Annotated in this window: 60 protein-coding genes (1 of these 60 running past the window's edge); 42 read left to right on the top strand and 18 right to left on the bottom strand. The window is 68.5% G+C overall.

Annotated elements, in window-relative coordinates; genetic code table 11:
- The 5 genes from PSS76_RS22515 to PSS76_RS22495 all read left to right on the top strand — a co-directional run.
- Positions 1-648: the 3' portion of a hypothetical protein gene (locus PSS76_RS22515; protein WP_013415664.1), read on the top strand. Its footprint begins 237 nt before the window's first position; 648 of the gene's 885 nt are visible here — the last part of the coding sequence; its start codon lies beyond the left edge, outside the window; it ends in the stop codon at positions 646-648.
- Between the two features lie 73 nt (positions 649-721).
- Positions 722-1063: a 50S ribosomal protein L19 gene (rplS, locus tag PSS76_RS22510; protein ID WP_005513937.1), complete on the top strand. Its 342-nt coding sequence runs from the start codon at positions 722-724 to the stop codon at positions 1061-1063.
- A 97-nt stretch (positions 1064-1160) separates the two neighbouring features.
- Entirely contained in the window at positions 1161-1934 is a 774-nt protein-coding gene (gene lepB, locus PSS76_RS22505; RefSeq protein ID WP_013415665.1) for a signal peptidase I, read from the top strand.
- Positions 1931-2623: a ribonuclease HII gene (locus PSS76_RS22500; RefSeq protein WP_081121976.1), complete on the top strand. Its 693-nt coding sequence runs from the start codon at positions 1931-1933 to the stop codon at positions 2621-2623. The genes lepB and PSS76_RS22500 overlap by 4 nt, the downstream gene beginning before the upstream one ends.
- A 48-nt stretch (positions 2624-2671) precedes the next feature.
- Positions 2672-2989 carry a DUF2469 domain-containing protein gene (locus tag PSS76_RS22495; protein ID WP_005513927.1) on the top strand — a complete coding sequence of 106 codons (318 nt, stop codon included), beginning with the start codon at positions 2672-2674 and terminating at the stop codon, positions 2987-2989.
- Here PSS76_RS22495 and PSS76_RS22490 read toward each other — a convergent pair.
- Positions 2986-3165 carry a hypothetical protein gene (locus PSS76_RS22490; protein WP_145238933.1) on the bottom strand — a complete coding sequence of 60 codons (180 nt, stop codon included), beginning with the start codon at positions 3163-3165 and terminating at the stop codon, positions 2986-2988. The genes PSS76_RS22495 and PSS76_RS22490 overlap by 4 nt on opposite strands.
- Positions 3166-3202: 37 nt before the next feature.
- Here PSS76_RS22490 and PSS76_RS22485 point away from each other — a divergent pair, with 37 nt between their 5' ends.
- From PSS76_RS22485 to dprA, 3 genes are read left to right on the top strand one after another with little or no spacing between them, the layout of a single operon-like run.
- A complete protein-coding gene (locus tag PSS76_RS22485; RefSeq protein ID WP_013415668.1) occupies positions 3203-3559 on the top strand; it encodes a YraN family protein in 357 nt (118 codons plus the stop codon).
- A complete protein-coding gene (locus PSS76_RS22480) occupies positions 3559-5067 on the top strand; it encodes a YifB family Mg chelatase-like AAA ATPase (protein WP_069855002.1) in 1509 nt (502 codons plus the stop codon). Before PSS76_RS22485 ends, PSS76_RS22480 begins: the two co-directional genes overlap by 1 nt.
- Entirely contained in the window at positions 5064-6185 is a 1122-nt protein-coding gene (gene dprA, locus PSS76_RS22475) for a DNA-processing protein DprA (RefSeq protein WP_013415670.1), read from the top strand. Before PSS76_RS22480 ends, dprA begins: the two co-directional genes overlap by 4 nt.
- Positions 6186-6196: 11 nt before the next feature.
- Here the strand turns inward: dprA and hadA are convergent, their stop codons facing one another.
- Positions 6197-6730 (bottom strand): (3R)-hydroxyacyl-ACP dehydratase subunit HadA, encoded by a 534-nt coding sequence (hadA, locus tag PSS76_RS22470; protein WP_005513923.1) that lies wholly within the window; start codon positions 6728-6730, stop codon positions 6197-6199.
- Between the two features lie 151 nt (positions 6731-6881).
- On the opposite strand from hadA, the gene PSS76_RS22465 reads away from it, so the two are divergent.
- Both PSS76_RS22465 and PSS76_RS22460 read left to right on the top strand, forming a co-directional pair.
- The gene (locus PSS76_RS22465; protein ID WP_337456639.1) at positions 6882-8015 is read left to right on the top strand and encodes a GIY-YIG nuclease family protein; all 1134 of its coding nucleotides are present in this window, start codon (positions 6882-6884) and stop codon (positions 8013-8015) included.
- A 75-nt stretch (positions 8016-8090) separates the two neighbouring features.
- Positions 8091-8870 carry a siderophore-interacting protein gene (locus PSS76_RS22460; RefSeq protein WP_081187810.1) on the top strand — a complete coding sequence of 260 codons (780 nt, stop codon included), beginning with the start codon at positions 8091-8093 and terminating at the stop codon, positions 8868-8870.
- 19 nt (positions 8871-8889) lie between these two features.
- Here the strand turns inward: PSS76_RS22460 and PSS76_RS22455 are convergent, their stop codons facing one another.
- On the bottom strand, positions 8890-10041 hold the full coding sequence (locus PSS76_RS22455) for a multidrug effflux MFS transporter (protein WP_084844430.1): 1152 nt from the start codon (positions 10039-10041) through the stop codon (positions 8890-8892).
- Between the two features lie 85 nt (positions 10042-10126).
- Here PSS76_RS22455 and PSS76_RS22450 point away from each other — a divergent pair, with 85 nt between their 5' ends.
- On the top strand, positions 10127-11068 hold the full coding sequence (locus PSS76_RS22450) for a tyrosine recombinase XerC (protein ID WP_337456638.1): 942 nt from the start codon (positions 10127-10129) through the stop codon (positions 11066-11068).
- Here the strand turns inward: PSS76_RS22450 and PSS76_RS22445 are convergent.
- Positions 11053-11634 carry a M23 family metallopeptidase gene (locus PSS76_RS22445; protein ID WP_084985716.1) on the bottom strand — a complete coding sequence of 194 codons (582 nt, stop codon included), beginning with the start codon at positions 11632-11634 and terminating at the stop codon, positions 11053-11055. The two genes, PSS76_RS22450 and PSS76_RS22445, sit on opposite strands and share 16 nt — an antisense overlap.
- 330 nt (positions 11635-11964) lie before the next feature.
- Between PSS76_RS22445 and rpsB the strand changes: the two genes are divergently transcribed.
- From rpsB to PSS76_RS22410, 7 genes are all read left to right on the top strand, one after another.
- A complete protein-coding gene (rpsB, locus tag PSS76_RS22440) occupies positions 11965-12795 on the top strand; it encodes a 30S ribosomal protein S2 (RefSeq protein WP_013415675.1) in 831 nt (276 codons plus the stop codon).
- A 114-nt stretch (positions 12796-12909) separates the two neighbouring features.
- A complete protein-coding gene (tsf, locus tag PSS76_RS22435; protein WP_005513914.1) occupies positions 12910-13734 on the top strand; it encodes a translation elongation factor Ts in 825 nt (274 codons plus the stop codon).
- A gap of 271 nt (positions 13735-14005) precedes the next feature.
- Complete coding sequence (gene pyrH, locus PSS76_RS22430; protein ID WP_005513913.1) at positions 14006-14734, top strand: UMP kinase; 729 nt, start codon at positions 14006-14008, stop codon at positions 14732-14734.
- Positions 14735-14801: 67 nt separating this feature from the next.
- A complete protein-coding gene (frr, locus tag PSS76_RS22425; protein ID WP_005513912.1) occupies positions 14802-15359 on the top strand; it encodes a ribosome recycling factor in 558 nt (185 codons plus the stop codon).
- Between the two features lie 2 nt (positions 15360-15361).
- Positions 15362-16222, top strand: a complete 861-nt coding sequence (locus PSS76_RS22420; protein ID WP_013415677.1) for a phosphatidate cytidylyltransferase — start codon at positions 15362-15364, stop codon at positions 16220-16222.
- Positions 16219-16953, top strand: a complete 735-nt coding sequence (locus PSS76_RS22415) for a class I SAM-dependent methyltransferase (RefSeq protein WP_064079312.1) — start codon at positions 16219-16221, stop codon at positions 16951-16953. Before PSS76_RS22420 ends, PSS76_RS22415 begins: the two co-directional genes overlap by 4 nt.
- Positions 16954-17031: 78 nt before the next feature.
- A complete protein-coding gene (locus tag PSS76_RS22410) occupies positions 17032-18303 on the top strand; it encodes a lipase family protein (RefSeq protein WP_337456637.1) in 1272 nt (423 codons plus the stop codon).
- 3 nt (positions 18304-18306) lie between these two features.
- On the opposite strand, the gene PSS76_RS22405 is transcribed toward PSS76_RS22410, so the two are convergent.
- Together PSS76_RS22405 and PSS76_RS22400 are read right to left on the bottom strand one after the other, a co-directional pair.
- Positions 18307-19149, bottom strand: a complete 843-nt coding sequence (locus PSS76_RS22405; protein WP_005513908.1) for an HpcH/HpaI aldolase/citrate lyase family protein — start codon at positions 19147-19149, stop codon at positions 18307-18309.
- A gap of 71 nt (positions 19150-19220) precedes the next feature.
- On the bottom strand, positions 19221-19619 hold the full coding sequence (locus tag PSS76_RS22400; protein ID WP_080559256.1) for a LapA family protein: 399 nt from the start codon (positions 19617-19619) through the stop codon (positions 19221-19223).
- 79 nt (positions 19620-19698) lie between these two features.
- On the opposite strand from PSS76_RS22400, the gene rlmN reads away from it, so the two are divergent.
- Positions 19699-20808: a dual-specificity RNA methyltransferase RlmN gene (gene rlmN / locus PSS76_RS22395; protein ID WP_013415681.1), complete on the top strand. Its 1110-nt coding sequence runs from the start codon at positions 19699-19701 to the stop codon at positions 20806-20808.
- Between the two features lie 68 nt (positions 20809-20876).
- On the opposite strand, the gene PSS76_RS22390 is transcribed toward rlmN, so the two are convergent.
- Positions 20877-21146, bottom strand: a complete 270-nt coding sequence (locus PSS76_RS22390; RefSeq protein WP_005513905.1) for a DUF2631 domain-containing protein — start codon at positions 21144-21146, stop codon at positions 20877-20879.
- A 161-nt stretch (positions 21147-21307) separates the two neighbouring features.
- Between PSS76_RS22390 and dxr the strand changes: the two genes are divergently transcribed.
- From dxr to PSS76_RS22370, 4 genes are all read left to right on the top strand, one after another.
- A complete protein-coding gene (dxr, locus tag PSS76_RS22385; RefSeq protein ID WP_064076743.1) occupies positions 21308-22465 on the top strand; it encodes a 1-deoxy-D-xylulose-5-phosphate reductoisomerase in 1158 nt (385 codons plus the stop codon).
- A gap of 6 nt (positions 22466-22471) precedes the next feature.
- Entirely contained in the window at positions 22472-23704 is a 1233-nt protein-coding gene (locus PSS76_RS22380; protein WP_013415683.1) for a M50 family metallopeptidase, read from the top strand.
- A 61-nt stretch (positions 23705-23765) separates the two neighbouring features.
- Positions 23766-24929 (top strand): flavodoxin-dependent (E)-4-hydroxy-3-methylbut-2-enyl-diphosphate synthase, encoded by a 1164-nt coding sequence (gene ispG, locus PSS76_RS22375; protein WP_005513902.1) that lies wholly within the window; start codon positions 23766-23768, stop codon positions 24927-24929.
- A gap of 114 nt (positions 24930-25043) precedes the next feature.
- Entirely contained in the window at positions 25044-25880 is an 837-nt protein-coding gene (locus PSS76_RS22370) for a GNAT family N-acetyltransferase (protein ID WP_005513901.1), read from the top strand.
- Between the two features lie 6 nt (positions 25881-25886).
- Here the strand turns inward: PSS76_RS22370 and PSS76_RS22365 are convergent, their stop codons facing one another.
- A complete protein-coding gene (locus PSS76_RS22365) occupies positions 25887-26675 on the bottom strand; it encodes a prepilin peptidase (protein WP_337456636.1) in 789 nt (262 codons plus the stop codon).
- Positions 26676-27001: 326 nt separating this feature from the next.
- Between PSS76_RS22365 and PSS76_RS22360 the strand changes: the two genes are divergently transcribed.
- The 8 genes from PSS76_RS22360 to PSS76_RS22325 all read left to right on the top strand — a co-directional run bounded on the left by PSS76_RS22360 (position 27002) and on the right by PSS76_RS22325 (position 34766).
- Complete coding sequence (locus tag PSS76_RS22360) at positions 27002-27211, top strand: Flp family type IVb pilin (RefSeq protein ID WP_064057687.1); 210 nt, start codon at positions 27002-27004, stop codon at positions 27209-27211.
- A gap of 82 nt (positions 27212-27293) precedes the next feature.
- On the top strand, positions 27294-27695 hold the full coding sequence (locus PSS76_RS22355; protein ID WP_064057688.1) for a TadE/TadG family type IV pilus assembly protein: 402 nt from the start codon (positions 27294-27296) through the stop codon (positions 27693-27695).
- A gap of 8 nt (positions 27696-27703) precedes the next feature.
- The gene (locus PSS76_RS22350) at positions 27704-28648 is read left to right on the top strand and encodes a pilus assembly protein TadG-related protein (protein ID WP_233283119.1); all 945 of its coding nucleotides are present in this window, start codon (positions 27704-27706) and stop codon (positions 28646-28648) included.
- Positions 28649-28657: 9 nt separating this feature from the next.
- Entirely contained in the window at positions 28658-29395 is a 738-nt protein-coding gene (gene cpaB / locus PSS76_RS22345) for a Flp pilus assembly protein CpaB (protein ID WP_337456635.1), read from the top strand.
- A complete protein-coding gene (locus PSS76_RS22340; protein ID WP_337456634.1) occupies positions 29392-30591 on the top strand; it encodes a CpaE/TadZ family protein in 1200 nt (399 codons plus the stop codon). The genes cpaB and PSS76_RS22340 overlap by 4 nt, the downstream gene beginning before the upstream one ends.
- Complete coding sequence (locus tag PSS76_RS22335) at positions 30588-31985, top strand: TadA family conjugal transfer-associated ATPase (RefSeq protein ID WP_337456633.1); 1398 nt, start codon at positions 30588-30590, stop codon at positions 31983-31985. The genes PSS76_RS22340 and PSS76_RS22335 overlap by 4 nt, the downstream gene beginning before the upstream one ends.
- Positions 31982-33853, top strand: a complete 1872-nt coding sequence (locus PSS76_RS22330; protein ID WP_337456632.1) for a type II secretion system F family protein — start codon at positions 31982-31984, stop codon at positions 33851-33853. Before PSS76_RS22335 ends, PSS76_RS22330 begins: the two co-directional genes overlap by 4 nt.
- A gap of 43 nt (positions 33854-33896) precedes the next feature.
- Positions 33897-34766, top strand: coding sequence for a type II secretion system F family protein (locus PSS76_RS22325; RefSeq protein WP_231849582.1), 870 nt, complete (start codon positions 33897-33899; stop codon positions 34764-34766).
- 12 nt (positions 34767-34778) lie between these two features.
- Here the strand turns inward: PSS76_RS22325 and PSS76_RS22320 are convergent, their stop codons facing one another.
- Positions 34779-35579 carry a nuclear transport factor 2 family protein gene (locus PSS76_RS22320; RefSeq protein WP_013415694.1) on the bottom strand — a complete coding sequence of 267 codons (801 nt, stop codon included), beginning with the start codon at positions 35577-35579 and terminating at the stop codon, positions 34779-34781.
- 79 nt (positions 35580-35658) lie between these two features.
- Between PSS76_RS22320 and PSS76_RS22315 the strand changes: the two genes are divergently transcribed.
- Entirely contained in the window at positions 35659-36087 is a 429-nt protein-coding gene (locus PSS76_RS22315; protein ID WP_337456631.1) for a CD225/dispanin family protein, read from the top strand.
- A gap of 19 nt (positions 36088-36106) precedes the next feature.
- On the opposite strand, the gene PSS76_RS22310 is transcribed toward PSS76_RS22315, so the two are convergent.
- Positions 36107-36982 carry a helix-turn-helix transcriptional regulator gene (locus tag PSS76_RS22310; RefSeq protein ID WP_013415695.1) on the bottom strand — a complete coding sequence of 292 codons (876 nt, stop codon included), beginning with the start codon at positions 36980-36982 and terminating at the stop codon, positions 36107-36109.
- Positions 36983-37079: 97 nt separating this feature from the next.
- On the opposite strand from PSS76_RS22310, the gene PSS76_RS22305 reads away from it, so the two are divergent.
- The gene (locus PSS76_RS22305; protein ID WP_221278650.1) at positions 37080-38699 is read left to right on the top strand and encodes an AMP-binding protein; all 1620 of its coding nucleotides are present in this window, start codon (positions 37080-37082) and stop codon (positions 38697-38699) included.
- Between the two features lie 62 nt (positions 38700-38761).
- On the opposite strand, the gene PSS76_RS22300 is transcribed toward PSS76_RS22305, so the two are convergent.
- The 6 genes from PSS76_RS22300 to PSS76_RS22275 are packed head-to-tail and all read right to left on the bottom strand — an operon-like array spanning position 38762 to position 44583.
- Complete coding sequence (locus PSS76_RS22300; protein ID WP_337456630.1) at positions 38762-39550, bottom strand: ABC transporter permease; 789 nt, start codon at positions 39548-39550, stop codon at positions 38762-38764.
- Positions 39525-40430, bottom strand: coding sequence for a 2-aminoethylphosphonate ABC transporter permease subunit (locus PSS76_RS22295; RefSeq protein WP_064057694.1), 906 nt, complete (start codon positions 40428-40430; stop codon positions 39525-39527). The genes PSS76_RS22300 and PSS76_RS22295 overlap by 26 nt, the downstream gene beginning before the upstream one ends.
- On the bottom strand, positions 40427-41632 hold the full coding sequence (locus PSS76_RS22290; RefSeq protein WP_337456629.1) for an ABC transporter ATP-binding protein: 1206 nt from the start codon (positions 41630-41632) through the stop codon (positions 40427-40429). Before PSS76_RS22290 ends, PSS76_RS22295 begins: the two co-directional genes overlap by 4 nt.
- A gap of 1 nt (position 41633) precedes the next feature.
- Positions 41634-42695, bottom strand: coding sequence for a 2-aminoethylphosphonate ABC transporter substrate-binding protein (locus PSS76_RS22285; protein ID WP_084870638.1), 1062 nt, complete (start codon positions 42693-42695; stop codon positions 41634-41636).
- Positions 42696-42753: 58 nt separating this feature from the next.
- On the bottom strand, positions 42754-43431 hold the full coding sequence (locus PSS76_RS22280; RefSeq protein WP_005513872.1) for a phosphonatase-like hydrolase: 678 nt from the start codon (positions 43429-43431) through the stop codon (positions 42754-42756).
- Positions 43432-43455: 24 nt separating this feature from the next.
- Entirely contained in the window at positions 43456-44583 is a 1128-nt protein-coding gene (locus tag PSS76_RS22275) for a TIGR03364 family FAD-dependent oxidoreductase (RefSeq protein ID WP_064057714.1), read from the bottom strand.
- Between the two features lie 99 nt (positions 44584-44682).
- Here PSS76_RS22275 and PSS76_RS22270 point away from each other — a divergent pair, with 99 nt between their 5' ends.
- Positions 44683-45213 (top strand): hypothetical protein, encoded by a 531-nt coding sequence (locus PSS76_RS22270; RefSeq protein ID WP_005513870.1) that lies wholly within the window; start codon positions 44683-44685, stop codon positions 45211-45213.
- A complete protein-coding gene (locus PSS76_RS22265) occupies positions 45210-45911 on the top strand; it encodes a GntR family transcriptional regulator (RefSeq protein ID WP_084870637.1) in 702 nt (233 codons plus the stop codon). Before PSS76_RS22270 ends, PSS76_RS22265 begins: the two co-directional genes overlap by 4 nt.
- On the opposite strand, the gene PSS76_RS22260 is transcribed toward PSS76_RS22265, so the two are convergent.
- On the bottom strand, positions 45912-46169 hold the full coding sequence (locus tag PSS76_RS22260) for a three-helix bundle dimerization domain-containing protein (protein ID WP_064076754.1): 258 nt from the start codon (positions 46167-46169) through the stop codon (positions 45912-45914). It lies immediately after the preceding gene.
- A gap of 173 nt (positions 46170-46342) precedes the next feature.
- Here PSS76_RS22260 and PSS76_RS22255 point away from each other — a divergent pair, with 173 nt between their 5' ends.
- Both PSS76_RS22255 and PSS76_RS22250 read left to right on the top strand, forming a co-directional pair.
- Complete coding sequence (locus PSS76_RS22255; RefSeq protein ID WP_084870636.1) at positions 46343-48040, top strand: SulP family inorganic anion transporter; 1698 nt, start codon at positions 46343-46345, stop codon at positions 48038-48040.
- A 9-nt stretch (positions 48041-48049) separates the two neighbouring features.
- Complete coding sequence (locus PSS76_RS22250) at positions 48050-49366, top strand: diacylglycerol/lipid kinase family protein (RefSeq protein ID WP_337456628.1); 1317 nt, start codon at positions 48050-48052, stop codon at positions 49364-49366.
- Positions 49367-49372: 6 nt separating this feature from the next.
- Here the strand turns inward: PSS76_RS22250 and PSS76_RS22245 are convergent, their stop codons facing one another.
- Positions 49373-49702, bottom strand: coding sequence for a hypothetical protein (locus PSS76_RS22245; RefSeq protein ID WP_337456627.1), 330 nt, complete (start codon positions 49700-49702; stop codon positions 49373-49375).
- Between the two features lie 141 nt (positions 49703-49843).
- Between PSS76_RS22245 and map the strand changes: the two genes are divergently transcribed.
- From map to PSS76_RS22220, 5 genes are all read left to right on the top strand, one after another.
- Positions 49844-50701: a type I methionyl aminopeptidase gene (gene map / locus PSS76_RS22240; protein ID WP_013415706.1), complete on the top strand. Its 858-nt coding sequence runs from the start codon at positions 49844-49846 to the stop codon at positions 50699-50701.
- Positions 50698-52230: a cobyric acid synthase gene (locus tag PSS76_RS22235; protein ID WP_084968728.1), complete on the top strand. Its 1533-nt coding sequence runs from the start codon at positions 50698-50700 to the stop codon at positions 52228-52230. Before map ends, PSS76_RS22235 begins: the two co-directional genes overlap by 4 nt.
- Positions 52231-52306: 76 nt before the next feature.
- Positions 52307-53572: a serine hydrolase domain-containing protein gene (locus tag PSS76_RS22230; protein WP_080559254.1), complete on the top strand. Its 1266-nt coding sequence runs from the start codon at positions 52307-52309 to the stop codon at positions 53570-53572.
- A gap of 41 nt (positions 53573-53613) precedes the next feature.
- Positions 53614-54180, top strand: a complete 567-nt coding sequence (locus tag PSS76_RS22225) for an alpha/beta fold hydrolase (protein ID WP_013415709.1) — start codon at positions 53614-53616, stop codon at positions 54178-54180.
- 43 nt (positions 54181-54223) lie between these two features.
- A complete protein-coding gene (locus PSS76_RS22220) occupies positions 54224-55708 on the top strand; it encodes a SulP family inorganic anion transporter (protein WP_064078179.1) in 1485 nt (494 codons plus the stop codon).
- The last annotated feature ends 210 nt before the right edge of the window (positions 55709-55918 follow it).

Here is a 55918-nt window from a genome sequence, read left to right as displayed (position 1 = left end):
GCGTCGCAGGGCGCCGGGGCGGTGCTGGCGACCTTCTTCGGGATCGGCTCCGCGCTGGTGCTCGACGAGTTCGCGCTGATCTTCTATCTCAAGGACGTGTACTGGTCCGATCAGGGACGGGCGTCGGTGGACGCCGTCTTCGTCGCGCTCGCCGTCACCGGTCTGCTGCTGCTCGGGTTCCAGCCACTGGAGCTGCTCGACATCACCGAGTGGCGCGAGAATCCGCACCTCGCCGTCCGGGCCGCACTCGTCGGACTCGTCGTCGTCAACCTCGGCCTCGCCGCGATCGTCATCGCCAAGGGCAAGATCTGGACCGGTCTGGTGGGGATGTTCGTCTTCCCGATCCTGCTGGTCGGCGCGATCCGGCTGAGCCGGCCGGGTGCGCCGTGGGCGAGATGGCGGTACGTGTCGAGGCCGCGTCGCATGCGACGCGCGATCGAACGGGAGAAGCGGTTCCGGCGGCCGATGATCCGCGCCAAGATCTACGTGCAGGATCTCGTCGCGGGCAAACCCAGCGTCGAGCACGCACTGACGGCGACCGAGGAGGAGCTGGAACGGATCGTGCAGGCGGCACCCGCGCCGATTTCCGCGCACGCCGGGACGTCTGGCACAATGGTCGGGTTGCCTGTCGAGGGCGACTCAACCTGATCCGAGCACGAACCAGTCGAGCCACCGCCGCTCGGTTCCTCTGCTCCTGCGAAAACGCAAGGATGGAACACCCATGAACACCTTGGACTTCCTGGACGCCAAGTCCCTCCGCGACGACATTCCGGAGTTCCGTCCCGGTGACACCCTGAACGTGCACGTCAAGGTTATCGAGGGCTCGAAGGAGCGCGTGCAGGTCTTCAAGGGTGTCGTGATCCGTCGCCAGGGTGGCGGCGTGCGCGAGACCTTCACGGTCCGCAAGGTCTCGTTCGGCGTCGGCGTCGAGCGCACCTTCCCGGTCCACAGCCCCAACCTGGCTCAGATCGAGGTCCTCACCCGCGGTGACGTCCGTCGCGCCAAGCTGTACTACCTGCGCGACCTCCGCGGCAAGGCTGCGAAGATCAAGGAAAAGCGCTGAGCTTCGACGCTCCGAGCTTCTTCGATTGGCCCGGCACCGTTTTCACGCGGTGTCGGGCTAATCTGTCTCCGTGGCAGATGCACCGCAGGACCCGGACGTGACGCCGGACGAGACCGAGCAGGAGCAGACCGGGGGACGGTCCCGCAGGCGCAGGGGGAAGGACAAGAAACCTCGATCGTTCTGGCGTGAGATCCCGATCCTCATCGTCGTCGCCTTGCTGTTGAGTTTCCTGCTGCAGACGTTCATCGCCCGGGTCTACCTCATTCCGTCCGAGTCTATGGAGCCGACGCTGCACGGTTGCCCCGGGTGCACCGGTGACCGCATCGTCGTCGAGAAGATCAGTTACCGATTCGGCGACCCGAAGCCCGGCGACGTCGTGGTCTTCCGCGGCCCGGAGTCGTGGTCCGAGGGATATTCGTCGACACGCTCGGACAACGTGGTGGTCCGCGGTCTGCAGGAGGTCGGCTCGCTCGTCGGTGTCGTGCCGCCGGACGAGAACGATCTCGTCAAACGCGTCATCGCGACGGGTGGGCAGACCGTCGAGTGCTGCGACGACCAGGGCCGTGTCCTGGTCGACGGAAAGCCGCTCGACGAGCCGTACATCACGATGGACTTCCCTTTCATCCCCGGCGTGCAGACGTGTGACACCGCCGTGAAGTCCGGACGCTGCTTCGGACCCGTCACGGTTCCCGAGGGGCACCTGTGGGTGATGGGCGACAACCGCAGCAATTCCGCGGATTCGCGGTACCACGTCTCCGACGAGATGCAGGGCACGATTCCGGTGGACAATGTGATCGGTAAGGCGACCTTCATCGTCCTGCCCCCGGGCCGGTGGGGATCGATCTCGTCTCCCGACATCCAGCAGCAGTGAGTACCTGGCCACCGAGAACCGTCATTCGCAGAGCGTCCGGCTTGCGGACGATGGAGTCTGCGCTGGTCCGGAGCGGGCTCGGGCCGGTCGCCGGCGTCGACGAGGCCGGCCGGGGCGCGTGCGCCGGACCGCTCGTGGTCGCCGCGTGCGTCCTCGGCTCCAAGCCGCATGCGGCGCTGGCCCGACTCGACGATTCGAAGAAGCTCACCGAGAAGGTCCGGGACGAGCTGTTCCCGGTGATCAAGCGCCTGGCGGTCGCCTGGAGCGTCGTGGAGATCCCGGCAGCGGAGGTCGACCGCATCGGCGTGCACGTCGCGAACATCGAGGGGATGCGTCGGGCCGTGGCGGGGCTGACCGTCGCGCCGGGCTACGTCCTCACCGACGGCTTCCGGGTGCCGGGGTTGCCCACGCCGTCGCTGCCCGTGATCGGCGGCGACGCGTCGGCCGCGTGCATCGCCGCCGCCAGCGTCCTCGCCAAGGTGAGCCGTGACCGCACGATGGTCGCGCTCGACGACGAACTGCCCGGCTACGGGTTCGCCGGTCACAAGGGCTACAGCACCGCGGTGCACACCGCGGCCCTGAACGAGCTGGGCCCGTGCCGTGAGCATCGGATGTCCTACGCGAACGTAGCCGCGGCGAGCCGCGCCTTCGAGTCGGCGGAGGGCCGCGCATTCGGTGCGACGGGCTAGGTACGAGATGATGAGTGTTCACAACAACGCAGGAGGACGTCGAGGCCGATGAGTGCCGAGGATCTCGAGAAGTACGAAACCGAGATGGAACTGTCGCTGTACCGCGAGTACCGGGACATCGTCGGACAGTTCTCGTACGTCGTGGAGACCGAGCGCCGGTTCTATCTCGCGAACTCTGTGGAACTGCTGCCGCACAGCGCCGACGGCGAGATCTACTTCGAGGTGCGGATGTCCGACGCGTGGGTGTGGGACATGTACCGGCCGGCCCGGTTCGTGAAGTACGTGCGAGTGATCACGTTCAAGGATGTGAACATCGAAGAACTGGAGAAGTCCGACCTCAGGCTGCCGGACAACGGCCTGGGTTAGACCGAGAGCTGCCGGAGGCCGCGCACCCCGAACGGGGGCGCGGCCTCCGCGGTTTCGGGGAACGCCGCCTCGGTGCTTCCGTTCTTCCACAGCTCCTCGTCCATCCACAGGGCAATCGTGTTCGCCCAGTTCGGGCTTCGAGGGGTGTGGGCGTGAGCGGGCACAGTCGGCTTCACCGGCGGGAGGTTCCGGCCGTGTGAGGGGGATACCCGGATGGCACGTAATCTCGCGCTGGGCGCGATGGGGGAGGAACTGGCGGCGTCGGCACTGACCGCGGCCGGCATGCGGATCCTCGACCGCAACTGGCGGTGCCGCCACGGCGAATTGGATCTGGTTGCGGTGGACGGCGACACCATCGTGTTCGTGGAGGTGAAGACGCGTTCGGGCCTGGGCTTCGGCAGCCCGGCGGAAGCGGTGACGTACGCCAAGCAACGGCGCATCCGGATGCTGGCCCAGCGTTGGCTCGCCGATTCGGATCGGCATTGGCCGCACGTACGGTTCGACGTGGTCGCAGTCCTCGTCGATCGTCGACGCGAGCCCGCCGTCACGCACCTGCCGGCAGTGTTCTGATGGCACTCGGTCGCGCCCACTCGGTCGCCGTCACCGGCGTCGACGGCCAGATCGTGGAGATCGAGGCGGACATCGGACGCGGGCTGCCGGGGGTGCATCTCGTCGGATTGCCGGACACGGCGCTGCAGGAGTCGCGCGATCGCGTGCGGGCCGCGGTCACGAATTCGGGCGCGAAGTGGCCGGAATCGCGTGTGACGCTCGCGTTGTCGCCGGCCACCCTGCCGAAGGTCGGAAGCGTGTACGACCTGGCGTTGGCGTGCGCGGTGCTCGACGCGGCGCGTCAGATTCCACGTAAGCGCCTCGAAAAGACGGTGCTGCTGGGCGAACTCGCACTCGACGGGCGGCTGCGGACGGTGCGCGGCGTGCTACCGGCGGTGCTTGCTGCGAAGAAGGCGGGCTGGCCGGCGGTGGTGGTGCCACTACCTGCGCTGTCCGAGGCCGGGCTGGTCGACGGGATCGAGGTGTGGGGTGCGGATCACCTGACCGCGGTCACCGAGTGGCTGCAGGGGAAGAGCCAGTTGGCGGCCCCGGAGCCGTTCGATGCGGGAACCGGCGCGGCGCGAGGGGATCTCAGCGAAGTGGTCGGTCAGCCGGACGCGCGCTGGGCCGTCGAGGTCGCGGCCGCCGGAGCGCACCACCTGATGCTGACCGGACCGCCCGGGATCGGAAAGACGATGCTGGCGCAGCGGCTGCCCGGCATCCTGCCGCCGCTGTCGGACCCGGAGGCGTTGGAGGTCACGGCGATTCACTCGGTCGCGGGGCTGCTGACCTCGGACCGACCGCTCGTCACGGAGCCGCCGTTCATCGCGCCCCACCACACGTCGTCGGTGAGCGCACTCGTCGGCGGTGGCAGCGGAATGGCCAAGCCCGGCGCCGTCAGCCGTGCACACCGCGGAATTCTCTTCCTCGACGAGTGCGCCGAGATGGGAACCAAGGCACTCGAGGCATTGCGAACACCGCTCGAGGACGGCGAGGTGCGGATCGCGCGACGCGACGGCGTCGCCCGCTACCCCGCGCGGTTCCAGTTGGTCCTCGCGGCCAACCCGTGCCCGTGTGCCCCGGCGAGGGAGGTCGACTGCATCTGCCCGCCGACGATACGTCGCCGCTACCTGGGTCGGTTGTCGGGCCCGCTGCTCGACCGGGTGGACCTGCGGATCCGGATGAAGGGGGTCGCCACCGGGGCACTGATGGACGAGGTGGGCGAGAGCACGGAGGCGGTGCGGGGACGCGTAGCCGCTGCCCGTCAGGCCGCCACCGAACGCTGGCGGCCGTACGGGTGGCGCACCAACGCGGAGGTACCGGGGCCGGCGCTGCGGCAGCGGTTCCGGTTGCCCCGCGAGTCCGTCGCGCCTCTCGAACGATTGCTGAGCAAGGGCGTGATCACCGCCCGCGGCGCGGACCGGGCACTGCGCGTCGCCTGGACGCTCGCCGATCTCGCCGGTCTCGAGACGCCGGGGACCGATCAGGTCACGACGGCGCTCGAATTCCGGGATCGAGGCGCCGCGTGACGGGGCACGATCCGCGGCTGCTGGCCTGGGCCTATCTGTCGAAGGTGGTGCAGGGGGCGTGCCCGCCGCTGGCCCAGCTGGCGGCTGCGGTGGGACCGGTGGACGCCGCACGGGCGGTGCGGGAGCGGGATCTGTCGAGCTTCCTGGACCGGCGGACGTCGGCGCGGGCGCATCTCGACACCGCCGCCCGCGACCTGGACCTGCTGCGGTCGATGGGCGGGCGACTCGTGACCCCGGACGACGACGAGTGGCCGCGCTGGCGACTGCTCGCCTTCGACGCGCTCGGGTCCGGTCGCGACGACGGTGCACCGTTGGCGCTGTGGGTGCTCGGCGACAGGTCGGTCGACGAGTTGGCGGCGCGGTCGGTCGCGGTGGTGGGTACCCGCGCGGCCAGCTCCTACGGGGAGCATGTGACCGCCGAGATCGCCGGTGACCTCGCGGCCGACGGCTGGACGATCGTGTCCGGCGCGGCATTCGGGGTCGATGCGGCGGCGCATCGGGCGGCGCTCGGCGTGGGCGGGCTGACCGTCGCGGTGCTGGCGTGTGGCGTCGACCGCGCCTATCCGGCCGGCCACGGGCGGCTGCTGCAGCAGATCGCCCGCGACGGTGCGGTGATCAGCGAGTACCCGCCGGGGACCTCGCCCGCGCGGTACCGGTTCCTGGCCCGAAATCGGTTGGTGGCCGGGCTGTCCGAGGCGGTCGTCGTGGTCGAGGCGGGCTGGCGCAGCGGAGCCCGGAACACGGCGACGTGGGGGCGGCGACTGGGCCGGCCGGTGCTCGCGGTGCCGGGCCCGGTGACGTCGGCGGCATCGACGGGATGCCATCGGATGATTCGGGAAGGTGAGGCGCGGCTGGTCTCGAGCGCCGCGGACGTCGTCGAGGAGGCCGGTCCGATCGGCGTCGACGGCGAGGGTCTCGGGCCGGCCCGCGCGCTGGACGTTCTCCAGGGCGACGCGGCGACCGTCTACGAGGCACTGCCGGCCGCCGGAACGTGCAGCACCCGCGAACTGTCGGAGGAATCAGGGGTCACGATCGAGCGGGTGCGGGCAGTGCTGCCGGTGCTCGAGTTGGACGGATTCGTCGGCTCCGACGAATCGGGGTGGTTCCGGCGCGGCTGATCCCCGGTCGATCAGGCCTCGCGCATCATCACGTCCTTGATGCGCTGAATCCGAAGGGGATCGGATGTGTCGCCGGTACGGCCCACCAGCGTGGTCAGGGTGGTCACGACCGGTACACCTGCATCGTCGCAGACCTCGTTCTTCGTGACGATGATGTCGCTACCGGCCGTCTGCCGGAACGACTCCAGCGAGACGTCGACGGTGAGGCGGTCCCCGGCCCGGATCGGCCGATGGAACACCAGTTTCTGGTCCGTCTGCAGAATCTGGCTGAGGTCGAACCCGGGCACGATCTGCTCGAAGAGGTACTTCTGCGCGATGATTCCGATCACCGACACGAAGGTCAGGGGTGCGACGAGGGCGCTGTGGCCGAGGTCCCGGGCGGCCTGCTCGTCGTAGTGGGCGGGATGGGCGTTCTGCACGGCGGTCGCGTACTCGCGGACCTTCTCGCGGCCCACCTCGTAGAAGTCCGGCATGCGGTAGCTGTAGCCGACCAGGCGCTCGGCGCGCGCGGCACGTTCCTCGGTCGATTCCGCTGGTCGGGTCACCCTCCGAGTGTGACGGAAATTTGCTCCCGGTAACCGATATCGGGCAGATGCGTGTCGTTTCCGCCACAGGAGTCCTTCCCGGAACCGGACATCCGGTCGCCGGACGACAAGGCGGACCGCGTCGGGTCCTGTGATCGCCTAAAGTCGCGTCATGGCTACCGTCTGGACCGTTCCCGATGACATCACCCTCGTGCTCCTGGCAGCACCGGGAATCCGCGACTTCCTCACGAACGACGAGGGACGTGGCGTGGTGAGCGATCCCAAGGTGCGCCTCGCCGAGTTCGCTGCGGTGGTGGGCGCGCTCGCCGACAACGCGGGACGGACATTCAGTTCGGTGCGGGACGCGGCCGAGGTCCTGTTCGAGGGGCCGGCCGTCGGCGGCACCGCAGTCTCCGACGCTCTCCGGCTCGCGGTCATGCGTGTGATCACAGCCGAGCCGCGGGAGCGGAAGCCCGCGCCGAATCCGCTCTCGCCCCGGGTCGTCGAGAACCTCGGACTCTATGTGTACGCGTTGCGAGATCCCCGGGACAGGTCGATCTTCTACGTCGGCGCCGGCCGTGGCAACAAGATTTACTCGCACGATTGGGATGCGCTGGGCGAGGCCGGCACGCTCGATTCGGAGGCCGTGGGGGATCCCGACCGGGACGAGGCACGCGGTGCGTGGATCCAGCGGATCCGAGACATCTACGCGGCCGGACATTCGGTGGACCACATTGTGTTGCGGCACCGGATCGAGACGGCTCACGATGCGGCGGCGGAAGCGCGCGAGGCGGTCCACGTCGTCACCGACGCCCTCCGGCTGCTCGAACGTCGTTCGACCCGTCCGGTGTTGACCAACCTGGCCGGCGAACCTGCGGATCTCGAGCGGCGCGCGATGTCGGTGGAGGAGTTGGCGGTCCAGTACTCCGCGCTGCCGGCGCCGGAGCTGCCGGTTCCGGGCGCGCTTGTGCGGGTTCCCGCCGCGGCGGATCCGTCGCTGTCCGCCGAGGACGTGTACGAGGCGGCGCGTGGCCCCTGGCGTGCGGGTGCGGCCGCACGCAATGTGGCTGATCTGCCGGTGATCGTCTTCGCTGACAACATCGTCCGTGCGGTGTTCCGGGCACGGTCCTGGAACCAGGTGGGTGCCGTCGCGGATCAGCAGTTCCGTTTCACCGGTGAGCGGGATGTCGAACTCGAATCCGCGTTGGTCGGCACCCGGGTCACGCCGGACCGGGCCGGACTCAAGGTGTGGCCGGCGCACGGTTGGGTGCAGCGGCTGACGATGGCGCGTCCGCACGGTCGCTGACGCCGCGAAGCACTCGAACAGTCTATGGTTAGGCAACGCTAACCATAGACTGTTTGTGATTTCGAGGAGTGCGCAGTGGCAAGGAAGACATCGACGTGGACGGTCGTGCGGACGGAGCGGATCGCACGACACATGGTGCGGGTCGTATTGGGAGACCCAGGGTTCGAGACCTTCGAGCCGTCCGAGTTCACCGATTCCTACGTCAAGATCGAGTTCGGTTCGGGTGACGACACGGTGCTCCGCACCTACACGGTCCGGTCCGTCGACCTGGTGGCACGGGAGATCGCGATCGACTTCGTCGTCCACGGCGACAACGGCGTGGCCGGGCCGTGGGCGGCGTCCGTCCAGCCGGGCGCCACGGTGACGCTGCGCGGACCGGGCGGGGCGTACACGCCGCGCGCGGACGCCGATTGGCACCTCATCGCCGGGGACGAGTCGGCCCTCCCGGCGATTTCGACGGCGGTCGCGGCGCTGGCTCCCGACGCGGTGGCCCGGGTGTTCATCGAGGTCGCCGACGTCGACGACGAGATCGCGCTGCCGGCGGGGCCGGGCGTGCAGGTCTCCTGGATCCACCGCGGCACGACCTCGGATGCGGCAGGGGAGGACATCTCCGGGACGAACGCGCCGCTCGTGTCGGCGGTCCGGGCAATGCCGTGGCTGCCGGGTGACGTCCACGTCTTCATCCACGGCGAGGCCGACGCCGTCATGCACGGCTTGCGTCCCTACATCCGCAAGGAACACGGGGTGCCCGCGGCGTCGGCCTCGATCTCCGGGTACTGGCGGCGCGGCCGCACCGAGGAGGGCTTCCGGGTGTGGAAGTCGGAACTGGCGGCGGCCGAGGCGACGGCCCACTGAGTACGCCCCGGCCCGCGCCCTACGCGGTGCGGGCCAGGGTCCTCAGCGCGGTCATCGCGACGGCGCCCGAGACGACGATCGCGATCGCCATCGGTACCGCGGTACCACCGATTCCCACCAGCGGCGACACGATGGCGGCGAGTCCGAACTGGCAGGCGCCCATCAGCGCCGATCCGGTGCCGGCGGCTTCCGGCACCTGCCCCTGGGCCAGTGCCGTGGCATTGCCCATGATGAAGCCGATACTCGTGACCACACCGAACAGCAGCGGCAGGACCAGCCAGATCTGCGTGCCACCGACGGTGGTCGCGAGCAGGAGCAACACGCCCGCGGTGAGCAGCAGGCCGACGCCGAACGTCAGCAGTTGGCGGGCCTGGAACGTTCCGATGAGCTTGGTGTTGACGATGCTGCCGGCGACGATGCCCGCCGAGTTGATCGCGAAGACGATCGAGAACTGGCCAGGGGACAGGCCCATCACCTCCTGGACGACGAACGACGACGCCGAGATGTACGAGAACAACGCGCCGAAGCCGAACGCGAACGTCAGCGCGTAGCCCACGTACACGCGGTTGCGCACGACGTAGTTCATGTTCCGGGTCAGTGCCGCCAGCCCACCGCCGTGCCGGCGATCCTTCGGAAGCGTCTCCGGGACCAGGAACAGCACGCCCAGGAACATGACGATCGACGCCCCGGCGAGGACCCAGAAGATGCCCCGCCACCCGATCGGGCCGAGCAGCGCGCCGCCCATCAACGGGGCGACGACGGGTGCCACGCCGCCGATGATCATCATGATGCTGAACAGCCGGGCCGCGACGTCGCCCTTGGCGCGGTCCGCGATCACGGCGCGCGCCAACACGATTCCGGCGCCGCCGCTGAAACCCTGCAGCAGGCGGGCCGCGATGAGGATCTCCACGGTGGGGGCGATCGCGCACAGCACCCCGCTGATCGCGCACAACACGGTCCCGACGATGAGCAGCTTCCGCCGGCCCAGGCCGTCGGACAGCGGTCCGACGATCAGCTGGCCCACGCCGAGTCCGGCCATGAAGGTGGCGAGCGTCAGCTGCACGCTCGTGTCCGACGTGTCGAGCGCGCCCGTCATCGACGGCAACGCCGGAAGGTACATGTCGGTGGCCAGGGGAGCGATCGCCGAGAGTAGGGCCAGAACGCACAACATGGGGAGGGGAATCGCTCGTTTCACGCGAGAACCCTACCGGCGCGGACACTTGCGAATTCCGGTGGTCGCAGCGACGGTTGAGTGCATGGACTCTTGGTCGCCCGATTCGCAACTGCCGCCCCCGCTGCGGATGCACCTCGACGACTACGACGAGTACCTCCGTCTCGAACGGGGTCGATCCGAACACACCGTTCGCGCCTACCGCGCGGACGTGGCCGGTCTGCTCGGTTTCCTGTGCCGCGATCGGCCCGACGCGGTGCTGGCGGACCTGGATCTGCGGGTGTTGCGCGCCTGGCTCGCGGCGCAGGCGGCTGCGGGTACGGCTCGGACGACGCTCGCGCGGCGGACGTCGTCGGCGAAGGGTTTCACCGCCTGGGCCGAACGCACGGGGCGGATGCCCGTGGATCCCGGCATCCGGCTGGTCGCCCCCAAGGCACACCGCACGCTGCCACCCGTGCTGCGCCAGGAGCAGGCCGCGGAAGCGATGGTCGCGGCGGAATCCGGTGCGGCCCAGGAAGATCCCGTGGCCGTACGGGACCGCTTGATCGTCGAGTTGCTGTACTCGACCGGGATCCGCGTCGGCGAGCTGTGCGGGCTCGATCTCGGCGACATCGATCACGATCGGCGAGTGCTGCGGGTACTGGGCAAGGGTGACAAGGAGCGGGTGGTCCCGTTCGGCCGGCCGGCCGAGGACGCGATCGGGGCGTGGTTGCGTTCCGGGCGCCCGGAACTGGTGAACGAGCGTTCGGGCGACGCGCTGCTGCTCGGCCGACGGGGCGGACGTCTCGACCAGCGCCAGGCGCGGGCGGTGGTGCACGACGTCGTGCAGGCGGTCCCCGGCGCCCCGGACCTCGCGCCGCACGGTCTGCGGCACTCGGCGGCCACCCACCTCCTGGAGGGTGGTGCGGACCTGCGCGTGGTGCAGGAGTTGCTGGGGCACTCGAGTCTTGCGACCACCCAGCTCTACACGCACGTCTCGGTGGCGCGACTGCGGGCGGTGCACGACCAGGCTCACCCGCGCGCGTGATCGGTCCCACCGCTCGGTAGCAGGCGCATTCGCACCGCCCCGACCAGAGGGAGCGGGTCGAGATACTCGCGATCCCGCCGTAGCCCCCAATGCAGGCATGCCGCCGCGGCGCACTCGGGGTGCCCGGGTGCAACGGTGCCCAGAACGGTTCCGCGTTCGACGCGTCGTCCTGCCGAGACCGTCGCCTCGACCGGTTCGTACGTGGTGCGCAGCCCGCCGGGGTGATCGACGGAGACGACCGGCTTACCGGCGACCGTGCCCGCGAACACGACCGTGCCCGCTCCCGCGGCGAGAACCGTCTGGCCCGGCACCGCGGCGAGGTCGACGCCGCGGTGCCCGGGAAGCCAGTTGCGCTCCGGAAGATCGAACGGCCGCACCACCGGCGGGCGCGGTCGCAACGGCCAGCCGAACGGTTGTCGGTTCGTCGTGGCAACCGGCGCGGTCACCGTCACGGGGTCCTGCGCGGGCATCGGCGCGGCCGCCGCCGGACCTGCCGTCGCGGCCGGACACGACACGAGGAACAGCGCTACGCACACCAGCGCCCGTGCGAACGTCGTCGAAGTCATTCGCCGAGCCAACCCGACGCAACCGCGCGGTGGGCTGCCGCGGAGCGGATTGTGGATGGAGGAAATTCCTGTCCACAGATTTCCGAGCGCTCCAGGTACCGCGGTGTCAGTGCTGCCGGAATGCCCCCGACCGGCGGGTTAGGCCGGTAGCGGCCCACGCCGTACACTTGTCGGGCGGTCTGTGCACGCACAGTCCGACTTCGCGCGCCCGCGCACAAAACCGGCTGTCGGCTGGTCCCGCATTCGTGCAGGTCCGACACCGGGCGGGCGCCAGGGCAGGAGTTACCGATTCCTGCGACAACCGGCACATGAAAGAAGAGGTACACAGCCATGGCTGTTGTAACCATGCGGCAGCTGCTCGACAGCGGCGCACACTTCGGGCACCAGACCCGCCGTTGGAACCCGAAGATGAAGCGTTTCATCTTCACCGACCGCAACGGCATCTACATCATCGACCTGCAGCAGACGCTGACGTACATCGACAAGGCGTACGAGTTCGTCAAGGAGACCGTCGCTCACGGCGGCACCATCCTGTTCGTCGGTACCAAGAAGCAGGCGCAGGAGTCCATCGCCGGCGAGGCAACTCGCGTCGGGATGCCCTACGTCAACCAGCGTTGGCTCGGCGGCATGCTCACCAACTTCTCGACCGTCCACAAGCGCCTGCAGCGCCTGAAGGAGCTCGAGTCGATGGAGCAGACCGGTGGCTTCGAGGGTCGCACCAAGAAGGAAATCCTCATGCTCACGCGTGAGATGACCAAGCTCGACCGCACCCTCGGCGGCATCCGGGACATGGCCAAGGTTCCGTCGGCCATCTGGGTCGTCGACACCAACAAGGAGCACATCGCCGTCGGCGAGGCGCGCAAGCTGAACATCCCGGTCATCGCGATCCTGGACACCAACTGCGACCCCGACGTCGTCGACTACCCGATCCCGGGCAACGACGATGCGATCCGTAGCGCCGCCCTGCTGACCAAGGTCGTCGCCTCCGCCGTCGCAGAGGGCCTGCAGGCTCGCGCCGGTGCGAGCGCCGACAAGGACGCCAAGCCGGAGGCCGGCACGGGCGAGCCGCTCGCCGAGTGGGAGCAGGAGCTCCTCTCGCAGGCCGCTCCGGCCGCCGAGGCAGAGGCCGAGGCTCCGGCCGCGGACGCTCAGCAGTCCTAGTCGATTCGGCCCCGACCCCTTGCGGTCGGGGCCGTTTCGCTCACCTGCTTCGTCAGGTTCCCGCGCGATCCGCGGAACCTGGCATCCGAAACTCATCCGAGGAGGATCGCCCCCATGGCGAACTACACCGCCGCCGACGTCAAGCGGCTCCGTGAGCTCACCGGCTCCGGAATGATGGACTGCAAGAACGCGCTCACCGAGACCGACGGCGACTTCGACAAGGCCGTCGAGCTGCTGCGCATCAAGGGTGCCAAGGACGTGGGCAAGCGCGCCGAGCGCACCACGGCCGAGGGCCTGGTCGCAGCCCGCGACGGCGTCATGATCGAGCTCAACGCCGAGACCGACTTCGTCGCGAAGAACGCGGAGTTCCAGGAGCTGGCCGACAAGGTCGTCGCTGCTGCCGCCGCCGCGAAGCCGGCCGACCTCGAGGGCCTCAAGGCCGTCGACGTCGACGGCAAGACCGTCGAGACCCTGGTCCAGGAGCTGTCCGCCAAGATCGGCGAGAAGCTCGAGCTGCGTCGCTACGTCGCGTTCGACGGCGCTGTCGCGACCTACCTGCACAAGCGTGCGTCGGACCTGCCCCCGGGCGTCGGCGTGCTCGTCGAGTACACCGGCGAGGGCGAGGCTGCGGCCGAGGCTGCTCGCGGTGCTGCGATGCAGGTCGCCGCGCTCAAGGCCAAGTACGTCACCCGTGACGAGGTCCCCGCGGACATCGTCGAGAACGAGCGTCGTATCGCCGAGCAGACGGCGAAGGAGGAGGGCAAGCCCGAGGCTGCGCTCCCGAAGATCGTCGAGGGTCGCGTCAACGGCTACTACAAGGATGTCGTCCTGACCGAGCAGTCCTCGGTCACCGACTCCAAGAAGACCGTCAAGGCTCTTCTGGACGAGGCCGGCGCCACGATCACCCGCTTCGCGCGGTTCGAGGTCGGCGCCAGCTAGTCGCACTCGACACATCGGCCCCGCCGGCCGGTTGGTGCGGTCGTCGGTTCGGGTTGTTTCCCGACCGGCGTTCCGCGCCATCCGTTCCGTGCGGGGCCGATCTGCGCGGTGGGTGGGTCGGCTGGGTCGACCACCGGTGAATGAGGCAGGATGATAGGGCCTGTTCCGGCGGCTTCGCCGGGTGCTCGGCACCCGCGAAGCAGCGTTGTCGCCCGCCGACGAACCGTAGTACTTCTAGAACCGAACTATCTGCAGGAACCGAGGGAGAATTATGACCGCACCGGCCGACGAACGTCCAGGATTCCGACGTGTGCTCCTCAAACTCGGCGGTGAAATGTTCGGCGGCGGTGAGGTCGGGCTCGATCCGGATGTGGTGACGACGGTCGCCGCCCAGATCGCCGAGGTCGTCCGTTCGGGTGTCCAGGTGGCGGTCGTCATCGGCGGTGGCAACTTCTTCCGTGGTGCCGAACTGCAGCAGCGTGGCCTCGACCGCGCCCGCTCGGACTACATGGGCATGCTCGGTACGGTCATGAACTGCCTTGCGCTGCAGGACTTCCTGGAGAAGCAGGGCGTGGACACCCGCGTGCAGACCGCCATCACGATGGGGCAGGTCGCCGAGCCGTACCTGCCGCTGCGTGCACGCCGCCACCTCGAGAAGGGGCGTGTGGTGATCTTCGGTGCGGGCATGGGCATGCCGTACTTCTCCACCGACACCACGGCCGCGCAGCGCGCGCTCGAGATCGGTGCCGAGGTGGTCCTGATGGCGAAGGCCGTCGACGGCGTCTACTCGGCCGACCCGCGGGTGGATCCGGACGCCACGATGTACAGCGAGATCACCCACCGTGAGGTGATCGAGAAGGGGTTGAAGGTCGCGGATGCGACCGCGTTCAGCCTGTGCATGGACAATCAGATGCCGATCATGGTGTTCAACCTCCTCACCCAGGGCAACATCGCGCGCGCGGTGTCCGGTGAGAAGATCGGAACACTGGTCAAGTCATGACGACGGGCAAAGTGATCATGGATCGCGGCGCCCGCGACCGCGATGGATACGAGACGGAGGAACAGCCGTGATTGATGAAGCTCTCTTCGAGGCCGAGGAGAAGATGGAAAAGGCCATCACGGTTGCGAAGGACGACCTCGGCTCCATTCGTACCGGTCGAGCCAACCCGGGCATGTTCAACCGGGTCGTCGTCGAGTACTACGGATCGATGACGCCCATCACGCAGCTCGCGAGCATCAACGTGCCCGAGGCTCGGATGGTCATCATCAAGCCGTACGAGGCGTCGCAGCTCGGGCCGATCGAGAATGCGATCCGCAACTCCGACCTGGGCGTCAACCCCAGCAACGACGGCAGCATCATCCGCATCTCGGTCCCGCAGCTCACCGAGGAGCGTCGTCGCGAGTTCGTCAAGCAGGCGAAGAGCAAGGGCGAGGACGCCAAGGTGGCGATCCGCAACGTCCGGCGCAAGACGATGGACGAACTCTCGCGCATCCAGAAGGACGGCGAGGCCGGCGAGGACGAGGTCGGTCGCGCCGAGAAGGAACTCGACAAGACCACCTCGCGCTACGTCAGCCAGATCGACGAGCTGGTGAAGCACAAGGAAGCCGAATTGATGGAGGTCTAGCTGTGGGGAAAGCTGACGGTTCCCCCGCGGCTACAGCCGCCCCGGCCTCGAAAGCCGGACGCAACCTGCCTGCCGCGATCGCCGTCGGCGGCGGCCTCGGCGTAGCGGTGATCTTGATCCTGGTCTACGTGCCGCTCGTGTGGATCGGTGTCGTGGCGGTTGCGATGGCCGTCGCGACATGGGAGGTCGCCAAGCGCCTGCGCGACGCCGACATCAACGTGCCGCTGATACCTCTGCTCGTCGGTGGCCAGGTGATCATCTGGTTGAGCTGGCCGTACGGGACGACGGGGGTGTTGGGGGCGTTCGCCGGCACGGCGTTGGTGACGATGGTGTGGCGCCTGTTCGACCACGGCCTGGCGGCGACGCCGCGCAACTTCCTGCGGGACACGGCGGTCGCGGTGTTCGTCGCCGCGTGGATCCCGCTGCTCGCGTCCTTCGCGACGCTCATGGTGCTGCAGGACGACGGTCCCGCTCGGGTGTTCTGCCTGATGATCGTCGTGGTGTGCTCCGACGTCGGGGGCTACGTGGCCGGCGTGTTCTTCGGCAAGCATCCGATGGTCCCGGCGATCAGCCCCAAGAAGTCCTGGGAGGGATTCGCCGGATCCCTGGTGGGTTGCGTCATCGGTGGTGTGGCGACGGTGACGTTCATCCTCGACGCGAATCCGCTCGTCGGCGTCCTCCTGGGCGTTGCGCTGGTCTTCACGGCGACGCTGGGCGATCTGATCGAGTCCCAGGTCAAGCGTGAACTGGGCATCAAGGACATGGGCACTCTGCTGCCCGGGCACGGCGGCATCATGGATCGCCTCGATTCACTGCTGCCGTCCGCCTTCGTCACCTGGCTCGTCCTCACCGTTCTGGTGTGAGCCGGCTGCGCGGGGGCCGTGGACGGGCTCGGGGACCGATCCCGAGCCCGAACATCTGGCACTGGCCCGCGATCTACGAGATCGAGAACCGGGCCCAGGACGCCGACGGCGTCGTGTTCGAGGCCCTCGCGGAGCTCGCCGACTGGTGTGGTCGCGACGTACTGGACGTCGGGTGTGGCGCCGGATTCCATCTGCCGGTCTTCGCCGAGCGGGCACGGTCGGTCGTCGGGGTGGAACCGCACCCACCGCTCGTGGCATCCGCTCGCGCCCGGGTGGACGGGCACCCCGCTATCTCCGTCCTGCAGGGTTCCGCGGAGGCGCTCCCGGTGCCCGACGCCTCGGTCGACGTGGTGCACGCGCGCACCGCGTACTTCTTCGGGCCCGGGTGCGGCCCGGGCATCCTCGAGGCGATGCGGGTGCTGCGGCCCGGGGGAGTCCTGGCAATCGTCGATCTCGACGCCACGGTCCCGCCGTACGGCAACTGGATGCGTGCCGATCTGCCGCACTACGACCCGGACGCGGTGGAGGGCTTCTTCGCGGCCCAGGGATTCGCGATCCGGCGGGTCCGCACCCGCTGGGAGTTTCCGGACCGGGACGCGATGCACGCGGTGTTCGGCATCGAATTCACCGAGCGAACCGCGGCCAGGGCGCTCGCCGAGACGTCGGGCCTCGGCGTCGAGGTCGGCTACCGCATCCACACGCGGTCCGTGCCGACCGGACTGATCGTCTGACCGGATAGGTGTTACCCGCGGTATTGACAACATTCGCTGTCATCGTGTGAGGTGACTCATATGCTTACACCGCGGGGGATGCGCCGTATTGCGACAGTTCTGGGAGCGTGCCTCGCGGCCGCCGTCACGTCGGGGGTGACCGCGTCCGCCGCACCCGCCGATTTCTACGAGGTGCCCGCGTCGGCACTCGGGGGAGCGCCGGGCACCGTGGTGGACACGCAGCCGTACCCGCCGCTGCTGTCGATCCCGAACCAGCAGGGGCCGTGGCCGTCGGGTGCACAGCGAATCATGTACCGCACCACGGATGCTCACGGCGGCGCGACCGCGGCGTCCGGCACCTACTTCGACGCGAGCCTGCCGTGGATCGGTGCGGGCCCCCGCCCACTGGTCGTTCTGGGGCCCGGCACGCAGGGGCAGGGCGACCAGTGTGCGCCGTCCAGACTCTTCCAGGACGGCATCCACTACAACGCTCCGCTGGACTTCGCGGTCGAGTACGAGGTGCTGCAGGTGCACGCCCTGCTCTCGCGCGGCATCGACGTCGTCGTCACCGACTACCAGGGGCTGGGGACCGCAGGGATGCACAGCTACGTCGACCGCCGTGCGCAGGGGCACGCGATGCTCGACGCCGCTCGGGCTGTGAAGGCGTTGCCGGGCAGCCGGATCGGCGACGACAACCCGATCGGGTTCTGGGGCTACTCGCAGGGCGGCGGGGCGGCAGCCTCGGCGGCCGAGATGCAGCCGTCGTACGCGCCCGACCTCGACGTCCGCGGGACGTACGCGGGTGGGCCCCCGGCCGACCTGCGTACGGTGGCGGCGGCGCTCGACGGCGGGCTCGCGACCGGACTGCTGGGCTACGCGGTCAACAGCATCTACGCCGGGTACCCGGAGACCCGCGCCGACATCGACGGCGCGCTCGCTCCCGCGGGTCGACAGGCGCTCGACGAGATTGCCGCTCAGTGCGTCCCGGAGACGATCGCGCGATACGGGTTGCACCGCACCACCGAGTGGACGAAGGACGGACGCTCGCTCGCCGAACTCATCGACGCGCTGCCGTCGGTGAGCGCGGTGGTCGACGAGCAGCGCATCGGACGGTCGACGCCCGGGAGCCCGGTGCTGATCGTGCAGGGGCGCAACGACGACCTGATTCCGCACAACCAGGCCACTCGACTGGCCGCCGACTGGTGCGCTCAGGGGGCGACGGTCGAGTTCCGCACCGAGGAGATCCCACCGATCGCACCGGGGTTCGTCGTCGGACACGGCCTGCCGATGGTGTCGGGCCTGCCGTCTGCGCTCGACTGGATGACCGACCGATTCGACGGGGTGCCGGCGCGATCGGGCTGCTCGAACTGACGGTCAGACGAGGCCGAACTCACCGGCCAGGTGGGTGAGCTTCTTGGCCTTGGCCAGCCGGGGCAGATCGCTGCCGTCACGCACGCGCTCGCCGTCGGTGCCCAGTTCGGCAATGACCTCCCGGGCCCACGCGATGTCGTGGGCGTCGGGGCTCAGCGCGCGATTGACCGCCGGCGCCTGATCCGGGTGCAGGCAGAGCTTGCCGGTCAGCCCGAGTGACACCGTGGCCTGGCAGTCGCGCTGCAGGATGGTGTCGTTCGCCGACACGGTCGGCCCGTCGATGGGCCCGCCGGGCAGTCGTGCCGCGCGGCTGGCGATGACGAGCCGGGAACGGGGATACGCCATCGCGAGCACGTCGTCGCTCATTCCGGTGTCGCGCCGGAAGTCGCCGCTGCCGAACGCGAGGCGGAAGGTTCCCTCGGCGCGGGCGATCTCGGGCGCCGCCTCGAGGCCCACCGCGGACTCGATGAGCGTGATGATCCGGGTGCCGTCCGGTAGTCGTTCGCGGGTGGCTTCGACCTGACCACCGCTCTCGGTCTTGGCGAGCATCACGCCGGACAGGCCGGGCAGCCCGGCCACGGCGTCGAGGTCCTCTCCCCAGTGAGGCGTCGTCGCGTCGTTGATCCGGACCCACGCTTCGCGACCGTCGCCCAGCCAGTCCACGACGGACTTACGGGCGGCAGGCTTGTCGGCGGGAGCGACGGCGTCCTCGAGGTCGAGGATCAGCGCGTCGACCGCGGCGGGGCGAGGAAAGGCGTCCGCCCGGGTGGCTGCGGTGAGCAACCAGGAGCGGGCCAGATCGGCGCGGATCGTCGCGCGGGCGGGCCGGTGCATGTGTGTCGTCACGGGGCAGCTCCTCGTCCGGAAGGCGTACTCCTGTCGTGACTTCCATCGTGCCCCGGACGGGGGAGCGCGGGCTACTGCGGTGAGGTGTCGTCGGTCACGGAGCCGGCGCGTTTGGCGACGCGGCGGATCTGGATGATCCGCACGCCACCGGCGAGCGCCATGATGAGCGCACCCGCGATGGCCGCCAGGAGCAGGCTGATGCCGGCCGGCAGGCTGAACTCCCACGCGAACAGTTCGAAGGTCACCGAGTCGAGATTCTGCAGGATGAAGATCAACAGCAGGATCGCGACCACGATGCCCACGACCAGCCCGGTCCAGGTGGTCGCCGCCCGGGTGCGGCCGAGCTTGTGCCGGTCGTGCGGGGTCAGTCCGCCGGCCCCTTCGTGACGGCCGTGCACGGGACCGCTCGGGAGCGGCTCCATCGGTGCCGCCGGGACGTCCTCGGGTTCCTCGCGTCGGTTCTCGGCCATGTGTCGATCATCACCCACGGTGTGGTGTTTCGCACGCGCATCGGACACCCCGGCCGGGCAGTGGGAGAATGGGAGCACTATGACTGTCTCCCTCCCCCTCGTCTTCAACGCGCCGCGACGCGGAATGCCGCCGCGCCATCTCGCCGACCTCGACGCCGACGAGCGCAAGGAGGCCGTCAAGGAGCTGGGCCTGCCCGGTTTCCGAGCGGATCAGCTGGCCCGGCAGTACTACGGCAGGCTCGAGGCTGACGCCGACAAGATGACGGATCTGCCCGCCGGCATGCGCGAGAAGGTCGGCGCCGCGCTGTTCCCGCGGCTGCTCGACGTCGTCAAGCACGTCGCGTGCGATGCCGGACAGACGCGCAAGACGCTGTGGAAGGCGAACGACGGCACGCTGCTCGAGAGTGTGCTCATGCGTTACCCGGATCGGGCCACGCTGTGCATTTCCAGCCAGGCCGGCTGCGGTATGGCGTGCCCGTTCTGCGCCACCGGTCAGGGCGGTCTCGACCGCAACCTCTCGACCGCCGAGATCGTCGACCAGGTGCGTGCCGCCGCTGCGGCCTTGCGGGACGGCGAGGTCGAGGGCGGTCCCGGGCGGCTGTCGAACATCGTGTTCATGGGGATGGGGGAGCCGCTCGCCAACTACAAGCGGGTGGTCGCCGCGGTGCGGCGGATCACGTCGCCGTCCCCCGACGGTCTGGGTATCTCGCAGCGTGCGGTGACGGTCTCCACCGTGGGGCTCGCGCCCGCGATCCGCAAGCTCGCCGACGAGGAGATGTCGGTGCGGCTGGCGGTGTCGCTGCACACGCCCGACGACGAACTGCGCGACACCCTGGTCCCGGTCAACAACCGCTGGTCGGTCGCCGAGGTCCTGGACGCGGCCCGCTACTACGCCGACAAGTCGGGTCGCCGCGTGTCGATCGAGTACGCGCTCATCCGCGACGTCAACGACCAGCCGTGGCGCGCCGACATGCTCGGGAAGAAGCTGCACAAGGCGCTCGGCCCGCTGGTGCACGTCAATCTCATCCCGCTCAACCCCACACCGGGTAGCAAGTGGGACGCCAGCCCCAAACCGGTCGAGCGTGAGTTCGTCCGGCGGGTGCAGGCGCAGGGCGTCTCGTGCACCGTCCGCGATACCCGCGGGCAGGAGATCGCCGCGGCGTGTGGGCAGCTGGCCGCCGAGAACTGACCTCGTAGACGTCGAAGGCCCGCACTCCGAGGCGTGCGGGCCTTCGACGTTGTCTCTGCGGTGTTCGACTACCGCGGCTTGCGCCGCAGGATGATGTCGCGAACCAGAACGAAGACGATGGCACCGGCGAAGCCGATGAGGAACAGGTCCTCGACCTTGCCGTGGTGGTTGCCGATCATCATCAGCAGCAGGAACGCGGCGAAGAACCAGCCGGCGAAACGGAACAGTCGCGGGGCCTCGCCACTCCATCCCCAAGCGGCCGAGGGAACCTCGGCGGTGTCGACGTGCGCGGCGACGACGGGGTCGTTGGAAGTGGGGTCCAACTGGGTACCGACCACGGCTCGATCCTCCTGATCTTACGAATGCGCTATCGCCGCTTATCGTGGCATACGACCGCGCGTCGTACGAACCTGGGTCCCGGCGGTGTCGCGAATACGGTCGGCGGTACGAAGTGCAATCCTGTGTGCTTCTCTCAGCTTCGGTCAGGAACAATGGATCCGTGGCTGACACCCAACCGACTCGTGTACTGCTGCTCGGCAGCACCGGTTCCATCGGCACCCAGGCCCTCGAGGTCATCGCCGCCAACCCTGACAAGTTCGAGGTGGTGGGACTCGCGGCCGGCGGTGGGAACATCGACCTGCTCGCCCGCCAGATCGCCGACACCGGTGTGACGCGAGTGGCGGTGGCGGATCCCGCGGCGGCAGCCCGGTTGGACGTGCCCGGCGTGCTGTCGGGCCCGGACGCGGTGACCGAGCTGGTCCGCAGCACCGAGGCGGACGTCGTGCTCAATGCGCTCGTCGGGTCGCTCGGCCTCGAGCCGACGCTCGCGGCACTGGAGTCGGGCGCACGCCTGGCCCTCGCCAACAAGGAGTCGCTCGTCGCGGGCGGTCCGCTCGTGACGGCGGCAGCCGCGCCCGGACAGATCGTTCCCGTCGACTCGGAGCACTCCGCGCTCGCCCAGTGTCTGCGGGGCGGTCGCGCCGAGGAGGTGGACCGGTTGATCCTCACCGCGTCGGGTGGCCCGTTCCGGGGCTGGACCGCGGCGGCGCTCGAGGACGTCACCCCCGAGCAGGCCGGGGCGCACCCGACGTGGTCGATGGGCCCGATGAACACGCTCAACTCGGCGTCACTGGTGAACAAGGGGCTCGAGCTGATCGAGACCCACCTGCTGTTCGGGATCGGCTACGACCGCATCGACGTCACGGTGCATCCGCAGTCGATCGTCCACTCCATGGTGACGTTCACGGACGGGTCGACGCTCGCGCAGGCCAGCCCGCCGGACATGAAACTGCCGATCGCGCTGGCACTCGGCTGGCCGGACCGGGTCCCCGGTGCTGCGGCGCCGTGCGACTTCCGGACCGCCTCGACGTGGACGTTCGAACCGGTGGACTCCGCGGTCTTCCCGGCGATCGATCTGGCCCGGCACGCCGGTACGGCAGGCGGGTGCATGACCGCGGTCTACAACGCCGCCAACGAGATCGCCGCCGAGGCGTTCCTCGACGGCACCCTGAGGTTCCCGGCGATCGTCGAGACCGTCGAGCGCGTCCTCGCGGCAGGCGGCGAATGGGCCGCGCCGCCCGCTACCGTGGACGACGTACTGGCCGCCGACGGGTGGGCCCGGGCTCGCGCGCGCGAGTTCGTGAAGCAGGAGGGCTAGAACCGCATGGTCTTCGCTATCGGAGTGCTGCTCTTCGCCCTCGGTATCGGCGCCTCCATCGCGCTGCACGAGGCCGGGCACATGTGGACCGCCAAGGCACTCGGCATGAAGGTCCGGCGCTACTACATCGGCTTCGGCCCCAAGATCTTCTCGTTCCGTCGCGGCGAGACCGAGTACGGACTCAAGGCGATCCCGGCCGGTGGTTTCTGCGACATCGCCGGGATGACGGCCGTGGACGAACTCGCGCCCGACGAGGTCGACCGCGCGATGTACAAGCAGAAGGCGTGGAAGCGGATCGTCGTGATGTCGGGCGGCATCGCGATGAACTTCCTGCTCGGGTTCGTGTTGATCATCGTGCTCGCAGTGGGGTGGGGTCTGCCCAGCTCCGACAACCGTGCAGTGGTCGGGAACACCGTCTGTGTATCGCCGACACAGGCCGGAGAAGACGGCAGCTACGAACTGGCGAAGTGCGAGGGTGACGGCCCGGCCGCACTGGCGGGGATCCGGGCAGGCGACGTGATCACCGCGGTGAACGGCGAGTCCACCCCGACGTTCACCGACCTGGTCCGCAAGACCCAGCCGCTGAGCGGCACCGCGGACTTCACCGTCGAGCGCGACGGGCAGACCCTCACGATCGCGGTCCCGATCCAACAGGTCCAGCGGTACGTCAACGATCCGGCGTCGACCACGGAGAATCCCAGGCCTCCGGTCTCCCGCGAGGTGGGCGCGATCGGCATCCAGGCGCCGCCCGGGATCGTGAAGTACTCGCTGCTGGGGGCCGTGCCCGCGTCGGTCGAGTACACCGGTGACCTCTTCGTGCAGACGGTGCACGCGCTGACGCAGTTGCCGTCCAAGGTGGCAGACCTGTGGACCGCCGTGACCGGCGGCGAGCGCGACATCGACACCCCAATCAGTGTGGTCGGTGCGTCCGTCATCGGCGGTCAGGTCGCCGAACGCGGGTTGTGGGAGGTGTTCGTCGGGCTGCTCGCGAGCCTGAACTTCTTCCTGGGCGTGTTCAACCTGCTTCCCCTGCTTCCGCTCGACGGCGGGCACATCGCGGTGACGATCTACGAGAAGATCCGCAACTCGATCCGGAAGATGCGCGGACTCGCGGCCGGCGGGCCCGTCGACTACATGAAGCTCATGCCGATCACCTACGTCGTCGTGGTGATCGGCGGCGCATACATGCTGTTGACGCTGACCGCCGACATCGTCAACCCGATCCAGCTGTTCCCGTGACCCGGCGTTCGGATATGTCCGAACGATAGACTTGCCCCGTACCAACGAAAGAAGGCGAAACGTGACCAGCCCCGTCGGTTTGGGCATGCCCGGAGCTCCCAGCGATATTCCGGTCCTCGCACCGCGACGCAAGACCCGCCAGCTCATGGTGGGCAACGTAGGGGTCGGCAGCGACCACCCCGTGTCGGTGCAGTCGATGTGCACCACCAAGACCCACGACATCAATGCGACGTTGCAGCAGATCGCCGAGCTCACGGCGTCGGGTTGCGACATCGTCCGCGTCGCGTGCCCGCGCCAGGAAGACGCCGACGCGCTCGCGGCGATCGCGAAGAAGAGCCAGATCCCGGTCATCGCGGACATCCACTTCCAGCCGCGGTACATCTTCGCGGCGATCGACGCGGGCTGCGCTGCTGTCCGTGTCAACCCGGGCAACATCAAGGAGTTCGACGGACGCGTCAAGGAGGTCGCGAAGGCGGCCGGCGACGCCGGCATCCCGATCCGCATCGGCGTCAACGCCGGCTCGCTCGATCCTCGGTTGATGCAGAAGTACGGCAAGGCCACCCCGGAGGCGCTCGTCGAATCGGCGTTGTGGGAGGCGAGCCTGTTCGAGGAGCACGGCTTCGGCGACATCAAGATCTCGGTCAAGCACAACGACCCGGTGATCATGGTGGAGGCCTACCGCCAGCTGGCCGCGCAGTGCGACTACCCGCTGCACCTCGGTGTGACCGAGGCCGGCCCGGCGTTCCAGGGCACGATCAAGTCGGCGGTCGCGTTCGGGTCGCTGCTCTCGGAGGGCATCGGCGACACGATTCGGGTGTCGCTGTCGGCGCCGCCGGCAGAGGAGATCAAGGTCGGCACGCAGATCCTGCAGTCGCTGAACCTGCGCCCGCGCAAGCTCGAGATCGTCTCGTGCCCGTCGTGCGGGCGTGCCCAGGTCGATGTCTACACGCTGGCGAACGAGGTCACCGCCGGGCTCGAGGGCATGGAGGTCCCGCTCCGCGTCGCCGTCATGGGTTGTGTCGTCAACGGTCCCGGCGAGGCCCGCGAGGCGGATCTGGGTGTCGCGTCCGGCAACGGCAAGGGCCAGATCTTCGTCAAGGGCAAGGTCATCAAGACAGTCCCCGAGGCACAGATCGTCGAGACGCTGATCGAGGAAGCGATGCGGATCGCGGAGGAGATGGAAGGCGGGGAGGCCGGCGGCGCGCCGGTGGTCACCGTCGGCTGAAATCCTTCCGCCCCGGCGCATGTTCATGGCAATGTGGGTTCCAGATCCGGCACTGACAGTTCGACGCTGACAGTTCTCATGCCGAGCGGTCCCACTGCACAAGGGGGTGCGTCAGTGCTCAAGCTTCTCGGAGCGAGACAGCTGGGCGGTCGGGACACCGCCCAGGTGTTGCGTGTCCTCGAAGCCGACCCCGTCGCGGCCTGCATGGTCGCGGCGCGGGTGCAGCAGTCCGGACTCGATCCGCGGGCACTCCAGGGGGAGATGTGGAGCCGCGGCGGACCCACCGAGTCGTTGTGTTTCGCGGGGGCCAACCTGGTGCCGCTGCTCGGCGACACCGACGACCTGAGGTCGTTCGCCGACCGGGCCACCCGGTTCCCGCGCATGTGCTCGTCGATCGTCGGGCGGGCGTCGCTGGCGCTGCCGCTGTGGGAGATGCTCGAATCCGAATGGGGTGCTGCGCGTGAGATCCGTTCGGATCAGCCACTGCTCGTGCTGCATGGGGACTCGGCGGTGCGCCCCGATCCACGGGTGCGCCAGGTGCGCATGGACGAGCTCGAGTCGTACTTGCCTGCCGCGATTGCGATGTTCATCGAGGAGGTGGGCATCGATCCACGGGCCAACGACGGTGGGCGCAACTACCGGCGTCGGGTCGCGAACCTGATCGCCTCCGGCCGCGCGTGGGCCCGGTTCGAGAACGGCGAGGTGGTGTACAAGGCGGAGGTTGGTTCGATGTCCGCCTCGGTGGGGCAGATCCAGGGGGTGTGGGTGGACCCGGCACGCCGCGGCGAGGGGATCGGTGCGGCAGGCACCGCGGCAGTGGCGGCCGCCGTGGCCGCGCGCGGCCGAGTTCCCAGCCTCTACGTCAACGCCTACAACGAGCGTGCGCGTCGCACGTACGCGACGGTGGGCTTCACCCAGGTTGCGACGTTCGCGACGATCCTGCTCGACTGAATCCGGTCAGGCCGCGGCGGCCCAGTCCAGATACGCGCGCGCCAGCGGATCGGCCGCCAGGATCGCAACGACGGCCGCCGCAATCATGTACGGCCCGAAGGGAATCGTGGTCCCGATCCGTCCGCGACGGGTGACCAGGATGATCAGGCCGACGAGTGCGGCCACCAGGAACGCGAGAAACGCCCCGACGAGCAGTGTGCCGTACGACAGGTAGGCGAGGACGGCGCCGATGACGCCGGCAAGTTTGACGTCGCCGAACCCCATGCCGGCCGGATAGATCAGGGCTAGTACGAAGTAGACCCCGAACAGAACGGCGGCACCGATTGCGGCGCGCAGCAGGGCCGACCAGTCGCCCGTGACGACGGAACCCACTGACAGGCAGGCGAATACGATCGGGTACGACGGTACGACGAGGAAGTTCGGCAGCCGTTTGCAATCGATGTCGATGACGGCGAGGGCGATCCCGACGGCGGCGAACCAGAGATAGGCCGGTGTTGCCGGGAGAAGACCGAGAGCGGCGAGACGGAGAGTGATCCCGACGAACAGGAGGGCCGTTGCGAGTTCGACGAGCACGCGGCGGGCACTGATGTCGTGTCGTCGCGTGATGGTGTCGATCATCGCGATCCGGGTGGCTACCGCGGACGCAGGGGAGGGGGGCGGCGGGGTTGAGCCGGTGGGGGTCGACTTCGGCTCGGCGCACGCGGTCTCCAGGCGCACGCGGTCGATCGCACTGTTCGCGAACGCCCCGGCGAGGATACCCAGGAGTGCGGCGCCGACGCCCGCTGCGACGATCACCTTTGATCACCTTTGACTGTCAGTTTGTGCTCTCTTTCGGTGATCGCGCTCGTGATCCTCGGGGTGGAAATCAGGGCGATCGACGCGCTGGCTCGAAAACTGTTGTTGGGGCGCAGTCGATCTCACTGAAGACTTGTTGAATCGTAGACCAGTTCGGAGTGTTTCACTAGCCCCGATGATCGTGATGAAACCGTGATCTTGAAGAGTGTCCAGTTCCCAATCCAGGCCCTACAGTTGCCGATCAGATTACCCCGGAAAGGTGATCTGCTTCACACAGCTCGAAAGTCCACACAGAGATCCTCTCCCCTACCAAATCAGGAGCTCTCATGAACCTCTTCTTCGCGAACCTGTACCTCATGGGCTTAGACGTCAAGGACCGTCTGACCCGTGACGACCGCGGCGCCACTGCGGTCGAGTACGGACTGATGGTCGCCGGCATCGCGATGGTGATCATCGGTGCGGTATTCCTCTTCGGCGGAAAGCTGGAAGGCTTGTTCAACGGCTTCAAGTTCGACAGCGCGACCACCGCCGGCTAGGTCGTTCGTCGGCAATCCTCGATGGGTGCGGCGGCCTCGGGTTTGCGGGGCCGCCGCACTCGTGGAGCCGTAAGGGGTTGTCATGAAAGGCTTTCGTTCCGATTCAGGGGTCGCCGCAGTCGAATTCGCTCTCGTCGTTCCGATCCTGATCACACTGGTCCTCGGCATCGTGGAGTTCGGTCGGGGTTACAACGTCCAGAACGCGGTCAGCGCTGCTGCCCGCGAGGGTGCACGGACGATGGCGATCAAGAAGGATCCGGCGGCGGCGCGTGCTGCCGTGAAGGGCGCGGGTGTGTTCAGTCCGGCGATCACCGATGCGGAGATCTGCATCAGCACTTCGGGAACGCAGGGCTGTTCGGCAACGTCGTGTCCGAGCGGAAGTACCGTGACGCTCACGGTCAGCTATCCACTCGAGTACATGACGGGACTCTTTCCCGGTAAGCCGACGCTCACCGGCACGGGGGTCATGCGATGCGGTGGGTGAGGTCTCGCATGTCTAATGACGAGCGCGGGGTCGTCGCCGTGCTCGTCGCGATCCTCATGGTCGTGCTCCTGGGATGTGCTGCGATCTCGGTCGACATCGGTGCGAACTATGTCGTCAAACGTCAGTTGCAGAACGGGGCCGATGCGGCTGCGCTCGCCGTAGCTCAGGAATCCAGTTGCAAGGCAGGATCTTCCGCCTCATCCGTGTCGAGCCTTGTCCAGGCGAACGTCAACAGCTCGTCGGCTTCAAGTGCGGCGGTGATCGACGGTGTGAAGCGGAAGGTGACGGTCACTGCGTCGGCGGTGGGTGACGACGGCCTCGCCGGCCGGAGGAACGTGTTCGCTCCGGTCCTCGGAGTCGACCGCAGCGAGATCTCGGCGTCTGCGACTGCAAGCTGCGTGTTTCCCCTCGGGGGGACCGCGGAACTCCCGCTCACGTTCCACAAGTGCCATTTCGACGAATCCCGCAGTCTGGACGTGAAGATCCTCGTCGCCTACAACGTGACGGCGCCGCGCTGCAACGGAACCTCGGGAAATGCGGCACCGGGCAATTTCGGCTGGCTGCAGGGGGCGAACGGTCGATGCCCGGCGAAGATCGACGCCGCCGTCTATGCAACACCGGGCGACACCGGTAACAACATTCCGGGGCCGTGCAAGGACACCATCAAGCAGTTTCAGAATGCCGTCGTCCGGGTCCCGATCTACGACGTCGCAGGTGGAACCGGAAGCGGTGGATGGTTTCACGTCGTCGGTTTGGCTGCCTTCAAGATTCAGGGCTACCGGCTGAGCGGCAACCCGGAGTTCAACTGGAACAACGATGTTCACGGGGCGCTGAGTTGCACCGGCAGCTGTCGCGGCATCATCGGCACCTTCGTGAAAATTGTCAGCCTCGATTCGGATCTGACGCCGGGAGGGATCGATTTCGGCGTGAGTACGATCAGCTTGCTTGATTAGGAGCCCGTTTTGAGAACCCGAATCATTGCTGCGATCTGTGCGATCGTTCTCGCGGTCGCGGGAACCCTCGCCCTGATCTCGTATGTACGCGGGGCCGATGCCCGCGCCCTGGCGGGTACACGCACCGTCGATGTGCTCGTCGCCGATCAGACGATTCCGAAAAACACTCCCGCCGATTCGCTCGTGGGAATGGTTGTGGTCAAGGAACTTCCGGAAATGGCGGTGCTACCCGAACGGGTGACCAGTCTCGACCAACTGTCCGGCAAGGTCGCGCTGACCGACCTCCTGCCGGGCGAACAACTGGTCTCGGCGCGATTCGCCGACCCGGCGACCGCCCGAAGTCAGGACCAGGGAGGAATCCCCGAGGGGATGCAGGAGGTGACGGTTCTTCTCGAGCCCCAACGCGCACTGGGAGGCCACATCGCGCCGGGCGATACCGTCGGCGTCTTCATGTCCTTCTCGCCGCCCGTCAAGAACTACGAAACACATCTGAGATTGCAGAAAGTGCGAGTCACGCGGGTCCAGGGAACGTTTTCCAACGCCGACGAAGGGGATTCGGCCACGGTCGACTCGTCGCCGAGCCCTGCTCCCACCGAGGCCTTTCTCGTCTCGCTGGCGGTCGACGTGCCGATGGCGGAGCGCGTCGTTTACGCCGCGGAGCACGGGACCATCTGGCTTTCCAATGAGCCGCTGAGTTCGAACGAGGCCGGGGCATCCGTGGTCTCCCCGGAAGGAGTGTTCCGATGAGCCGCATCGTCCTGCTGACCGATCGCGACGATTTCGCCCGCCGCGTGTACCACGCCGCGGACGGCAACCTTCTGGTGTTGCCGGCGCAGCCGGTTCCCCGGGGGCCGGCGCAGTTGGTCGGGCTCGGCGTGACCGTGCAACCCGACGTTCTCGTTCTCGGTCCGGACGTGCCGGAAGTGGAGGGCCTCTCCCTCGCCGGCCGGATCGATCATTCGACGCCCGGCACCACGGTGGTTCTGGCCAGTGATGCGGGCACCGACGTGTGGTTGAGGGCGATGCGCGCCGGCGTGCGGGACGTGATGTCGCCGGAGGCGGAGATCGCGGACGTTCGTGCCGTACTCGATCGAGCAGGTCAGGCCGCGCTGGCGCGACGTCAGGGGGCGAGTGCACCGGCGGAGCAGCATGCGGTTCAAGGGAAGGTCATCGTGGTCGCGTCGCCGAAAGGCGGAACCGGAAAGACCACCGTTGCGACGAATCTTGCAGTCGGACTCGCGGCGGCAGCGCCTCACTCCACGGTGTTGGTGGACCTCGACGTGCAGTTCGGCGACGTTGCCAGTGCTCTCCAGTTGGTTCCGGAACATTGCCTGACCGACGCCGTCGCGAGCCCGGCCAGCCAGGACATGATCGTCCTCAAGACCGTCCTGACACCCCATTCCACAGGACTGCATGCGCTGTGTGGATCGGACTCGCCCGCGGCGGGCGACAGCATCACCGGCGAGCAGGTGAGCACTCTGCTGACGCAGTTGGCGGCCGAATTCCGGTACGTGGTCGTCGATACCGCGCCCGGTTTGCTCGAACACACCCTGGCGGCGCTCGACCTTGCTACCGACGTCGTGTTGGTGTCGGGTATGGACGTGCCCAGCGTCCGCGGGATGCACAAGGAACTGCAGTTGCTGACGGAGCTGAATCTGGGTCCGGTCGTGCGGCATGTCGTGCTCAACTTTGCGGATCGACGCGAGGGGCTGACGGTCCAGGACATCCAGAATACCATCGGGGTCCCCGCCGATATCGTGATCAAGCGGTCGAAAGCCGTTGCCCTTTCGACGAACCGGGGAGTTCCACTGCTTCAGAACCCGGGTCGGGATCGCACTGCGAAAGAGTTGTGGCGACTCGTCGGCCGTATCGATCCGGCTCCCGATACCGCCAAGGGTGGACGCGCGCGGCATCGGGCAGCCGAGGCGGTGGGTGCGAGATGAGACTGTCCCAACGGCTCGAGGCCGTGCGCGGAGCCGCACCCGTCGAAGCCGCCGCACCGATCCCGCCGGGGAAGCAGGGGAAGGCGAAGACGTCCCTCCCTCCGGCCGACGCTCTCGCCGAACTGAAGGACCGTGCGAGTGCGGCCCTGTACACCCGGATCGGCACCCGCTTCAACGACTCCTCGTTGAGCGAGGAGCAACTGCATCTCCTGGTCCGTGAGGAACTGGCCGAAATCGTGGAGCAGGAGACGACGCCACTCACCTTCGACGAACGGCGGCGCCTGCTCCGTGAGGTCGCCGACGAGGTACTGGGGCACGGACCGCTTCAGCGGCTACTGGAGGACCCGTCGGTCACCGAGATCATGGTCAACAGCCACGACATGGTCTACGTCGAGCGGGACGGCACCCTCGTCCGCAGCTCCGCGCGATTCGCGGACGAGGCGCACCTGCGTCGCGTGATCGAACGCATCGTTTCCGCCGTCGGTCGACGGATCGACGAATCGTCCCCGCTCGTGGATGCACGCTTGGCGGACGGCTCCCGTGTCAACGCGGTGATCCCACCGCTCGCATTCAACGGCTCCTCGCTCACCATTCGAAAGTTCTCGAAAGATCCGTTCCAGGTCGACGATCTCATCGCCTTCGGCACTCTCTCGCACGAGATGGCCGAACTGCTCGACGCGTGTGTGCAGGCGCGACTGAACGTCATCGTCTCGGGCGGCACGGGCACGGGGAAGACGACGCTGCTCAACGTGCTCTCGTCGTTCATTCCGGAAGGGGAGCGGATTGTCACCATCGAGGACGCCGTGGAACTGCAACTTCAGCAGGACCACGTCGTACGGTTGGAGAGCCGACCGCCGAACATTGAGGGCAAGGGTGCCGTCACCATCCGCGACCTGGTGCGGAACTCGCTGCGTATGCGTCCCGACCGCATCGTGGTGGGGGAGTGTCGCGGAGGCGAAAGTCTCGACATGCTGCAAGCGATGAACACCGGTCACGACGGGTCGCTGTCGACGGTGCATGCGAATTCGCCCCGTGACGCCATCGCGCGCTTGGAGACGCTTGTGTTGATGGCGGGCATGGACCTGCCGTTGCGGGCGATCCGGGAGCAGATCGCTTCGGCGGTCGACGTGATCGTGCAGCTCACTCGACTACGTGACGGCACTCGGCGAGTGACCCACGTGACCGAGGTCCAGGGCATGGAGGGTGAGATCGTCACCCTGCAGGATGCCTTCCTGTTCGACTACAGCGCCGGCGTCGACGCGCGCGGGCGATTCCTCGGCAGACCGCAGCCGACCGGAGTGCGGCCGCGGTTCACCGACAGATTCCGAGATCTCGGTATTGCTTTGTCGCCGAGTGTTTTCGGGGTGGGAGAGCCCTCCCGGGGGCGGGCATGAGTCGGTGCGTGGTGGCCGTCGTGCTCGCCCTCGGTGCGGGTGTTCTGGGAATTCCTGCCGTAGCCGCGGCGGCCGAGACGGAGGCTGTCCAGGTCTCGGCGGTCGACACGACCCGGTTTCCCGACATCGAGGTGTCCATCCTCGCGCCGCCCGGTATCGAAGGGCAGGCGATCGATCCGGGAACGTTCGCGCTCACCGAGGGAGGCGTGCCGCGAGAGATCGAGGTCAGGCAGCAGCCGGGTTCCGAGCAGGACATCGTGCTCGCAATCGACGTGTCCGGGGGCATGTCGGGTCCGGCGCTGGACGACGTGAAGCGCGCCGCATCGGATTTCGTGCGGCAGGCGCCGGCCGGCGCCCACATCGGAATCGTCGCGATCTCGTCGACGCCACAGGTGCTCTCGGAACTGACGACGGACTCCGAGGACCTGCTCCGCAGGATCGACGGACTGAAGGCGGGCGGCAACAGCGCGATCGCAGATTCGGTGGTGACCGCCGCCGAGATGCTCGAGCGCGGCGAAGCGGCCAACAACATCCTGCTTCTGTTGACGGACGGCGCCGACACGTCGAGTGCACACTCGATGTCGGAACTCCCGTCCGTCCTGAGTCGGTCGCGCGCGTCGCTGTACGCCGTGCAGATGTCGACGCCCGAGACGAACTCTGCTCTCCTGCAGCAGGTTGCGCGGGAGTCGCGCGGTCAGTACGCGTCTGCGGGTGATACGGCGGCGCTGGGTGCGATCTACCAGTCGGCCGCTCGCGCGCTCGGAAACCTGTACGTCGTCCGATACCGATCGGAAGCGAATGGCGATACCCAGGTGGTGGCGAGCGTGCGCAGCGGCGCAGCCGGCCGAGTGAGCGATCCGTTCCCGGTGACATTGCCCAGTGTGGTGCCGACGCCGAGCGTCGTCGCCGGGACCGTCGACGGTTTCTTCACGTCTTCGACGGGGCTGGTGATCGGGCTCCTAGCGTGCTACTCGGCGCTTGCGGGAGGCGTGCTGGCGGTCGCCGGTAGAGCGCCCGCGAGGATTTCGGCAGCACGTCGTGGGCGGCAGGACGGACGGGACTCGATGCTGTCCCGATTCGCGGAACGGCTGGTGCAGTGGATCGATCAGAACCTGAGGAGACGCGGACGCATCGCTGCCCGCACCCAGGCGCTACAGGAGGCGGGGCTGAAGCTTCGTCCAGGTGACTTCATCGCCCTGGTCGGTGCTGCGGCGATCACCGCTGCGGCGATCGGTCTCCTGGCTTCGGGCATCGTGGCGGCGCTCTTGCTCGCGGCGATCACAGTGGGATTGTCGAGAATCTATCTCCGTGTGATGGCCGGTAGGCGTCGGGCCGCGTTCGCTGATCAGCTCGACGATTCCCTGCAGCTGCTGGCCAGCAATCTCCGAGCCGGGCACAGCATGCTCCGAGCGCTCGATTCCCTTTCCCGAGAGGCGGAGGTGCCGACTTCGGAGGAGTTCGCTCGGATCGTCAACGAGACTCGGGTGGGACGTGATCTCAACGAGTCTCTCGACGACGTGGCCCGGCGGATGCGAAGTGACGATTTCAACTGGATAGCTCAGGCAATCGCCATCAACCGTGAGGTCGGAGGCGACCTCGCGGAAGTCCTCGACCAGGTGGGCAACACCATTCGAGAGCGAAATCAGATTCGACGGCAGGTGAAAGCCCTTGCTGCCGAGGGGAAACTGTCCGCCTACGTGCTGATGGCGCTGCCCTTCGGTCTCACCGCATTTCTGCTCGTCTCGAATCCGGACTACCTGTCAAAGTTGACGGGTAGCGCCATCGGCTACGTGATGATCGCGGTGGGGCTCGTCATGCTGACCGTCGGTGGGCTGTGGATGAACAAGGTTGTCTCGGTCAAGTTCTAGTGCTCGGGAACTGGGAGGTGTTGTGATTCCACCGCTGGTGCTCATGGCGGCGCTGTCCGTCGGCGGGGCGTTGGGTGTTCTGGTGTGGTTGACGGTCGGCGCCCGAGATCCGGAACGCGGACCCGCCCTTCGGAACCTGCAGTCGCAGCTGGCGTTGCCGATTCCGGAGTCGGGAGGCGCGCCACCGCTTTCGCTCGGCCGATTCGTGAAGCTGCTGTCGCCGCCCGGGACGATGGCCCGCTTGGAACGACTGCACATCCTTGCCGGTCGTCCAGCGGCGTGGGTTCCGGAACGGGCCGCGATGGCGAAGATCGTTCTCGCCGCGGCCGCCGCCCTGCTCGGCCTTCTCGCGGTGGGTGCGTCGCCTGGCGTCGGCCGGGTGCTGTTCGCTGCGGCCGCCGTCGCGCTGGCGTATTTCGTCCCGGAACTTCTCCTGCAGAGCAGGGGGCAGGAGCGCCAAGCCGCGATCGAACTGGCGCTTGCCGACACCCTCGACCAGATGACGATCGCAGTCGAGGCGGGCCTGGGGTTCGAAGCCGCCATGCAGCGGGCCGCGAAGAACGGAAAGGGGCCGCTGGCCGAGGAATTCATCCGGACATTGCAGGACATACAGATGGGGCAGTCGAGGCGAATCGCGTACCTGGATCTTGCCGCCAGAACGAAAGCACCCAACTTGCGGAGGTTCCTTCGGGCCGTCATCCAAGCCGACGAGTACGGCGTGGCCATCGCCGAGGTCCTGCGGACCCAGGCCTCGGAGATGCGTCTGAAACGCCGTCAGAGTGCTGAGGAGAAGGCGATGAAGGTTCCGGTGAAGGTGCTGTTTCCGTTGATGACCTGCATCCTGCCGACCATCTTCATCGTGATCCTGGGTCCGGCGGTGATCAACATGATGGAGGTCTTGGGCGGTATGTAACCGGTTCGGAGGCTAGCGGCACACGACCGCCCTCGCCACCTGGATCGTCTTCCGGTCGAGGTAGCAGAACAGCACGGCGTGCTCGCCGTCGGCCGTGCAGGTCGCGGTGACGGTGTCGCCGGCCGCGATGACCTTCGTGAGGCTGTCGACCGCATGTCCACCGAGCCGCTCGAGGGCAGCCTCGTCGCCGCGCCGGGCGTCCGCGACGAGACGCCGGACCGACCGCTTCCCACGTTCGCCCACGCTGCGGACCGCGAGACCGAAGGCGAGCGACCCGCCCACGCCCTGGAGCCGGAGCATGCGGACGCTCATGCTCGCCGCGACAGCAAGTTTCGCGCGATCGACGCCGGCCACTTGGGCGAACATCGGCGCGACCTCCCAGTGCGCGGCGATCCGCCGAATTCGGGGAGCACCCTCGTCGAGAGTGGTCTCGTACACGAGGTGCATCGGTGCCTTCGCCACGACGCCGCCGCCGAGTCGAGTCTCGATGGTGACGTCGCGGACGACGTCGAGTCCGCTGACGATGTCCTCGTTCTCCACGTGGAAGCGAATGTCGTTCGGTGCGATGAACGTGTCCCAGAATCGGGCCAGGGGATCGCCGCCCCGGACATGGCTGCGTCGGTCGTACAGCCCGCCGAGTACGGGCCGACCGCCGACGGGATCCTCGACCACGTGCCGGTCCGCGAACAGCCCCAGCCAGGCGTTCTTGTCGTGCGCCGCTACCGCGGCGGGGGACTGGCGTGCCAGGTCCAGCAACTCCTGCGCGGTGGTGGTTCGGGTGATCGTGGCGGTCTCGATCGGTGTCGCTGACATGGCGGCGAGTATGACACAGCAAGTGGAACGTGTTCCAGATTTCGTCGACGTCCGGCCGTCTCGCCGCTAGGCTCGGCGGATGACTGATATGTCGGATTCAGGGGATGAGAGTCGTTCCCGTAGCGACGCGGGGGCCCCGGTCGAGCGGCGCCCTCCCGCCCACGCGGGGTGGGCGGTCGTCGCACTGCTCTTCTTCTGGCCGTTGTCGTTCGCGGCCTTCACCCACGCGTTCGAGGTGCATCCGCGGTGGTCCGACGGCGATCGTGACGGGGCGCGGCATGCGTCCAACCGGGTTCGCCGGCTGGGGCAGGTCTCGCTCTGGATCGGCGGTTCGATCGCGGTAGTGCTGCTGGTGCTGTACGTCCTGGTTTCCGCCGTGTGGATCGACGCCCACCACCACCACCGCGGAATCTCGCCGTCGTTCACCGGTCCCGGCTACTGCGATTTCGGCGGCGGCGATTTCGGTGGTGGCGATTTCGGTGTAGAAGACGGTTCCTCCGGTTGGTGACCGGGCAGGGCGGAGCGTCCTACGGCAACAGCCCCAGACGCCGCGCCGCCACGACGGCTTCGCGCCGGGAATGGGCGTCGAGTTTGCTCATCGCGCTGCGCAGGTAGCTCTTGACGGTCTCGGGCTTCACCGACAGGCGCTCGGCGATAACGACATTCGAGCAACCGAGTGCGGCATGGCTGAGGACGTCCACCTCGCGCGGCGACAGCGCCACCGGCGGGGTGGGGCGGTCGGTGTCGTCGGCCGCGCCGACCCCAGCGAGACGGTTGGACAGGGCACGGAGTTGTTCCTGCAGTGCCGGGTCGTCGACCGTCTGTGCGATGCTTCGCAACTCGGCATGCACGTCGCGAATCTCCTCCGCGTCGGCGCCGCCCGGCGCGGGCACCTCGGCCGCGGCGGCGTCGAGCAGTGCCACCCGGCGGTCCACCTCGTCGCGGATCGCGATCTCGTTCGCCAGGCGGCGGCCGGCCTGCATCATGACGTCCGCGATGCGGTCGCCCAGCCGGACGCGTTCGCGGATCGCCGCGTACATGACGGCGCGGGAATTACCGCGCACCACGACCGGCACCGCGAGCACCGAGCACAGGCCCTCCGCGAGGACCGGACCGTCGTAGTGGTGGGTGATGGTGCGGGCACGGCCGTAGTCGTGGACGGCCGCGGGATTGCGGCGGGCGACCACGTGCCCGCCGAGGCCTGAACTCTCCGAGACGGCGAGGCCCCGCAGACCGTCGGTGTGGGTGCCGACGAACTCGTCGAGATGCAGGGTGCCGTCATGTACCTCGCCGCCGAAGACGACCGGGACGATGCTGGTCGCGGCCACTTTCCGTAGCTCGGTGCGGAGTGCGTCGCGGTCGCGCGGACGCAGCAGGGACGAGGTGTGGGTGGGCACCCTCATCACCCCTTTCCGGGGGTAGCCGGTCAATCCTGTGACACGCATCATAGGAGCAACGATGGCCCGATGGTGAGCTGGGCCCCGACGACGAGGAGTGACGATGACCGTCGACACCACCACCCGTGTGCGCGAACTCTTGGCGCAATACGACACCCCGCAGGCCTGCGCGGCCGAGTTGCTGTGCGATCGGCACCCGGCGGATGCGGTGGCGTTCACCGTCGTCGAATCGGATCTGTCGTCGACCGATCTGACGTTCGGCTGGCTGCGGGAGCAGTCCACGAAGTTCGCCGCTGCGCTGGCCGACCTCGGTGTCGAGCCCGGTGACTGCGTGGCGACGCTGATGGGCAAGTCCGCCGACCTCGTGGTGGCGTTGTTGGGGATCTGGCGTCGCGGCGCCGTCCACGTCCCGCTGTTCACCGCGTTCGCGCCGCCGGCGATCGCGTTCCGGCTCGAGGCCAGCGGCGCGAAGGTCGTGATCTCGGACGCGAACCAGCTCGACAAGCTCGCTCCGGGCGACGACATGCCGTCGAATCCGTCGTGGCAGGTGATCGTCGCGGGTGAGGGCGAGGGTGCGCTGCGCTTCGACGACCTCCTCGCGCGCCATTCGGCCGACGACCCGCGCGGCGCGGCGGCGGCGCTCGGCGGCGACGCCCCGATCGTTCGTTTGTTCACCAGCGGTACGACGGGCTCCCCGAAGGGTGTCCCGGTCCCGATCCGGGCGCTCGCGGCCTTCCGCTCGTACATCGAGTGGGGGCTCGACGTGCGCGAGGACGACGTGTTCTGGAACGCTGCCGATCCCGGCTGGGCCTACGGGCTGTACTACGCGCTGCTCGGCCCGATGGCGTCGGGCGTCCGCAGCATCCTGCTGCACGCCGGGTTCTCCGCGCCGCTCACGTGGCAGGTGATGGAACGCTTCGGCGTCACCAACTTCGCCGCCGCCCCCACCGTCTACCGGAGCCTGCGCGCCGACGAGACGCCCGTCCCGGAGTCGGTGACGCTGCGCCGCGCGTCGTCGGCGGGCGAGCCGCTCACGCCGGACGTCATCGCGTGGTCGGAGGCCGAGCTGGGCGTGACCGTCCGCGATCAGTACGGGCAGACCGAGCACGGCATGTTCATCATCAACGCGTGGGCCGACGGACTGCGCGAGGACGTCGTCCCCGGCTCGATGGGCCGCCCGCTGCCCGGCTGGACGTGCGCGGTCCTCTCCGACGACGTCGACGAGATCGCCCCTCCGAACACCCCCGGCCGCGTCGCGATCGACACGCAGAACAGCCCCCTGATGTGGTTCACCGGTTACAGCGACGCGCCGGAGAAGACCGCGGCCCGCTTCACGCCCGACGGCCGCTGGTACGTCACCGGCGACGCGGGTCAGGTGGACGAGGAGGGGCGGTTCTTCTTCTCTTCCCGCGACGACGACGTGATCATCATGGCGGGCTACCGCATCGGTCCGTTCGACGTGGAGAGCGTGCTGGTGATGCACGACGACGTCGTCGAGGCTGCCGTCGTCGGCATGCCCGACCAGCTGCGCGGCGAGGTGCTCGAGGCGTTCGTCGTGCTGCGGTCCGGCGTCGAGGGCACCGACGAGCTCGAGAAGGATCTACAGCAGTTGGTGAAGAAGAAGTTCGCGGCGCACGCCTACCCGCGCACGGTGCACTTCGTCCCGCACCTGCCCAAGACCCCCAGCGGCAAGGTGCAGCGCTACATCCTGCGTCAGGGGTAGGCGCCTTCGGCGCCCGTGCGCCTTTTTGGTGGTGCCAGCTACCAAAAAGGCGCACGGGCGCGTCAGCGCCTGTTGCGGATACGTCCGAGCACGAGCAGTGCGACGAGGGTCACGAGTAGCAGCAGGGTGGTGTTGGCGGCCGCCTGGAACACCTGGCCGCGGTCGGTGAGGCCGAAGATGGCCACCGGCAACGTCTTCCACGTCGCGGGGTACACCATGATGGTGGCGCCGAGCTCGCCCATCGACAGTGCGACGGACAGACCCGCGGCGGCGCCCAGGGCGGGCACCAGCAGTGGCAGGGTGATCCGCAGCAGCACCCGGACCGGGCCGGCGCCGAGCGACTCGGCGGCCTGCCGGTAGGCGGGATCCAGTCGCTCCAGCGCAGCCGACACCGAACTGAACGCGAAGGCCAGTACCAGCACTGCGTGCGCGAGAATGACGATCCACTTGGTTCCGCCGAGCAGCAGTGGCCGCTCGTTGAACGCGATGAGCAGGCCCAGCCCGATCGCCACCGACGGCAGCGCGACCGGCAGATGGAACACCGCGTCGGTGACCTTCCGCAGCCAGGTCGGCGCCTCCCGCGCGGCGAGCGCTCCCCAGGTTCCGACGACCAGCGCGAGTCCACCGGCGATGACCGCGGTCTGCAGGCTGACGATCATGCTGGCGAGATTGTCGTCCGACAGCGCCGCCGAGAGGTTCTTCGTGCCCAGGTCCGACGGCAGCGGCCCGTTCCAGGCGCCCGCGAGTGCGGCCGCGATCACGGTGGCGATCGGCGCGACGAACACGATCGCCACCACCGCCGCGAAGAACGTGAGCGTCAGGTATCTAGCGCGTCGGGTCCACAGCAGCACGGCTGCCTCCCATCAGTCGGGCGAACAGGAATCGGTAGCCGCCGTACAGAGTGAGCGACAGCGCCACCTGGACGGTCGCGATCACGGCGGCGCCCGGCAGGTCGAACGTGACGATGCCGTGGGTGTAGATCAGCACGGGTAGTGTCATGACGTCCTTGGCGCCGGTGAACAGGACGATGCCGAACTCGTTGAGCGTCAACAGGAGTACGAGCGATCCGCCGGCCATCATCGCCGGCCACGCCTCGGGCAGCACCACCTGGCGCAGCACGCGCAGCGGTGACGCACCCAGGCTGGCGGCGACGTCGAGCTGGTCGCGGGGGATCTGCGAGAACGCGGCCAGCAGCGGTCGCACCACGAACGGCGTGAAGAACGTGATCTCGGCGGCGATGACGCCGAGCGGGGTGTTCAGGAAGTTCAGGGGGCCCTGCTCGGCGCCGGTGATCCGCGTGATCAGTGCGTTGACCGCACCGGCGGTGCCGTAGAGGAACGTGAACGCGAGCGTCACGAGGAACGACGGCAGCGACAGGATCGTGTCGATCAGCCGTCCCACCACCTTCGATCCCGGGAACGGGACGAACGCGAGTACGAGCGCCAGGAACGTGCCGAGCACGAGGCAACCCAGCGTGGACGTCACCGCCACTTGAACGGTGCGCCACAACGCGTTCCGGAACGACGACGAACCGAGGACGTCGGTCCACGTCGACCAGCCGCGACCGGTGTCGGTGACGGTGGACTCCGCCAGCACCCGCGCCATCGGGTACACGGCGAACCCGACGACCAGCAGGAGCGGTGGCAGTACCCACAGTCCGGAACGCCGGCGTGACTGCGCTTTCCGCGGCGGCGCCTCGTCGGCGACGGGAGGTTCGAGGAGGGCGGTCACTGTGTCGCTCCCCGGGCCGCGGCCGGAACCGGCACCAGTACGGCGCCGCGTTCGGGGAACCGCATGCCGACCTCGGCCCCGAGGGGGCGCTCGTCGTGGCCGGGTACGTCCACGTCGATCGGTGTCTCGGGCAGGCTCGGCAGCGCGATCGTGACGCGGGTGGACGAGCCGCGCCACACGCTGGCGACGATCCGAGCGGGCAGGGTGCCGCGTTCGGCGGGGGAGGTGAGGGTGATCGCGTGTGGGCGCAGGCACAACAGTGCGCCGGCCTCGGATTCCCAGTCGGTGCGTCCGATCTCGGGCTGCGGGGCGTGCGCGGCGACGGGGCTGCCACCCACCGACACCAGCGCCGACGTCCCGATCACCCGGGTCACCGTGCACGGCAGCAGGTTCGCGCCACCGAGGAACGCCGCAGTGAAGCTGCTCGGTGGCCGCTTCCACAGGTTCTCGGTGGTGTCCACGTCCACCAGTCGGGCGTCGCGCATCACCGCGATCCGGTCGGCGAGCGCGAGGGCCTCCGACTGGTCGTGCGTGACGTACAGCATCGCGGTGTCCGGCAGCGCGGCGCGCAGTTCCAGCAGTTCGGTGAGCATGCTCTGACGCAACTGCGCGTCCAGTGCTGCGAGGGGCTCGTCGAGCAGCAGCACCCTGGGCCGGATCGCCAACGCGCGGGCGATCGCCACGCGCTGCTGCTGGCCTCCCGACAGTTCCCGCGGAAAGCGCTTGCCGTACGCGGACATCCCGACCATCGCGAGTGCGTCGGACACGCGTCCGGCGATCTCGGCACGGGGAATCCGGTGCGCGCGAAGCCCGAACGCGACGTTCTCGGCCACCCGCATGTGCGGGAACAGGGCGTAGGACTGGACGACGACGCCGATCCCGCGCTTCGCGGGTGGCAGATCGGTGACGTCTCGCCCGTCGAGGCGGACCGTCCCCGACGCCGGGCGGGTGAAGCCGGCCAGCGCCTTGAGCGCGGTGGACTTGCCCGAGCCGCTGGGACCGAGCAGCGCGACGGTCTCGCCGCGCGCGACCCGCAGGTTGAAGTCGATCAGGGCCCGGGTGGCCCCGCGTCCGTGTCCGTACGCGACGTTCACCCGGTCGAATGTGATGGCCGGAAGGGACGAGTCGGCAGCGTCCGACGCCGTGTCGGGTGCCTTGCCGATCGTGGTGCGGAGGGGCCGCCCGGGCTCGAATCGTGGCATGTCAGTTACCGGTTGCCTTCTGGTAGGCGGCGATGTCGGCGTCGAGGGAGGCGAGGACGTCGTTCCAGTTCGGGGTCCACACCTCGACGCCGTTGACGAGACCGGTCGGGGTCGACGGGTCGGTCGCGTTGCCCGAGGCGGCTCGAACGTCGGTGCGAACGGACACGCCGCGCGCGTCACCGGCGACCGACTGCTGGGCCTTCTCCGACAGCAGGTACTCCATGAGCTTCTTGGCCTCCTCGGAGTGCGGGGCACCCTTCGCCAGACCCATCACGTACGGCAGCGCGACGGTGGTGCGCGTGCCGTCGGCCTCGGCGGGGAAGAAGATCTGGAACTTCGAACCGTCGTCGGCGATCGACGCGAGGTTCATCTGGACGTCGCCGTTGGCGACGAGGAGTTCGCCGTTGCTGACCTTGGGCTGCAGCTTGCCGGTGGACGACGACGGTCCGACGTTGTTGGCCTGCAACTTCGTCAGGTAGTCCAGGGCGCCCTGCTTGCCCATCAGGTGCTGGAGCAGCAGCAGGACGGCGGTACCGTCGCCGGCCTGACCGGGTGTGGAGTACTGCAGCTTCCCCTTGAACTGGTCGGAGAGCAGGTCGTCCCACGTCTTGGGTGCCGGGTCGGCGCCGGGGTTCGCGATGAACGACAGGTAGTTGTCGACCAGCGGCACGTACTTACCGGCCGGGTCCTGGACGTCGGCGGGCACCGCGGAGGTGTCGATACCGCTGGGCTGCAGCAAGCCCTGGGCGTCGGCCTTTTGGATGAACGGCGGCAGTGTCACGACGACGTCGGCCTGCGGGTTCGACTGTTCCTTGTCGACGCGGGAGACCACCTCGCCGGACCCGGCCTCGACGAGGTTGACCGCGATGCCGGTCTCCTCGGTGAACGCGGCGAATTGCGTCTTGTACCAGCCGGCGAGGCCGTCGGCGCTGTAGACCGTGACGGTCTCGCCGCCGGCGCCCGCCGCCGCGCCGGTGCCGCCGCAGGCGGTGAGGGTGAGGGTCGCGGTGCTCAGTGCGACGGCTGCGACAGCCGCGCGGAAACGCTTGACGTTCCTGCTCATTCGGGAATTCCTGTCTGGGTGAGGGATTCGAACGGTGACGGAAGAACTCGAGAAGAACTCAGTGGGAGAGGACGAGATCGGTGAACTCGCGAACCGACGGCACGACGTGCGTCGGGTCGGCGGCGCGCAGTTGCTTCTCGTCGTGGGCGCCGGTGAGAGCGCCTGCGACGATGCTGGCGCCGGCGCGGCGACCGCTGGTGATGTCGTTGGCGGTATCGCCCAGGACGGCAACGTCTTTGACGTCGTCGACGCCCAGCCGCATGAGTGCGGTGAGGATCAGGTCCGGGAAGGGGCGCCCACGTCCGGCTTCGGCGGGGGAGAGCGTCAGGTCGGCGAGCGTCTGCCAGCCGAGTGCGGCCAGCAGCTTGTCCTGGGTGGTGCGGCTGAACCCGGTGGTGAGCGCCACCTGGATTCCGGCGTTCCGCAGTGCGCTGATCGATTCGGCCGCGCCGGCAATCGCGGTGGCACCGCCCTCGTCGACGAGGTGGTCGTACTCGGCCTCGAACGCGCGGTTGGCGGCCTGGGCGCGATCCTCGTCGCCGAACAGGGCGCGGAACACCACGATCTTGGACTGGCCCATCGTGTCGAGGACGTACTGCCGGGCGGCGTCGGCCTCGGGGCCGGACTCGGCCAGCCCCGCCGCGGCTGCCGCAGCGGCGAACGCCCGGAGTACGAGTCCGTCGTCGGCGACGGTGGTGCCGGCCATGTCGAGCACGGCGAGCTTGATGGTGGTCACAGGTCTCTCCTGAGGGGTCGGGGTCTAGAGGCCCAGCTGGTCGGCGGTCTGTTCGGCGAGGGCGGGTCCGAGCGTCATGCCGCGACCACCCGGCCCGGCCACTACCCACACGCCGTCGGTGGGCTGGGCGCGGTGCACGAGTTGGGCGGGGTCGAGGCACTGGCTGTAGACACCGGCCCACCGCTTGACGACCGGTGGCAGATGGCGGCCGAGGAGTTCCTCGACGACGCTGGTCAGATGGCGGTACGGCGCCTCGTCGACGTCGAAGTCGAACGGCTCGTCGTACTCGTGGGTGTCGCCGATGGTGAGCCCGCCGTGCAGGCGCTGCACGCACAGCAGCTGCATGCGGTGCTCCGCGGCAGTGGGCTCCTGGGGCTGCGCGGCGCGCAGTTCGTCCAGCGCCGAGCCGGTGAAGGCGGGGTAGTAGCGCATGCTGTCGCCGTCGGCGATGGCGGTGGTGAGCGCCTCGCCCAGCGGTGCCGTCTGCATCATCTGCAGACGGACGCGTCGGAGGGGGAGGTCGCCGGCCAGGTCCCGTGCGAGCCCGCCGAGCGTGGCGCCGGGGCACACGATGACGAGGTCGGCGTCGAACGTGCGGTCGTGGTCGTCGCGGATGCGCACACCTGTTGAACTGCTGGTGATCTCGCGCGCCTCGGTTCCGGCGTGGAAGGCGTACCGACCCGATGCCTCGAGATGGCGACGGATGGCGGGCAGCGCGACTCTGGACTCGACCGCGCCGTCGCGGGTGCAGTGGAGGCCGGCGAGGAACTTGCCGCGCAGGGCGGGGTTCACGCCGCGAACGTTGTCGGGGTCGAGCAGCGTGAATCCGCGCACCTCGGCGTCGTCGCGCGCCACAATGTCCTCGGCGACCGCGACCTCTTCCGGGGTGCGCAGCAGCGTGATCGATCCGGCGGCGCGGAAGCCGATCTCGGGGACACGTCGGGCCAGGTCGGCCCAAAGTTCGCGGGACCGCAGCGAGGCGTCGAGCTCGTGCGGGGCACGCCCGGAGACCCACACCAATCCGAAGTTGCGTACGGTGGCACCGCGCGCTTCGAGTTCACGTTCGAGATGGACGACGTCGTGTCCGCGACGGATGGCCTCGTCGGCGTGCGCCGTCCCGAGGATTCCTCCGCCCACAATTGCAATTCGCATGGGACACAGCGTGACCATTGGTCTAGACCAACTGGGGGACGTCCGGGAAACGCCAGATGAACAATTGGTATAGACCGAAAACTGTGTAGTCTGACGGACGTGAACGACGAACACGCTGTGCTCGAAGAGATTGCTGCGCTGCTCAATTCGCTCCGTGGAGTGTTCGACGGCGAGGAAGTCGACGAGCTCGCCCACGCGCTGCAGTCGGCGAGCCACGCGATCGCGGACGGTGCCGACGACGAACTGGTCCTGGCGAGCGCGCTGCACGATCTCGCCCGCAGCCCGCTGGTCGAAGGGGCCGACGGTGAGCCGCACGACGTCGTCGCGCGGGAGTGGCTCACTCCGCGTTTCGGGCAGCGGGTCGGTTGGCTGGCCGGCGCGCACGTCGCGGCCAAGCGCTTTCTCGTGGCCACCGATCCGGCGTACGCCGAGGGGCTTTCGACGGAATCGGTTGCGACACTGCGACACCAGGGAGGAGCCGGGGTCGACGCGGCCTACGTCTCTCACCCGTGGTGGCCGGACGCCGTCCGGCTGCGACGTTACGACGACCGCGCCAAGGTGCCCGGTGCGCCGACCGTGTCCGTCGACGAGGTCCTCGAGGTGGCGCGGCGCGTGGGAGCCGCGCGATGACCGCCGAGAGCCTGCCCAAGCACTACCTCGTGCGGGCCCACGTCGAGGACCTGCTCGCGGACCTGTCCGAGGGGGATCCGGTGCCCGCCGAGCGGGAGCTCGCGGCGCGCTGCGGCGTCTCCCGGGAGACGGTGCGACAGGCGCTGCACGAGCTGCTGGTGGCGGGGCGGGTGGAGCGCCGCGGACGGGGCACCGTGGTCGCCCGCCCGAAGATGGTGCAGCCCCTCTCTCTCGGCTCCTACACCGAGGGGGCGCTCAGCCAAGAGCGGGAACCGGGGCGAATCCTGGTGCGGTGGGAAGAGATCGACGCGCACTCCAAACTCGCGGAGATTCTGCAGATCGGCGTCGGCGACCCGGTGATCCACCTCGAACGCGTGCTGCTGGCGGACGGGGAGCGGATCGGTCTCGAGAGCACCTATCTGCCGCTGTATCGGTTCCCCGATCTGTCCGACACGTTCGATCCCGAGACGTCGCTGTACGCGGCGATCCGGGCACGGGGAATCGAGTTCACCACCGCCACCGAGCGGATCGAGACAGCGCTGCCGACTCCGCGGGAGGCCGGCCTCGTCGAGTCGAGCACCGCGATGCCGATGTTGAAACTGCACCGGGTGTCGCGCGACGCGGACGGAGTACCGATCGAGCGCGTGCGGTCGTTGTACCGCGGCGACCGGATGGCGTTCGTGACGGAATTGCGCTGATCACGAGGGAGATTCGACCACAGCGGCGGCCCATGCGGCCGCGACGTGATCGACGGGGGGAGTGCTCTGTTCGGCGAAGTGCCGGCGGGCCGCCTTCTCGACGAGAAGTGGGATGAATTCGCGAACCCTGCTGTCGACGAAGCGGGCGTGGATGCTGCGGACTACGCGCTCGACCTCGGCAGGAGTGACCGCGGGAGTTCCGACCGCCAGGCGGTCGATGACCCGGTCGATCTGAGCCGCTTCGCCTTCCGCCTCCATTCGACAATCGTCTGTTCAGGGTCGGGCGCGGTCAATCTCGAAACGGCACCGAATCCGAACCGGTTCGTACCGCCCGGTCCGAGGAGCGCCGATACCGACCGGCACGCGGCGGTCCGCCCGCGGATCTGTCCGAATCCCAGATCCCGCAGCGCATCCGGGACGATAATTCAGGCATGGCCTGGACGGAACTGCTGTGGCGCCTGCCCGGACCGGCGACGGCCCGGGGATACCGCCGCGAGTGGCTGCGCACCGACATCGCTGCCGGATTCGTCCTCACCGCGCTCCTCATCCCCGCGGGTATGGGCTACGCGGAAGCGGCGGGTCTGCCGGCGTACGCGGGCCTGTATGCGACCATCGTGCCGCTCCTCACCTACGCGGTCCTGGGGCCGTCGAAGATTCTCGTCCTCGGTCCGGATTCGTCGCTCGCGCCGCTGATTGCCGCGGCGGTGCTGCCGTTGGCCGCCGTCGGCGACCCGGAGAGCGCACTCGCTCTCGCCGGGGTGCTCGCGGTTCTCGTCGGCGCGATCCTCATCGTCGGGGGCTTCCTCAACCTCGGGTTCGTCACCGAACTGCTGTCGAAGCCGATCCGCGTCGGGTATCTCAATGCGATCGCGCTCATCGTCGTGGTCGGTCAGCTTCCGAAGCTGCTCGGCTTTCCCGTCGACGCGTCCGGACTCATCGACGAGATCGCGCAGATCGGGAAGTCGTTGGCTGCCGGTGACGTCGATGCCGTCGCCGCGGCGGTCGGCGTCGGGTCGCTCGCCGTGATCGTCGCGTTCCGGCTGTGGTGGTCGCGGATCCCCGGTGTCCTCGTCGCGGTCGTGGGCTCGATCGTGCTCTGCGCCGCGATCGGGCTCGACGACCGGATCGGGATGGTGGGCGCGTTGCCGAAGGGGCTGCCGTTGCCGTCGTTCGGCGGCGTCGACTGGGGTGACGTGCTGCAGTTGATCGGTCCGGCCGCCGGCATCGCCCTGATCGCCTTCGCGGATACGGGCGTGCTGTCGCGGACGTTCGCCGCACGCCGCGGTGAGGATGTGAACGGCAGTACCGAGATGAAGGCGATCGGTGCGGCGAACGTCGCGAGTGGGCTGTTCGGCGGGTTCCCGATCTCCGCCAGCGGATCACGGACACCGGTGGCCGAACAGAGCGGGGCGCACACCCAGCTGGCGGGGGTGGTCGGGGCGCTGGCGGTGCTGGCGTTCGTCCTGGTCGCGCCCGGGGTCACTGCTTACCTGCCCGACGCCACGCTGGCCGCGGTGGTGATCGTCGCCGCGACGGCGCTGGTCGATGTGAAGGGCATGGCGCGGCTGTGGCAGATGAGCCGGGTGGAGGCCGGTCTCGCCGGCGCCGCCTTCCTCGGGGTCGCGCTCGTCGGCGTCCTGCAGGGCATCCTGGTGGCAATCGGACTGTCGTTCGTCGCGGTCGTCGCCCGCGCCTGGCAGCCGTACCGGACCGAACTGGTGGAGTTGCCGTCGGAGACGGGCTACCACGACATCGCGCGGCACCCCGACGGGCACCGCATCCCCGGACTGGTCTTGATTCGGTTCGACGCACCGCTGTTCTTCGCCAACGGCGGAATCTTCGACGACTATGTGCGTTCCGTCGTTGCGAAGGAACAGGATCCGGTCGAGTGGGTGGTGATCGCCGCCGAACCCATCACCGGCCTCGACACCACTGCCGTCGACGAACTCGTCGACCTCGACCGCTACCTCGAGGGCAAGGACATCCGGCTGGCGTTCGCCGAGATGAAGGGGCCGATCAAGGACCGCCTCGTCCGGTTCGGTCTCGGGGAACGATTCGATCGCACCCACTTCTATCCGACCATCGACGCCGCGGTGGACGCCTTCCTCCGTCGCGCGGAAACCGGTTAGGAGAACGTCGTGGCGGATGCAACTCACGAGCGCTGGTGGGCACGCGCGGCTTTCGTGGCAGGGATCGGTGCCGGGGGTGTTCCGATCGTGTTCGCCGGGCTGCTGAGCACGCTCGCGGTCCTGCTCGTCGCGGTGGGCGGCGTCGTGGTGACGGTGGCCGCGGCGTACTGGTTTCTCAGCAGTCGCGGTGCCTTACGTGCATTCTCGGCCGGGCTGGCGGTGCTGGCACCGATCGTCGTGCTGGTGCTCTTCGTCCGCGCGGGCCTGTTGTGGGTGGTGCTCCTCACCGCCGCGCTGGTGGCCGCCACGGTCTTCTGCGCCCACAGGGCGCTCGCCGACAAGGGTGCGACCGGGTCGGGGCCCGAGACCCCCGCGCCCACACCACTGCGTCCCTTCATCGTGATGAACCCCCACTCGGGTGGCGGCAAGGTCGAGAAGTTCGACCTGCGTCGCAAGGCCGAGGCGCTCGGTGCCGAGGTGTACCTGCTCGAGGGCCCGGAACCGATCGACGTCACCGCGCTGGCTCGTCGGGCGGTGACGCGCGGAGCGGACCTCCTCGGTGTCGCGGGCGGCGACGGCACGCAGGCACTGGTTGCAGCGGTGGCAGCGGAACACGGTGTGCCCTTCCTCGTGATCAGTGCGGGAACGCGCAACCACTTCGCACTCGATCTCGGTTTGGACCGCGACGACCCCGCCGCCTGTCTGGATGCACTGACCGACGGCGTCGAGCTTCGGGTGGACCTCGGGATGATGAACGGTCATCCGTTCGTCAACAACGCCTCGTTCGGTGTGTACGCCGAAGTGGTTCGCAGCCCGGCCTACCGAGACGACAAGACGGGCACCGTTCTGCAGATGCTTCCCGACCTGCTCGGCGCTCACCGGGATTCGGGTCTGACGGCCACGATCGACGGCGTCGCAGTGGAGGGACCGCAGGCGGTGCTGGTGAGCAACGGCCCGTACCGGACGACGGACCTCGCGGGCCTGGGCCGCCGCGAGTGCCTGGACGCCGGTGTCCTCGGCGTGGTGACGGTGTGCGTCAACAGCGCCCGGCAGGCCGTCGGTCTGCTGCAGGGCGGACACGCGCGGGGGCTGACGGTCACCCACGCGACCGAGGTCGTCGTCCACTCCGACCAGGACGAGATCCCCGTCGGGGTCGACGGTGAATCCCTCACGTTCCGCACCCCGGTCCGGTGCACCATCGCGCCTCGGGCGTTGCGGGTGCAGGTGCCGAGGGTGCGGCCGGGCATGCGGCCGGTGAGGCCGACGATCGACCTGAGTCGGCTGTATCGGCTGACCGGGATGCCCGTGCCATTCACCCTGGCGTAGCGGCGACTATCTCCCCACCATCTCGATCGCGAGCCGAATGTAGAGGTTGACTTCCTCGACGAGGTACACCACCGACAGCTCCGCGGTCTCGCGGTGGTCGCTGCGCGTCGTCAATGTGATGCGGGGCGGCTCGGCTGCCCTGTGCAGCGTCAACTCGGCGTTCCTGGCGCCGCTCATGCGGGCGAAGGTGCGCGCCCACTCGGGATGGATGTCACCGTCGAGTTCGACCTCGAGGTGGACGAAGCCGTCCGAGACGGTCGACACGACGTTGCTGACCTTGACCGGAGCCCACCGATGTTCGGCGGCCTGCGACTGCTGGCCCATTTTCACCCTCACTTCTGATCAGGTTGACCGCTCACCATACCGACTTTCCGGATAAGTGCATCCGGACTGGTCGCAGGCTGTTTCGAGACGGGGCACGGCGTCGCTGCGGGGCGGGAGGGAGGCGAACTCCGGGACGCGGTTTACGCTGGACCCATGTCTGTTCGCACTGCGCTCGTTCCCGGAACCGTCTCGCCCGTCCTCGATGTCCCCAAGAACATCGAGCGGCCCGAGTACGTGTGGAAGGCGACGGCCCGCGAGGGCAAGGAGCCGTGGGTGCAGACACCCGAGACCATCGAGAAGATGCGGGTGGCGAGCAAGATCGCTGCTCAGGCGCTCCAGGAGGCCGGTAAAGCCGTGGCGCCGGGCGTCACCACCGACGAACTGGACCGCATCGCGCACGAGTACATGTGCGACCACGGCGCCTACCCGTCCACGCTGGGCTACCGGGGCTTTCCGAAGTCGTGCTGCACGTCGCTCAACGAGGTGATCTGCCACGGCATCCCCGACTCGACGGTCATCCAGGACGGCGACATCGTCAACATCGACGTCACCGCCTACATCGACGGCGTGCACGGCGACACCAACGCGACGTTCCTCGCCGGCGACGTCTCGGAGGAGAACCGCCTGCTGGTCGAGCGCACCCATGAGGCGACGATGCGCGCCATCAAGGCCGTCAAGCCGGGCCGCGAGCTCAACGTGATCGGCCGCGTCATCGAGTCGTACGCCAACCGCTTCGGGTACGGCGTGGTCCGCGACTTCACCGGCCACGGCATCGGCGAAACCTTCCACAACGGCCTGGTGATCCTGCATTACGACCAGCCGAACGTCGACACGATCATCGAGCCCGGCATGGTGTTCACGATCGAGCCGATGATCAACCTGGGCACCGTCGACTACGACATCTGGGAGGACGGCTGGACCGTCGTCACCAAGGACCGCAAGTGGACCGCCCAGTTCGAGCACACCATCGTCGTCACCGACGAGGGCAACGAGATCCTCACCCTGCCGTGACGACGGCGCTCAGTGGCGCACTCCTGGTTGCCGGCACGACGTCCGACGCCGGCAAGAGCGTCCTCGTCGCCGGGCTCTGCCGGATGCTGGCGCGACGCGGGGTGCGGGTGGCGCCGTTCAAGGCGCAGAACATGTCGAACAACTCCGTCGTCACGCTCGACGGCGGGGAGATCGGCCGCGCGCAGGCGCTGCAGGCGCGAGCCTGCGGCCTCGAACCCAGCGTCCGGTTCAATCCGGTGCTGCTCAAGCCGGGCGGTGACCGGACGTCGCAGCTGGTGGTCCGCGGCAAGGCGGTCACCACCGTCGGTGCGCGCGACTACATCGAGCACCGGGAGTGGCTGCGCGACATCGTCGCCGACGAGCTCGCGTCGCTGCGAGACGAGTTCGACGTCGTGATCTGCGAGGGCGCCGGCTCGCCCGCCGAGATCAACCTGCGGGCCACGGACCTGGCGAACATGGGGCTGGCGCAGGCCGCGCAGCTGCCGGTGATCGTGGTCGGCGACATCGACCGCGGGGGAGTGCTGGCGCACCTGTTCGGCACCGTCGCGGTGCTCTCACCCGAGGACCAGGCGCTGATCGCCGGATTCGTGATCAACAAGTTCCGCGGCGACGTGAGCCTGCTCGCGCCCGGCCTCGAGCAGCTGCGCGCGCTCACCGGGCGGCCCACGCTCGGCGTGATCCCGTTCGCCGAGGAGCTCTGGCTCGACGCCGAGGACTCGCTCGGCGTGGTCGGCGACGCCCCCGTCGGACGGCCCGCGCCGCCGACCGGCGGCGAGTGGCTCCGTGTCGCGGCGATCCGGCTGCCCCGCATCTCGAACTCCACCGACGTCGAGGCACTCGCCTGCGAGCCGGGCGTCTCGGTGCACTGGGTGAGCGAGCCGTCGCGGCTGGCCGACGCCGACCTCGTCGTGCTGCCCGGCAGCAAGTCCACCGTCACCGATCTGGAGTGGTTGCGGCGCAGCGGAATCGGCGACGCGTTGATCCGTCGCGCGCGGGCCGGTGGTGCCATTCTCGGCATCTGCGGCGGCTACCAGATGCTGGGCACGGTGATCGACGACGACGTCGAATCCGGCGCCGGTTCGGTGGACGGGCTCGGGCTGCTGGACCTCGAGATTGCGTTCGCGCCCGACAAGGTGCTCGCGCAGGTTCAGGGCGATGCGGACGGAATCCCCCTGCGCGGCTACGAGATCCATCACGGCCGGGTGCGCCGCAACGGTGACGCCCCGCTGCTGACGGCGGCCGACGGGGCGAAGGAAGGTAGCGTGCGCGGCAGCGTCCGCGGCACCCACTGGCACGGGATCCTCGAGAACGACGAGTACCGGCGCCGATTTCTCGCCGAGGTGGCGGAAACAGCAGGACGGGCGGGCTTCGTCGCGGCGCCGGACACCGACGTCGCGCAGGTCCGGGAGGCGCAGCTGGATCTGCTCGCGGACCTCGTCGAACAGCATCTCGATGTCGACGCCGTCCTCGCGACGGTCGACGGCGGGGCCGCGATGCGGTTGCCGACGATCGTCTCGCGCGTCACCTGACCGGAACACCCCGCACCGAGCGCCCGCCCCGCCTAGGCTTCGTAGCCGACGACTGCCGCCCACCGGAGGAGACGACGTGCGTACTGCTTTGGGGAGATCTACGACGATCCGATTGATCGGCGGAGCAGCGGTGGCTGCGCTGGTGCTCTCCGGGTGCTCGTCGAACGAGTCGGACAGCGACACCGGGTCGTCGAGCGTCGCGGCGTCGACCACCACGACCAGTGCTGCCTCGTCGACGGTGGCGCTGCAGAAGATCGACCTCGCGACGCTCGACGGCATCGTCAAGGGTGTCGCGGAGAACCTGCAGATCCCGGGCGCCGTAGCGATCCTCAAGACCCCCGACGGCGACCTGACGGTCAAGTACGGGACGGGCACTCGGGACCGCAGCGACGCCGTCGATCCGGCCGAGCACGTCCGGATCGGTTCCAACACCAAGACCATGACCGGCACCGTGATCCTGCAGTTGGTGCAGGAGGGCAAGATCAAGCTCGACGATCCGGTGTCGAAGTTCCGCCCGGACGTTCCCAACGGCGACAACATCACCATCGAGCAGCTTCTCGACATGCGCAGCGGCCTGTTCAACTACACCGAGACCGCCGAACTGAACGAGACGCTCGACAACGATCCGCAGAAGCAGTGGAAGCCCGAGGACCTGCTGGCGCTCGGCTTCGCGAATCCCCCGTACTTCCCGCCGGGGCAGGGCTATCACTACTCGAACACCAACATCGTGTTGCTGGGACTCATCGCGGAGAGCCTCGACGGGAAGCCGTTGCCGCAGATCTTCCAGTCGCGGCTCTTCGGTCCGCTCGGGCTGACGGGGACGTCGTTCCCGGACACCGCCGACAACACGATTCCGGCGCCCTACTCGCACGGCTACGTCTTCGGGACCAACATGGACACGCTGACCGATCCGGCGCTGCCCGAACAGATGCAGACCGCCGCCGAGGACGGCACACTGCAGCCCAACGACGTCACCAACGTGAACCCCTCGTGGGCGTGGGCGGCCGGCGCGGGCATCTCCACCGCGAACGATCTCGTCACCTGGGTGCAGGCGCTGGTCGGCGGCAAGTTGCTCGGCGCCGACCTGCAGGCTCAGCGCCTCGCAAGCGTGCAGCCGACGAGTCCGGACAGTGGTTCGGCCGAATACGGTTGGGGCATAGCGAAGATGGGGCCGATGTTCGGTCACACCGGGGAGCTGCCGGGATTCAACTCGTTCATGGGGCACGATCCCGTCAACAAGGTGACACTGGTGGTGTGGGCCAACCTCGCGCCGGCCGCGAACGGACAGGACCCGGCGACCACCATGGCCAAGGAGATCATCGGCAAGGTCTATCCCGCCTAGGTGTCCGATTCCGTGACGTGGATCGCGTACCGTTTTCGTTCATGGAGTCGACGAACGTTGCCGTGGGAAGTGGGACCGTGACGGTCCGAATCGGGGGACCGGAAAGCCGGCATACGGTGCTTCTACTGCCCGACGCGGGTGCCCCTGCCGATGTCTTCGACGCCGTCTGCGCTCGCCTGCACGATTCGGACCTGCGGACCGTGGTGCCCGAGACCGTCGACGGGCTCGACGAGCCGTCGGTGATCGCGATGCTCGACGAACTCAAGCTGCCGTGGGTGAACCTCGTGGGCGCCGGCGCGGGGGCGGAAATCGCCTGGCAGCTCGCCGCCAAGACGTTCGGCCGGTTCGCGAGTCTCATCGTCGCCGACCGCGGGCACCCGGCCGTGCCCGGCGTGGACGGGGCCGTGCTCGACGCCGCATGCCCCGCCGTCGAGTTGCCCACCACCGTCGTCGTCGGCACCTCCCTCGGACGTCCGAGCGCCGACGCCAGCGGACGGTACGCGTACTCGGAGTTCCGGATCGTCCAACTCGACGGCGTCGACGACATTCCCACGAAGGCTCCCGCCGAACTGGCGACGGAGATCGTGCTGCGCACCGGCTCCTGGTAGCGGTGATTACGGCCCCGGTGCGGGCGGTCCCTAGACTCTCCCGGTGCACGACACCATCTCCACTCCGGCCGACGCGTCATCCGTCCGGGCCGCGCTGCGTTCCCCTCGACGACTGACCACGGAGACGCTCGCCGGCCTCGTGACCGCGCTCGCGCTCATTCCCGAGGTGATCTCGTTCGCCGTCATCGCGGGTGTCGACCCCAGAGTGGCGCTGTACACCTCGTGCATCATGGCGATGACGATCGCGTTCGTCGGCGGGCGGCCGGCGATGGTGTCGGCCGCGGCCGGGGCGACCGCGCTGGTGGTGGCGCCGTTGGTCGCGTCGCACGGTATCGACTACCTGATCGCCGCGGTGTGGCTGGCCGGTGTGCTGCAGATCCTGTTCGCGGTTGCGGGTCTGGCGCGTCTGGTGCGTTTCATTCCGCGCTCGGTGATGATCGGGTTCGTCAACGCCCTCGCGATCCTCATCTTCAGTGCCCAGCTGCGGCACCTGTTCGACGTCCCGTGGCTGGTGTATCCGCTCGTGGCGGCCGGACTCGCGATGATCGTGCTGCTGCCTCGGCTGACGAAAGTTGTTCCGGCGCCGCTGATCGCGATCGTGGTCCTGACCGGTGCGGTCGCGTTGTTCCGGCTCGACGTGCCCGACGTCGCCGACCAGGGCGAGCTACCGTCCGGCCTGCCCACGTGGATGATCCCGGACGTGCCGCTCACGTGGGACACGCTGACGATCATCGCGCCGTTCGCTCTGGGCCTGGCGCTGGTCGGTCTACTCGAATCGCTGCTCACCGCCAAACTGGTCGACGACATCACCGACACCCCGTCCGACAAGACTCGCGAGGCATGGGGCCAGGGTGTCGCCAATGCCGCGGGCGCGCTGTTCGGCGGGATGGGTGGCTGCGCCATGATCGGTCAGACCATGATCAACGTGAAGGAAGGCCGGGCCCGCACCCGGATCTCCACCTTCCTCGCCGGCGCCTTCCTGCTCGTGCTGTGCGTGACTGCCGGCGGCGTCGTCGGGGCGATCCCGATGGCGGCGCTGGTCGCGGTGATGCTGGTGATCGCGGTGACGACGTTCGACTGGCGCAGCGTCGCGCCGCGGACCCTGCGCCTGATGCCGCGCAGCGAGACCCTGGTCATGCTCGTCACTGTCGTCGGCACGCTCGCGACCCACAACCTCGCCGTCGGCGTCGTCCTCGGCGTGTTGACCGCGATGGTCGCGTTCGCGCGCCGTGTCGCTCATCTGACGCGGGTCGACGTCGTGGACCGGGACGGGGAGCGGACCTACCGCGTCTCGGGCGAGCTGTTCTGGGCGTCGAGCAACGATCTGGTGCACCGATTCGACTACGCGGGAGACCCGGACTCGGTGGTGATCGATCTGGCGGGCGCCGACGTGTGGGACGCCTCCACCGTCGCGACCCTCGACACGGTGCAGGCCAAGTACACGGCCCGGGGCAAGAGTGTGCGCATCGTGGGCCTCGACGGGGCGAGCCTGCGCCGTCTCGAGCAGCTTTCCGGCCGCCTCGGCTGAGGGACGGAACGACCGCTCGTCTCACGGATGTCGCCGTTCGTCGTCGTGCGTATACGTTCGATTTGAAGTCCGCCCGTGGGTGGGGCTAGCCTCAAGCACCGGCATGTCGGCTTCGACGTGCCGACCACGATCTCGTCCGGGAAGGACTCCGATGCGCGGCCCTGCAGCAACTGTCGCCTCCACGCGAATGCGTGGCGGGTGTTGTTGCAT

It is taken from the genome of Prescottella sp. D32, assembly GCF_037287305.1.
Taxonomy (GTDB): Bacteria; Actinomycetota; Actinomycetes; order Mycobacteriales; family Mycobacteriaceae; genus Prescottella; species Prescottella equi.
The sequence above is the reverse complement of the archived record's forward strand: the minus strand, read 5'-3'. Positions and strand labels throughout refer to the sequence as shown.

Bases quoted from the DNA above. Each gene is read 5' to 3' on its own strand.
- PSS76_RS22455 (WP_084844430.1), bottom strand. From the start codon at position 10,041: ATGTTGTGCGTTCTGGCCCTACTCTCGGCGATCGCTCCCCTGGCCACC.
- PSS76_RS22410 (WP_337456637.1), top strand. From the start codon at position 17,032: ATGCGCCGTATTGCGACAGTTCTGGGAGCGTGCCTCGCGGCCGCCGTC.
- PSS76_RS22275 (WP_064057714.1), bottom strand. From the start codon at position 44,583: ATGCGAATTGCAATTGTGGGCGGAGGAATCCTCGGGACGGCGCACGCC.
- map (WP_013415706.1), top strand. From the start codon at position 49,844: ATGTCTGTTCGCACTGCGCTCGTTCCCGGAACCGTCTCGCCCGTCCTC.
- PSS76_RS22310 (WP_013415695.1), bottom strand. From the start codon at position 36,982: ATGAGGGTGCCCACCCACACCTCGTCCCTGCTGCGTCCGCGCGACCGC.
- pyrH (WP_005513913.1), top strand. From the start codon at position 14,006: ATGACCGCACCGGCCGACGAACGTCCAGGATTCCGACGTGTGCTCCTC.
- rlmN (WP_013415681.1), top strand. From the start codon at position 19,699: ATGACTGTCTCCCTCCCCCTCGTCTTCAACGCGCCGCGACGCGGAATG.
- PSS76_RS22450 (WP_337456638.1), top strand. From the start codon at position 10,127: ATGGACTCTTGGTCGCCCGATTCGCAACTGCCGCCCCCGCTGCGGATG.
- PSS76_RS22265 (WP_084870637.1), top strand. From the start codon at position 45,210: ATGACCGCCGAGAGCCTGCCCAAGCACTACCTCGTGCGGGCCCACGTC.
- PSS76_RS22320 (WP_013415694.1), bottom strand. From the start codon at position 35,579: ATGTCAGCGACACCGATCGAGACCGCCACGATCACCCGAACCACCACC.
- PSS76_RS22445 (WP_084985716.1), bottom strand. From the start codon at position 11,634: ATGACTTCGACGACGTTCGCACGGGCGCTGGTGTGCGTAGCGCTGTTC.
- rpsB (WP_013415675.1), top strand. From the start codon at position 11,965: ATGGCTGTTGTAACCATGCGGCAGCTGCTCGACAGCGGCGCACACTTC.
- PSS76_RS22285 (WP_084870638.1), bottom strand. From the start codon at position 42,695: ATGAGCAGGAACGTCAAGCGTTTCCGCGCGGCTGTCGCAGCCGTCGCA.
- PSS76_RS22495 (WP_005513927.1), top strand. From the start codon at position 2,672: ATGAGTGCCGAGGATCTCGAGAAGTACGAAACCGAGATGGAACTGTCG.
- PSS76_RS22255 (WP_084870636.1), top strand. From the start codon at position 46,343: ATGGCCTGGACGGAACTGCTGTGGCGCCTGCCCGGACCGGCGACGGCC.
- PSS76_RS22350 (WP_233283119.1), top strand. From the start codon at position 27,704: ATGTCTAATGACGAGCGCGGGGTCGTCGCCGTGCTCGTCGCGATCCTC.
- PSS76_RS22260 (WP_064076754.1), bottom strand. From the start codon at position 46,169: ATGGAGGCGGAAGGCGAAGCGGCTCAGATCGACCGGGTCATCGACCGC.
- PSS76_RS22400 (WP_080559256.1), bottom strand. From the start codon at position 19,619: ATGGCCGAGAACCGACGCGAGGAACCCGAGGACGTCCCGGCGGCACCG.
- PSS76_RS22305 (WP_221278650.1), top strand. From the start codon at position 37,080: ATGACCGTCGACACCACCACCCGTGTGCGCGAACTCTTGGCGCAATAC.
- PSS76_RS22465 (WP_337456639.1), top strand. From the start codon at position 6,882: ATGGCTACCGTCTGGACCGTTCCCGATGACATCACCCTCGTGCTCCTG.
- PSS76_RS22225 (WP_013415709.1), top strand. From the start codon at position 53,614: ATGGAGTCGACGAACGTTGCCGTGGGAAGTGGGACCGTGACGGTCCGA.
- rplS (WP_005513937.1), top strand. From the start codon at position 722: ATGAACACCTTGGACTTCCTGGACGCCAAGTCCCTCCGCGACGACATT.
- PSS76_RS22330 (WP_337456632.1), top strand. From the start codon at position 31,982: ATGAGTCGGTGCGTGGTGGCCGTCGTGCTCGCCCTCGGTGCGGGTGTT.
- PSS76_RS22380 (WP_013415683.1), top strand. From the start codon at position 22,472: ATGGTCTTCGCTATCGGAGTGCTGCTCTTCGCCCTCGGTATCGGCGCC.
- PSS76_RS22325 (WP_231849582.1), top strand. From the start codon at position 33,897: ATGGCGGCGCTGTCCGTCGGCGGGGCGTTGGGTGTTCTGGTGTGGTTG.
- PSS76_RS22290 (WP_337456629.1), bottom strand. From the start codon at position 41,632: ATGCCACGATTCGAGCCCGGGCGGCCCCTCCGCACCACGATCGGCAAG.
- PSS76_RS22340 (WP_337456634.1), top strand. From the start codon at position 29,392: ATGAGCCGCATCGTCCTGCTGACCGATCGCGACGATTTCGCCCGCCGC.
- PSS76_RS22485 (WP_013415668.1), top strand. From the start codon at position 3,203: ATGGCACGTAATCTCGCGCTGGGCGCGATGGGGGAGGAACTGGCGGCG.
- PSS76_RS22315 (WP_337456631.1), top strand. From the start codon at position 35,659: ATGACTGATATGTCGGATTCAGGGGATGAGAGTCGTTCCCGTAGCGAC.
- PSS76_RS22360 (WP_064057687.1), top strand. From the start codon at position 27,002: ATGAACCTCTTCTTCGCGAACCTGTACCTCATGGGCTTAGACGTCAAG.
- tsf (WP_005513914.1), top strand. From the start codon at position 12,910: ATGGCGAACTACACCGCCGCCGACGTCAAGCGGCTCCGTGAGCTCACC.
- PSS76_RS22355 (WP_064057688.1), top strand. From the start codon at position 27,294: ATGAAAGGCTTTCGTTCCGATTCAGGGGTCGCCGCAGTCGAATTCGCT.
- PSS76_RS22335 (WP_337456633.1), top strand. From the start codon at position 30,588: ATGAGACTGTCCCAACGGCTCGAGGCCGTGCGCGGAGCCGCACCCGTC.
- PSS76_RS22480 (WP_069855002.1), top strand. From the start codon at position 3,559: ATGGCACTCGGTCGCGCCCACTCGGTCGCCGTCACCGGCGTCGACGGC.